The 56,746-nt window shown below is 38.3% G+C and carries 62 protein-coding genes (1 of these 62 only partly in view); 48 read left to right on the top strand and 14 right to left on the bottom strand.

The window, feature by feature from the left end:
• Positions 1–246 carry the beginning of a DctP family TRAP transporter solute-binding subunit gene (locus tag ACFS5O_RS18780; RefSeq protein ID WP_205725597.1) on the bottom strand. 816 nt of this gene lie to the left of the window's left edge, so only the first 246 of its 1,062 coding nucleotides appear in the window; its start codon is at positions 244–246; its stop codon lies off the left edge, out of view.
• A gap of 95 nt (positions 247–341) precedes the next feature.
• Here ACFS5O_RS18780 and ACFS5O_RS18775 point away from each other — a divergent pair, with 95 nt between their 5' ends.
• From ACFS5O_RS18775 to ACFS5O_RS18735, 9 genes are all read left to right on the top strand, one after another.
• Complete coding sequence (locus tag ACFS5O_RS18775; protein WP_205725598.1) at positions 342–1,940, top strand: ATP-binding protein; 1,599 nt, start codon at positions 342–344, stop codon at positions 1,938–1,940.
• Complete coding sequence (locus ACFS5O_RS18770) at positions 1,933–2,616, top strand: response regulator (RefSeq protein WP_205725599.1); 684 nt, start codon at positions 1,933–1,935, stop codon at positions 2,614–2,616. The genes ACFS5O_RS18775 and ACFS5O_RS18770 overlap by 8 nt, the downstream gene beginning before the upstream one ends.
• Before the next feature lie 207 nt (positions 2,617–2,823).
• Complete coding sequence (gene dctP, locus ACFS5O_RS18765) at positions 2,824–4,095, top strand: C4-dicarboxylate transporter DctP (RefSeq protein ID WP_205725600.1); 1,272 nt, start codon at positions 2,824–2,826, stop codon at positions 4,093–4,095.
• 87 nt (positions 4,096–4,182) lie between these two features.
• Positions 4,183–5,247: an NAD(P)H-dependent flavin oxidoreductase gene (locus ACFS5O_RS18760; RefSeq protein WP_205725601.1), complete on the top strand. Its 1,065-nt coding sequence runs from the start codon at positions 4,183–4,185 to the stop codon at positions 5,245–5,247.
• 85 nt (positions 5,248–5,332) lie between these two features.
• Positions 5,333–5,578 carry a hypothetical protein gene (locus ACFS5O_RS18755; RefSeq protein ID WP_205725602.1) on the top strand — a complete coding sequence of 82 codons (246 nt, stop codon included), beginning with the start codon at positions 5,333–5,335 and terminating at the stop codon, positions 5,576–5,578.
• A 151-nt stretch (positions 5,579–5,729) separates the two neighbouring features.
• Positions 5,730–6,068 carry a sigma factor gene (locus tag ACFS5O_RS18750; protein ID WP_205725603.1) on the top strand — a complete coding sequence of 113 codons (339 nt, stop codon included), beginning with the start codon at positions 5,730–5,732 and terminating at the stop codon, positions 6,066–6,068.
• A gap of 245 nt (positions 6,069–6,313) precedes the next feature.
• Positions 6,314–7,567 (top strand): L-lactate MFS transporter, encoded by a 1,254-nt coding sequence (locus tag ACFS5O_RS18745; RefSeq protein ID WP_205725604.1) that lies wholly within the window; start codon positions 6,314–6,316, stop codon positions 7,565–7,567.
• A 132-nt stretch (positions 7,568–7,699) separates the two neighbouring features.
• Positions 7,700–8,149, top strand: coding sequence for a GNAT family N-acetyltransferase (locus tag ACFS5O_RS18740; RefSeq protein ID WP_205725605.1), 450 nt, complete (start codon positions 7,700–7,702; stop codon positions 8,147–8,149).
• A gap of 190 nt (positions 8,150–8,339) precedes the next feature.
• Positions 8,340–8,978, top strand: coding sequence for a YrrS family protein (locus tag ACFS5O_RS18735; RefSeq protein ID WP_205725606.1), 639 nt, complete (start codon positions 8,340–8,342; stop codon positions 8,976–8,978).
• Between the two features lie 171 nt (positions 8,979–9,149).
• Here ACFS5O_RS18735 and ACFS5O_RS18730 read toward each other — a convergent pair whose 3' ends face one another.
• Positions 9,150–9,911, bottom strand: a complete 762-nt coding sequence (locus ACFS5O_RS18730; protein ID WP_205725607.1) for a methyltransferase domain-containing protein — start codon at positions 9,909–9,911, stop codon at positions 9,150–9,152.
• A 254-nt stretch (positions 9,912–10,165) separates the two neighbouring features.
• Between ACFS5O_RS18730 and ACFS5O_RS18725 the strand changes: the two genes are divergently transcribed.
• On the top strand, positions 10,166–10,330 hold the full coding sequence (locus tag ACFS5O_RS18725) for a hypothetical protein (protein ID WP_205725608.1): 165 nt from the start codon (positions 10,166–10,168) through the stop codon (positions 10,328–10,330).
• A gap of 34 nt (positions 10,331–10,364) precedes the next feature.
• Entirely contained in the window at positions 10,365–11,069 is a 705-nt protein-coding gene (locus ACFS5O_RS18720; protein WP_205725609.1) for a polysaccharide deacetylase family protein, read from the top strand.
• Positions 11,070–11,120: 51 nt separating this feature from the next.
• On the opposite strand, the gene ACFS5O_RS18715 is transcribed toward ACFS5O_RS18720, so the two are convergent.
• The gene (locus ACFS5O_RS18715; protein ID WP_205725610.1) at positions 11,121–11,573 is read right to left on the bottom strand and encodes a universal stress protein; all 453 of its coding nucleotides are present in this window, start codon (positions 11,571–11,573) and stop codon (positions 11,121–11,123) included.
• A 161-nt stretch (positions 11,574–11,734) separates the two neighbouring features.
• Here ACFS5O_RS18715 and ACFS5O_RS18710 point away from each other — a divergent pair, with 161 nt between their 5' ends.
• Genes ACFS5O_RS18710 through ACFS5O_RS18695 form a run of 4 tightly spaced genes read left to right on the top strand, consistent with a single transcriptional unit; the run spans position 11,735 to position 15,182 of the window.
• Positions 11,735–13,024 (top strand): phytoene desaturase family protein, encoded by a 1,290-nt coding sequence (locus ACFS5O_RS18710; RefSeq protein WP_205725611.1) that lies wholly within the window; start codon positions 11,735–11,737, stop codon positions 13,022–13,024.
• A gap of 3 nt (positions 13,025–13,027) precedes the next feature.
• The gene (locus tag ACFS5O_RS18705; RefSeq protein ID WP_205725612.1) at positions 13,028–13,894 is read left to right on the top strand and encodes an RNA polymerase sigma-70 factor; all 867 of its coding nucleotides are present in this window, start codon (positions 13,028–13,030) and stop codon (positions 13,892–13,894) included.
• Between the two features lie 20 nt (positions 13,895–13,914).
• Positions 13,915–14,478: a GNAT family N-acetyltransferase gene (locus ACFS5O_RS18700; protein WP_205725613.1), complete on the top strand. Its 564-nt coding sequence runs from the start codon at positions 13,915–13,917 to the stop codon at positions 14,476–14,478.
• A 14-nt stretch (positions 14,479–14,492) separates the two neighbouring features.
• Complete coding sequence (locus ACFS5O_RS18695; protein WP_205725614.1) at positions 14,493–15,182, top strand: HAD family hydrolase; 690 nt, start codon at positions 14,493–14,495, stop codon at positions 15,180–15,182.
• Positions 15,183–15,201: 19 nt separating this feature from the next.
• Here ACFS5O_RS18695 and ACFS5O_RS18690 read toward each other — a convergent pair whose 3' ends face one another.
• Entirely contained in the window at positions 15,202–16,449 is a 1,248-nt protein-coding gene (locus tag ACFS5O_RS18690; RefSeq protein ID WP_205725615.1) for an MFS transporter, read from the bottom strand.
• Positions 16,449–16,886: an ArsR/SmtB family transcription factor gene (locus ACFS5O_RS18685; protein WP_205725616.1), complete on the bottom strand. Its 438-nt coding sequence runs from the start codon at positions 16,884–16,886 to the stop codon at positions 16,449–16,451. The genes ACFS5O_RS18690 and ACFS5O_RS18685 overlap by 1 nt, the downstream gene beginning before the upstream one ends.
• A 248-nt stretch (positions 16,887–17,134) precedes the next feature.
• On the opposite strand from ACFS5O_RS18685, the gene ACFS5O_RS18680 reads away from it, so the two are divergent.
• The 11 genes from ACFS5O_RS18680 (at position 17,135) to ACFS5O_RS18630 (ending at position 25,687) form a co-directional block, all read left to right on the top strand.
• Positions 17,135–18,766 carry a M4 family metallopeptidase gene (locus tag ACFS5O_RS18680; protein ID WP_205725617.1) on the top strand — a complete coding sequence of 544 codons (1,632 nt, stop codon included), beginning with the start codon at positions 17,135–17,137 and terminating at the stop codon, positions 18,764–18,766.
• A gap of 399 nt (positions 18,767–19,165) precedes the next feature.
• Positions 19,166–20,062: an AraC family transcriptional regulator gene (locus tag ACFS5O_RS18675; RefSeq protein WP_379839574.1), complete on the top strand. Its 897-nt coding sequence runs from the start codon at positions 19,166–19,168 to the stop codon at positions 20,060–20,062.
• A gap of 132 nt (positions 20,063–20,194) precedes the next feature.
• Positions 20,195–21,322, top strand: a complete 1,128-nt coding sequence (gene dnaN / locus ACFS5O_RS18670) for a DNA polymerase III subunit beta (protein ID WP_205725619.1) — start codon at positions 20,195–20,197, stop codon at positions 21,320–21,322.
• A gap of 12 nt (positions 21,323–21,334) precedes the next feature.
• Positions 21,335–22,216: an alpha/beta fold hydrolase gene (locus ACFS5O_RS18665; protein ID WP_205725620.1), complete on the top strand. Its 882-nt coding sequence runs from the start codon at positions 21,335–21,337 to the stop codon at positions 22,214–22,216.
• 10 nt (positions 22,217–22,226) lie between these two features.
• Positions 22,227–22,718, top strand: coding sequence for a GNAT family N-acetyltransferase (locus tag ACFS5O_RS18660; protein ID WP_205725621.1), 492 nt, complete (start codon positions 22,227–22,229; stop codon positions 22,716–22,718).
• Positions 22,719–22,720: 2 nt separating this feature from the next.
• Positions 22,721–23,125 carry a GNAT family N-acetyltransferase gene (locus ACFS5O_RS18655; RefSeq protein ID WP_318300161.1) on the top strand — a complete coding sequence of 135 codons (405 nt, stop codon included), beginning with the start codon at positions 22,721–22,723 and terminating at the stop codon, positions 23,123–23,125.
• An 8-nt stretch (positions 23,126–23,133) separates the two neighbouring features.
• Positions 23,134–23,688: a GNAT family N-acetyltransferase gene (locus ACFS5O_RS18650; protein WP_205725622.1), complete on the top strand. Its 555-nt coding sequence runs from the start codon at positions 23,134–23,136 to the stop codon at positions 23,686–23,688.
• Between the two features lie 231 nt (positions 23,689–23,919).
• On the top strand, positions 23,920–24,102 hold the full coding sequence (locus ACFS5O_RS18645; protein ID WP_197222258.1) for an alpha/beta-type small acid-soluble spore protein: 183 nt from the start codon (positions 23,920–23,922) through the stop codon (positions 24,100–24,102).
• Positions 24,103–24,252: 150 nt separating this feature from the next.
• The gene (locus ACFS5O_RS18640) at positions 24,253–24,690 is read left to right on the top strand and encodes a MarR family winged helix-turn-helix transcriptional regulator (protein WP_379839570.1); all 438 of its coding nucleotides are present in this window, start codon (positions 24,253–24,255) and stop codon (positions 24,688–24,690) included.
• A gap of 45 nt (positions 24,691–24,735) precedes the next feature.
• A complete protein-coding gene (locus tag ACFS5O_RS18635; RefSeq protein WP_318300162.1) occupies positions 24,736–25,374 on the top strand; it encodes a nitroreductase family protein in 639 nt (212 codons plus the stop codon).
• Positions 25,375–25,393: 19 nt separating this feature from the next.
• On the top strand, positions 25,394–25,687 hold the full coding sequence (locus tag ACFS5O_RS18630) for a putative quinol monooxygenase (RefSeq protein ID WP_205725624.1): 294 nt from the start codon (positions 25,394–25,396) through the stop codon (positions 25,685–25,687).
• A 47-nt stretch (positions 25,688–25,734) separates the two neighbouring features.
• On the opposite strand, the gene ACFS5O_RS18625 is transcribed toward ACFS5O_RS18630, so the two are convergent.
• From ACFS5O_RS18625 to ACFS5O_RS18610, 4 genes are all read right to left on the bottom strand, one after another.
• Positions 25,735–25,989 carry a YiaA/YiaB family inner membrane protein gene (locus ACFS5O_RS18625; RefSeq protein WP_137790219.1) on the bottom strand — a complete coding sequence of 85 codons (255 nt, stop codon included), beginning with the start codon at positions 25,987–25,989 and terminating at the stop codon, positions 25,735–25,737.
• Positions 25,990–26,152: 163 nt separating this feature from the next.
• Positions 26,153–26,893, bottom strand: coding sequence for a hypothetical protein (locus ACFS5O_RS18620; protein ID WP_205725625.1), 741 nt, complete (start codon positions 26,891–26,893; stop codon positions 26,153–26,155).
• A gap of 20 nt (positions 26,894–26,913) precedes the next feature.
• Complete coding sequence (locus ACFS5O_RS18615) at positions 26,914–27,267, bottom strand: cupin (protein ID WP_205725626.1); 354 nt, start codon at positions 27,265–27,267, stop codon at positions 26,914–26,916.
• A gap of 16 nt (positions 27,268–27,283) precedes the next feature.
• The gene (locus ACFS5O_RS18610; RefSeq protein ID WP_379839566.1) at positions 27,284–28,846 is read right to left on the bottom strand and encodes a hypothetical protein; all 1,563 of its coding nucleotides are present in this window, start codon (positions 28,844–28,846) and stop codon (positions 27,284–27,286) included.
• Between the two features lie 335 nt (positions 28,847–29,181).
• Here ACFS5O_RS18610 and ACFS5O_RS18605 point away from each other — a divergent pair, with 335 nt between their 5' ends.
• The 7 genes from ACFS5O_RS18605 to ACFS5O_RS18575 all read left to right on the top strand — a co-directional run bounded on the left by ACFS5O_RS18605 (position 29,182) and on the right by ACFS5O_RS18575 (position 39,047).
• A complete protein-coding gene (locus ACFS5O_RS18605; RefSeq protein ID WP_205725628.1) occupies positions 29,182–31,575 on the top strand; it encodes a M14 family metallopeptidase in 2,394 nt (797 codons plus the stop codon).
• 381 nt (positions 31,576–31,956) lie between these two features.
• Positions 31,957–33,684: a ribosomal protection-like ABC-F family protein gene (gene abc-f / locus ACFS5O_RS18600; RefSeq protein ID WP_205725629.1), complete on the top strand. Its 1,728-nt coding sequence runs from the start codon at positions 31,957–31,959 to the stop codon at positions 33,682–33,684.
• A 152-nt stretch (positions 33,685–33,836) separates the two neighbouring features.
• Entirely contained in the window at positions 33,837–34,703 is an 867-nt protein-coding gene (locus ACFS5O_RS18595; protein ID WP_205725630.1) for a hypothetical protein, read from the top strand.
• A gap of 171 nt (positions 34,704–34,874) precedes the next feature.
• The gene (locus ACFS5O_RS18590; RefSeq protein ID WP_205725631.1) at positions 34,875–35,849 is read left to right on the top strand and encodes a bile acid:sodium symporter family protein; all 975 of its coding nucleotides are present in this window, start codon (positions 34,875–34,877) and stop codon (positions 35,847–35,849) included.
• Positions 35,850–36,009: 160 nt separating this feature from the next.
• Positions 36,010–37,284 carry an ammonium transporter gene (locus tag ACFS5O_RS18585; protein ID WP_205725632.1) on the top strand — a complete coding sequence of 425 codons (1,275 nt, stop codon included), beginning with the start codon at positions 36,010–36,012 and terminating at the stop codon, positions 37,282–37,284.
• A gap of 60 nt (positions 37,285–37,344) precedes the next feature.
• Positions 37,345–38,322: a DUF294 nucleotidyltransferase-like domain-containing protein gene (locus tag ACFS5O_RS18580; RefSeq protein ID WP_205725633.1), complete on the top strand. Its 978-nt coding sequence runs from the start codon at positions 37,345–37,347 to the stop codon at positions 38,320–38,322.
• Positions 38,319–39,047: an exonuclease domain-containing protein gene (locus tag ACFS5O_RS18575; protein ID WP_205725634.1), complete on the top strand. Its 729-nt coding sequence runs from the start codon at positions 38,319–38,321 to the stop codon at positions 39,045–39,047. Before ACFS5O_RS18580 ends, ACFS5O_RS18575 begins: the two co-directional genes overlap by 4 nt.
• 36 nt (positions 39,048–39,083) lie before the next feature.
• Here ACFS5O_RS18575 and ACFS5O_RS18570 read toward each other — a convergent pair whose 3' ends face one another.
• The gene (locus ACFS5O_RS18570; protein WP_205725635.1) at positions 39,084–39,398 is read right to left on the bottom strand and encodes a MerR family transcriptional regulator; all 315 of its coding nucleotides are present in this window, start codon (positions 39,396–39,398) and stop codon (positions 39,084–39,086) included.
• A gap of 266 nt (positions 39,399–39,664) precedes the next feature.
• Between ACFS5O_RS18570 and ACFS5O_RS18565 the strand changes: the two genes are divergently transcribed.
• From ACFS5O_RS18565 to ACFS5O_RS18540, 6 genes are all read left to right on the top strand, one after another.
• On the top strand, positions 39,665–40,969 hold the full coding sequence (locus tag ACFS5O_RS18565) for an Nramp family divalent metal transporter (RefSeq protein ID WP_318300163.1): 1,305 nt from the start codon (positions 39,665–39,667) through the stop codon (positions 40,967–40,969).
• 193 nt (positions 40,970–41,162) lie between these two features.
• Positions 41,163–41,585, top strand: a complete 423-nt coding sequence (locus ACFS5O_RS18560) for a DUF1801 domain-containing protein (RefSeq protein ID WP_205725636.1) — start codon at positions 41,163–41,165, stop codon at positions 41,583–41,585.
• Between the two features lie 491 nt (positions 41,586–42,076).
• Entirely contained in the window at positions 42,077–43,309 is a 1,233-nt protein-coding gene (gene pepT / locus ACFS5O_RS18555; protein WP_205725637.1) for a peptidase T, read from the top strand.
• A 59-nt stretch (positions 43,310–43,368) separates the two neighbouring features.
• Positions 43,369–43,731: an NUDIX hydrolase gene (locus tag ACFS5O_RS18550; protein ID WP_205725638.1), complete on the top strand. Its 363-nt coding sequence runs from the start codon at positions 43,369–43,371 to the stop codon at positions 43,729–43,731.
• Entirely contained in the window at positions 43,732–44,211 is a 480-nt protein-coding gene (locus ACFS5O_RS18545; protein ID WP_205725639.1) for an NUDIX domain-containing protein, read from the top strand.
• A 118-nt stretch (positions 44,212–44,329) separates the two neighbouring features.
• On the top strand, positions 44,330–45,598 hold the full coding sequence (locus ACFS5O_RS18540; RefSeq protein WP_205725640.1) for an aminopeptidase P family protein: 1,269 nt from the start codon (positions 44,330–44,332) through the stop codon (positions 45,596–45,598).
• A gap of 97 nt (positions 45,599–45,695) precedes the next feature.
• On the opposite strand, the gene ACFS5O_RS18535 is transcribed toward ACFS5O_RS18540, so the two are convergent.
• The gene (locus tag ACFS5O_RS18535) at positions 45,696–46,769 is read right to left on the bottom strand and encodes an NAD(P)/FAD-dependent oxidoreductase (RefSeq protein WP_205725641.1); all 1,074 of its coding nucleotides are present in this window, start codon (positions 46,767–46,769) and stop codon (positions 45,696–45,698) included.
• Positions 46,770–46,943: 174 nt separating this feature from the next.
• Between ACFS5O_RS18535 and ACFS5O_RS18530 the strand changes: the two genes are divergently transcribed.
• Complete coding sequence (locus tag ACFS5O_RS18530; RefSeq protein WP_318300164.1) at positions 46,944–48,032, top strand: GGDEF domain-containing protein; 1,089 nt, start codon at positions 46,944–46,946, stop codon at positions 48,030–48,032.
• 271 nt (positions 48,033–48,303) lie between these two features.
• On the opposite strand, the gene ACFS5O_RS18525 is transcribed toward ACFS5O_RS18530, so the two are convergent.
• Together ACFS5O_RS18525 and ACFS5O_RS18520 are read right to left on the bottom strand one after the other, a co-directional pair.
• Entirely contained in the window at positions 48,304–48,519 is a 216-nt protein-coding gene (locus ACFS5O_RS18525; RefSeq protein ID WP_205725642.1) for a hypothetical protein, read from the bottom strand.
• Positions 48,512–48,646, bottom strand: coding sequence for a hypothetical protein (locus ACFS5O_RS18520; RefSeq protein ID WP_318300165.1), 135 nt, complete (start codon positions 48,644–48,646; stop codon positions 48,512–48,514). The genes ACFS5O_RS18525 and ACFS5O_RS18520 overlap by 8 nt, the downstream gene beginning before the upstream one ends.
• Before the next feature lie 198 nt (positions 48,647–48,844).
• Here ACFS5O_RS18520 and ACFS5O_RS18515 point away from each other — a divergent pair, with 198 nt between their 5' ends.
• From ACFS5O_RS18515 to ACFS5O_RS18490, 6 genes are all read left to right on the top strand, one after another.
• Positions 48,845–50,116, top strand: coding sequence for a molybdopterin-dependent oxidoreductase (locus tag ACFS5O_RS18515; RefSeq protein ID WP_205725643.1), 1,272 nt, complete (start codon positions 48,845–48,847; stop codon positions 50,114–50,116).
• A gap of 273 nt (positions 50,117–50,389) precedes the next feature.
• On the top strand, positions 50,390–50,884 hold the full coding sequence (locus ACFS5O_RS18510; RefSeq protein WP_205725644.1) for a GNAT family N-acetyltransferase: 495 nt from the start codon (positions 50,390–50,392) through the stop codon (positions 50,882–50,884).
• 252 nt (positions 50,885–51,136) lie between these two features.
• On the top strand, positions 51,137–51,895 hold the full coding sequence (locus ACFS5O_RS18505; RefSeq protein ID WP_205725645.1) for a hypothetical protein: 759 nt from the start codon (positions 51,137–51,139) through the stop codon (positions 51,893–51,895).
• 133 nt (positions 51,896–52,028) lie between these two features.
• Positions 52,029–53,042, top strand: coding sequence for a Gfo/Idh/MocA family protein (locus ACFS5O_RS18500; protein ID WP_318300167.1), 1,014 nt, complete (start codon positions 52,029–52,031; stop codon positions 53,040–53,042).
• A gap of 75 nt (positions 53,043–53,117) precedes the next feature.
• The gene (locus tag ACFS5O_RS18495; protein WP_205725647.1) at positions 53,118–53,603 is read left to right on the top strand and encodes a DinB family protein; all 486 of its coding nucleotides are present in this window, start codon (positions 53,118–53,120) and stop codon (positions 53,601–53,603) included.
• A 284-nt stretch (positions 53,604–53,887) separates the two neighbouring features.
• A complete protein-coding gene (locus ACFS5O_RS18490) occupies positions 53,888–54,115 on the top strand; it encodes a hypothetical protein (protein ID WP_205725648.1) in 228 nt (75 codons plus the stop codon).
• Between the two features lie 40 nt (positions 54,116–54,155).
• Here the strand turns inward: ACFS5O_RS18490 and ACFS5O_RS18485 are convergent, their stop codons facing one another.
• Complete coding sequence (locus ACFS5O_RS18485; RefSeq protein WP_205725649.1) at positions 54,156–54,419, bottom strand: hypothetical protein; 264 nt, start codon at positions 54,417–54,419, stop codon at positions 54,156–54,158.
• 105 nt (positions 54,420–54,524) lie between these two features.
• Between ACFS5O_RS18485 and ACFS5O_RS18480 the strand changes: the two genes are divergently transcribed.
• The gene (locus ACFS5O_RS18480; protein WP_318300168.1) at positions 54,525–55,148 is read left to right on the top strand and encodes a LysE family translocator; all 624 of its coding nucleotides are present in this window, start codon (positions 54,525–54,527) and stop codon (positions 55,146–55,148) included.
• Positions 55,149–55,312: 164 nt separating this feature from the next.
• Positions 55,313–56,617: an amino acid permease gene (locus ACFS5O_RS18475; protein WP_205727223.1), complete on the top strand. Its 1,305-nt coding sequence runs from the start codon at positions 55,313–55,315 to the stop codon at positions 56,615–56,617.
• The last annotated feature ends 129 nt before the right edge of the window (positions 56,618–56,746 follow it).

Here is a 56,746-nt window from a genome sequence, read left to right as displayed (position 1 = left end):
CACTTCTATTTTAATCTGACCATTCGATTTCTCGTTTACTCGTTTTGCAAAACGCTGTGCAGCAAGTCCCTTAGGTGTATTCTCTGCCACTACGTGACTGAACTTGATGACGACTTGATCTTGTATGCCTTTTTGATCATCATCATAGGGAAGTGTTCCTTCTGCCATTTTTGTATGAAAACCAATCCAGATTGATACGGCTAAGCCTGCAATTAGGATCAGCGCGATCCCAATGAACGATTTCATATTGATTTACCCCAAATCCGTTACTTTTTTAAATAGTCTAACATATTGAATTGGAAATGATACAATAGGGTCATTGAAAAGGAGGATGCTAATAAATGACGATGAAACGATTACCCATTCGAACAAAAATCATGATCTTGACGTTTGGAATCGTGCTCTATGCCATCCTTATCGGTGGTGTCGTCATTATTGGTAAGATCCTTGATATCCAGGAAGAAGAGTTAGGTAAGCGGGCAATGATTACTTCACGCACCGTAGCACAGCTTCCAGAAGTGAAGAAATATATTCAGATAAATAAAGGCTGGAATGAGATAGAACCAGTCGTTGAAAAGATACGAGTCATTAATGAAGCAGATTACGTCGTGGTCATGGACATGGATCATATCCGATATTCTCATCCTGTTAAAGGTATGATTGGTACGGTGTCTAAAGGGAGTGATGAAGGTGCAGCCTTTGCTGACCATACGTTTATCTCGAAAGCAAAGGGAGAGATGGGTACAGCTGTAAGGGCATTTGTTCCCATCAAAAATGATGAGTTGGAGCAGATCGGGGTTGTTGTGGTCGGTCATGTGATTCCAGGCTACTATGAAGTGTTTCACGATCTGACAGATGAGATGACTCTTATTCTAGTATTGGTTCTCTCCTTCGGTGTGATTGGTTCCTATCTGCTAGCTCGTCATCTGAAACAGCAGATGTTTTATTTAGAACCACACGAGATCGTCCGAATGCTTGAAGAGAGAACAGCTACGTTCCACTCTATGCATGAAGGTGTAATCGCTATTGATAAAGAGGAACTCATCACGATCTTTAATGAAAAAGCAAAAAGTATATTCTCAGTGAGTGGAGACGTTGTTGGAAAGCAGATACGTGAAGTCATACCAGATACGCGTCTTCCAGAAATCATAGAACTGAGCCGTCCTGTTTATAATCAAGAGATTCGTGTAAGTGGAAAAGTGATCATGAGTAACCGAGTGCCGATACAAGTAAATAACAAGATCGTTGGAGCTGTAGCTATTTTCCAGGATAGAACAGAAGTTGCAAAGATGGCGGAAGAACTGACAGGTGTTAAGGCATTTGTAGAGGCACTACGCGTTCAGAACCACGAGCACATGAACAAGCTACATACGATTGCAGGGCTTCTTCAGTTAGGCAATTTGAAAAAAGCGATGCAGTATGTATTTCAAATATCAGAAGAAAAGGGTTCACTCACGCGATTTTTAAATCAAAGGATTAAGAACGAGAGTCTTGCAGGTCTATTGTTAAGCAAAGTCGGACGCGGAAAAGAACTCGGAATAAAAGTGGTCATCGATAATGAGAGCTCACTTAAAACGTTTCCCGATCAACTCGATCAGCATGATTTTGTAACGATCATCGGTAATCTAATAGAGAACGCGTATGACGCTCTAAAAGGAGTTCGGGATGCTAGAATTGATGTTTCCATCGCTCAGGATTCCGAGACTTGTGCGATTTTGGTCGAGGACAACGGATGCGGAATGAGTCAGGAAGTTCAGAACCACATGTTTGAAAGAGGATATACGACAAAAGGAAATAGTGGGTCTGGAATCGGATTGTATTTAATTCGTCAGATTGTACAAAAAGGTAACGGAGACATAGAAGTAATATCAGAGGAAAACCAAGGAACTAGCATTGTAATTGTATTTCCGATGAATGATAGAGGTGAAGACGATGAGTGAGATAAAGGTTCTGTTGATAGAAGATGATCCGATGGTCTTAGAAATAAACAAAGCGTTTATAGAAAAAGTAAAGAGATTTAAGGTGATTGAGACGGCATCGAATGGAACAGTAGGACTAGAAATGATAAGAAAATATAAGCCAGATCTCGTCGTACTCGATATCTACATGCCAGAGCAGGATGGGATGGAAACACTTCGGCAGATTAGAGCGGAAAGAATTCAAGTAGACGTAATCGTTATTACTGCTGCAAACGACTTAGAGACCGTCCGTTCTATGATGCAGAACGGTGCGTTTGATTATATTATTAAACCGTTTACTTTCGAGCGGATTGAAAAAGCATTAAAAAAGTATAGAACCTATAACGCTACTATGTCACCATCTGGAACAGCTACACAAAAAGATTTGGATAACCTTTTCTTCTCTGAAATACGAGATGTTCCTGTTACGTTGGAGCTTCCTAAAGGGTTAAACGAGTTGACGCTTAAACAGATCACAAGCTTCATAGAAGCGCAGACAGAAGCAAAGTCAGCAGAAGAGGTAGCTGAAGGAATAGGCATCGCGAGAGTGACAGCTCGAAGGTATCTCGATTATTTAGTAAAGAGTGGGACAATTCAAATGGACATCCAATATGGTACGGTCGGACGACCTGTTAATCGATATGTTCTAAAAAAATAGTTCAAGACCAAAAAGACCAAAACGTCCAATAAGTTCTTAATATTCTAATAAAAGAATGGAAGCGCTATCATTGTTTTTACAAATGGTAGTGTTTTTTTATTGTCTTATGGAAATTGTGTGGAAATTGTCTGGGGTCTGACCCCGGGTCAGACCCCAGACAATTTACCCATTTAAAAGTTCATTTTCAAACTCGAAAGGAGAAGAACAATGAAAAGATTATTTAAGAACTTAACGTTTCAGGTTTTAACGGCTATCGCAGTAGGTGTACTTGTCGGACTCTTCTGGCCAGACTTCGGGAAACAGATGAAACCTGTAGGAGATACATTTATTAATGCGGTTAAGATGGTGATCGCACCGATTATCTTCTTAACGATCGTACTTGGCATCGCGAAAATGGGTGACATGAAAAAGGTAGGTAAAGTTGGAGGGAAAGCTTTCATCTACTTTGAAATCGTAACGACCCTCGCACTCGTTATTGGATTGATCGTTGTGAACGTGTTAAAACCAGGTGCAGGATTAGACTTTGATAAGCTTGAAAAAGGTGATGTTTCACAATACACATCTGAAGAAGGCGGTAAGATCGATTGGATCGAGTTCGTTACACATATCGTTCCAAGTAACATGGTCGATGCCTTTGCAAAAGGTGATATCCTTCAAGTACTTTTCTTTTCTATTCTTTTTGGTGTTGGACTTACGGCACTTGGAAACAGCGGAAAGATCATTATCGAATTCTTTGAAAAGTTGCTGAACGTCTTTTTCAAGATCGTCGGTTATATCATGAAAGCAGCACCACTTGGAGCGTTTGGTGCGATGGCGTTTACCATTGGTAACTATGGACTAGAGTCACTCGTACCGCTTGGAAAGCTAATGATTTCGGTCTACACGACGATGTTCTTCTTCGTTTTTATCGTGTTGAATGTGATCTGCAAGATGTACGGATTCAGTTTGTGGAAGTATTTGAAATTTATAAAAGAAGAGATCTTAATCGTACTCGGAACAAGTTCTTCAGAATCTGTTCTGCCACGAATGATGAACAAGATGGAGAAGTTCGGATGCTCAAAATCTGTCGTTGGTCTTGTTATACCAACTGGTTATTCTTTCAACTTAGACGGAACAAGCATCTACCTCTCGATGGCAGTGGTCTTTTTAGCTCAAGTATTTGGCATCGATCTTACTCTAACTCAGCAGCTAACCATCATCGCTGTATTGATGCTCACGTCTAAAGGTGCAGCCGCCGTTACAGGTGGTGGGTTCATCGTTCTTGCATCTACGCTAACGGCTATGCAAGTCATACCTGTTGAAGGATTGGCACTTTTATTAGGAGTTGACCGTTTCATGAGTGAAGCGCGTGCGATCGTAAACTTAATCGGAAACGGAATTGCAACGATCGTTGTTTCTAAAAGTGAGAATGAATTTGACGAAGGTAAAAGTGAAGAAGCGATTCAAGCGATGTACGAAAACAGAAAGATTGCAGTCTAACGAAGGGAAGAGCTTTAGTCGATACAGACTAGAGCTCTATCTTTTTGTTATGCTATTTAAAAAGCTAGGAAATGGAGGTAAATACATATGATCCACAGCATGCTTAATATTAAATATCCGATTATACAAGCGGGTATGGCGGGTGGCCCTACAACACCTGAATTAGTAGCAGAAGTAAGTGAAGCAGGAGCACTAGGAACACTTGGTGCGGGATATATGGCTCCTCAAGAAATTAAAATGACTTTAGGAAATATTCGTCAACTCACACAATCACCTATTGCTGTGAACCTATTTCTTCCCGAGACACCTGACATGGACAAAGATGCAACTCTAGCGATACAGCAACTCTTGAATACTTATCGTAAAAAACTTGGAATTCCTGAGGTTCATAACATTCCAGATACAGAGAATTTATTTGAGAAACAGCTCGCCACTGTGATAGAAGCAGGCGTGAAAATAGTAAGTTTTACATTTGATGCACCCTCTAAAAGATTAGTAGAGAAATTACATGCTTCAGAAATAATTGTAATCGCAACAGCAACTTCTGTTGAAGAAGCAATTCATCTTGAAAACATTGGCGTAGATCTTATCGTTGCACAGGGGGCTGAGGCAGGAGGCCATAGAGGCTCGTTTCTGTGTGGTGAAAGTGAATCTATGATCGGCACGATGGCTCTTGTTCCGCAAGTGGTAGATGCGGTTTCTTGTCCAGTTGTGGCAGCGGGGGGCATCATGGACGGCAGAGGAATGGCAGCAGCACTTACTTTAGGCGCTTCAGCTGTACAGCTGGGTACAGCATTCTTGACGGTAAAAGAGAGCGGAGCAAATAGCATTCATAAAGAAAGCATCCTAACTAGTCGTGATACGGACACGAAAATCACAAAAGTCTTCTCTGGAAAAAGTGCAAGAGGTTTTAAGAATAAGATGATGATAGATTTGGAGAGTACTTTACGTGATGATGTACCTCCGTATCCATTGCAGCACATCTTAACGTCTGATATTAGAAAAGAAGCGGCTAAACAAAAAAATAAAGAAATGATGTCGATGTGGGGCGGTCAAGCATCAAGTCTAGCGAGAGAGAGTTCAGCTGGCGAATTAGTAAGGAGTTTAGTTAATCAATGTGACGCTGCATTTCAAAAAGCTCCTTGGAGATAAAGTTATTCTGTAACGGTCTATTTTCATACAAGTACTAATAAAATTTGTATAAGCTATACAAATCTTATCGATCGGGGTGAAAATCATGGATTTTATGACCGATTTTGCACCATACGTTGGTTTAGCTGTGGTTTTATATGCCATTCGTCATACAGATCGTTTTTCGAATAAGTATATCCCCATTGTTGCAGTTGTCTTAGGTGTTCTTTATGCCTTTTGGGAAGCGGGAGCTGCTACACCAGAAACTACATTAATCGGTTTAAAATATGCACTTCTTGGAATAGGAACAGTTGCAGGTATTAAATATTCAGTAGAGAAAAACTTAAAATAAGTGCTAACGAAAACAGCGCTGAAATTACGGCGTTTTTTTGTTGTACAAAATTTATATAAACATTAAACAAACGTTATGTTTAATGTTTAACTGCATGAATTTATGGGAAAGGAAAAGTAGTACAGAAAGTAAACAGGAGGGTGTTGCTATTATGAACATAAGACAGGAGCTTGAGAGTAAGGTTTTAAGTCGATTGCGACAAAAAGATTCCCAAGCCTTAAAACTAATGGTCGATTCATATAGCACACTATTATATCAAGTTGCCCTCCGAATTACAGGTGATAAGCGCGTGGCTGAACAAGTCTTGTGTGAAGTATTTCGAGACCTTTGGGAAAATCCTAGTCATTATACAAAAGTGAAAGACAAATTTCTTTCCAGTTATTTGATAAAGCTTTGTAAATTAAAATGTGTCGATCGTGAAGAGATTCACATCACTCGATTGTTATCTAAAAAGTCGAAAAATTATGTTGCGAACAACGTAACGGTTTGATATTATAAATACGCTTACATCTAATGTGTAAGGTAATGGAGAAAATACATGATCTGTACTTTTTCTATTTTACTTATAATGATGAATGAACGCTCTGCACGAGTATGTAGAGTTTTTAGACAACATTCTACAATGGACTTATTTGAAAAAATAAGTACTTTTGAATGTTGTCTTTTTTTGTGTCTTACATTAGGGTAAGTTTCATGAATGTTTAACTTTATTAACTTTATAGGGGGGAATTAAAAATGAAAAAGTCTAAAAATCGATGGCTCATTGCGCTATCAGCAGTAGGGATACATATCTCTATCGGATCCGTGTATGCATGGAGTAACTTTACGAATCCACTGATCGAAAAATTCGGGTGGACGGCATCACAAGTACAGATGACATTTAGTATTGCGATCTTATTCTTAGGTTTGTCGGCTGCTTTCCTAGGACATTTTGTTGAAAGACATGGACCGAGGAAAGCTGGATTACTTGCAGCTATTTTCTTTGGAATAGGAATTGCTGGCTCAGGTCTTGCAGTCAATATTGGCTCGTTAACCATGCTTTACATTTTTTACGGAGTCCTTGGTGGAATTGGACTTGGGGTAGGTTATATTGCACCTGTTTCTACATTGATCAAATGGTTTCCCGATCGTCGCGGTTTAGCAACTGGTCTTGCTATCATGGGATTTGGTTTTGCAGCAGCGATCAGTTCACCGATTATGGACGCACTTATTAAATCTGTTGGTATTGCAAACACATTTTTCATTTTGGGGATTGCTTATTTTGCTGTAATGACCTTGTCTTCTCTTTATTTGGAAAAACCAGAAGAAGGATGGCTTCCTGCTGGGTTTAAAGAAAATGTAGAGAGCGGAAAAGTGAAAATTAAAAAAGACCTTTCACAACTAACAGCAAACGAAGCGATAAAAACACGCCGTTTTTATTATTTGTGGATCATGCTATTCATCAATGTTACATGTGGCATTGCGATTCTTTCTGCCGCAAAACCTCTTGCTGAAGAAAGTATTGGATTAACAACTGCTGAAGCTGCAGCGCTTGTAGGTGTTTTAGGATTGTTCAACGGTTTTGGCCGAATTGGATGGGCATCCATTTCGGACTACATCGGACGTCCTAATACATACACAACATTTTTTGTTTTGCAGATCGCTCTCTTTTTTATGTTGCCACAAACGTCATCATCCATTCTTTTCCAAATTATGCTCGCCGTAATCTATACATGTTACGGAGGAGGATTCGCATCGATACCAGCCTACATCGGTGACCTATTTGGAACGAAGCAGGTTGGTGCGATACATGGTTATATTCTAACAGCATGGGCAGCAGCAGGTCTTGCAGGTCCATTATTTGCCGCTTGGATTAAGGATACAACGGGTTCTTACGCCAACAGTTTAACATTCTTTTCTGGATTGTTTATCATTGCGCTCATCGTATCGATACTAGTTCGTTTTGATATAAAAAAACTCGCGGCTAAACAAGAAAAGTCCGTAGCCTAATTAAAAATGCAGTGTCTTCATTAATGAAGACACTGTTTTTTTACATGTTAAACCATCATGAAATTCTTTATCTTTATAAAATGAGAGATTATGGTAAAATTGAGGAAGTGACTTACACCCAAAGGAGAACTTATGACTCAAAAACAAGTGACGATCGCAGAACTAAACGCAGAAAACTGGTACGAATGCTGTTTTTTAGAAGTGGCAGATGATCAAGTGAGCCATATTGAACCGAACGCAGTGTCTATCGCTCAATCAAAATTTGAACCAAGCTTAAAGCCTTACGCTATTCTTTTGGAGGATCAGACAGTTGGCTTTCTTATGTTCAACTCCATGAAAGAAGAATTAGATGGGTATTGGATCTACCGAATTATGATCGATAAAAATTATCAGCAAAAAGGAATTGGCAAAATCGCCACCCAATTAATGATTGAAGAAATGAAAACATTATTAGATGCTAAAGTTATTGTAGTAGGTTATCATCCTGAAAATAAAGGAGCTCATCAGCTGTATGAAAGCTTAGGCTTTATTGATAAGGGCGATAGATTTGGCAAGGAGATGGCAGTTGTATTAGAGGTATAATACATAGTTTGTGTTGGCAAAAACTTCTGAAATCTTAAGTTACCCTCAAATTTTTAGTGATTTCCTTCGAATAATTAATGTTGAATATATAAAAGTTTTAAAATGGTTGAACTCTAATCTTCGTTAGAGTTCTTTTTGTTTTGTTTCATCACGAGAGGGAACGTTTGATATGAAGGAGTGAATGATATAGATGAGAAGATCAGAACGCAAGAAGTCAAAAAAGAGAAATGTCGTTTTATTCAGTGCGTTAGGAGCGATTCTTTTAGCATTGTTATTTTTGCCAAAAGATGCGCTATTAATGGGCAGTGAAGAGGAGCCAACGAAAGAAGAAACAAATAAAGAACCAAAACATAAAGTGGTAAAACTTCAGCCTGATAACGAAAGTGCTTATGAAGATGAGGAACGTGAAGAGAAAGAAGCAAACAATCAGGATAAATCTAAGCCACAAGAACCTTCTGAAGAGATTGGTATAGATCCTGAAAAAGAAGCGGACAAAAAGAAAAAAGCAGAAAAAGCTGAAGCGGAAAAGAAAAAACAACAAGCTTCAGGTGACAAACCAGTTTTAAACGAACCAATTGGTACTTCTCAAACAGGACCTCATACGTCAAGTTATGAAGAAGGCAGCGTGGATTGGAATGAGAAACTGAAAGCGATTCGTCTTGCTACAGGTCTTGATGAAAACATGACGGTGTGGAAGATCGCAAATGGTGGTGGTCCACAGAAATCAATTGCAGAAGTAAGTCCGAACAAAAAGCCTAATGAAAAATATACGGTTAACCTTGAATGGGTGGATGAAAAAGGCTGGATGGTAACGAGTGTTCAGAAGTAGTTTCCGAAGAAGTGGACAGTAAAATGTTGAAAGTGGACAGTAAATCTAGAAAACTGGACAGTATTTTGTATGAACTGGACAGTAAATCTCTATCTTCCAGGAAAATTCTCAAGAAAAGCTGGCACAGAGCGTTCAATTCGAACGATTGCTGTGCCAGCTTTTTATTTTTCCTTACTTTTTCATCGCTTTTATTAGAAAACGGTGCTGTTTCACTTCAAAGTATCCATTTAATTGAATGTGTTCATGAATGTTATGGAGTTCATCAATAGAATCATTTAGTTTAAAATCTGGCACCTGCCAAGGTATGGCATCTAAATAATACAGCAGGGCACCCATATCATAAAAACGCTGAACAGGAAAATCTTCTTTTGCTTCCAAAATTTCAAATCCATTTTCTCGCAGTTCATTTTCAGCAAAACGCAAATTCCAATGTGAAAATTCCTCATTAATAGGATAGCCAAGACATGTATTAATTTCAGCACAATCTGAACCACCAACCTGTTGTGTAAGAAAAATCCCGCCATCTGTTAATGTACGTTTTACTTCATGTGGAGAGTAAGATTCGTGTTTATTAATGATAAGGTCAAACGTATGATCTTCAAAAGGAAGAAGATCGTCCTCGTCGATTTTAAACACTTTCACACCAAGAGGTTCAAGACGTTCTTTTGCGATTGGAACGTTTGGAAGATATCCTTCTGTTGCACAAACTACTGCTGGAAATGGTTGAAGCTTGGACAAAAGTTCTCCACCTCCAGTGCCCATGTCAAGCATCGATGACACTTTTCCGATGAGCGGGGTCACCATACTACCATAAGACCAAGAAAGCATTCCACTAGCCATTCGACCAGATTCAGTTATATATGAAAAATCCCACCCTGAGAATGGTTTCTCAACTTCTTTAATATACATATCAAAATCTTCATCATGTTTCATACGTGCACCTCCAAAATTTTTATCTTTAAATAATGAACTTACCTATTTTGTTGGAGGTCCTCTAGGGTAATAGCCGTTTTATATCTCGTGCTCATAATGATTCATTATGTGTTCTCCTCATACCAGCATTAATGTCTTTTAAAAAAATTCTTCAAATCAATCCCATTTCCTTCCTAATCATAAAAAATAGAGGGAATTTGTCGTGTTGTCAAAAATAGGCAAAGAAGTAAGAATGAGAATATGGGGAGGGTATTATGACACATCACGCTATGAAAATGTACTTCATCACGTATAGACAAACGACGAGCTATTCAGCAATTAGAAATGAAGTGTATCACCACACAGTGCAGAGTGTTACCCCAACCATCTCGAAATTAGTTTCATATATGTACATCGTTTCAAGAATAATTGCATCTTAAAGCTCTACACATACCATTCAACAAGGAGAGATAAATGAAGAAAGTAGTAATATACACGAGTTTTGCAATCATCCTATTGATAGGATTGGCATACAGCGGTTTAAAGGTAAGCAGTTCGAGAGACTTTCAATTTTTCGGAGGTTTAGTAACAAGGGCAGATACTTCTGAAAAAGTAGTTGCCTTAACGTTTGATGATGGACCTACAGATCAAACAGATGAAATCTTAACGATATTAAAAGAAGAGGAAGTTAAAGCCACATTTTTTGTAACGGGGAGAGAGGTTGAAGAGAACCTGAAAGAAGCAAAAGAAATAGTGGCAGAAGGACATGAGCTCGGAAACCATTCTTATTCTCATGAGCGAATGGTTTTGAAAACACCGTCTTATATTCGAAATGAGATTGAGACAACAGATAAGCTGATCCGCAAAGCAGGATACAAGGAGAAAATTCACTTTCGCCCACCATATGGGAAAAAGTTGATCGGGTTGCCGTACTACTTGAATAAACACGATCGAAAAACAATTCTTTGGAACATAGAGCCGGAAACCTATCCAGAAGTAGCATCTGATTCTAGGAAAATAGTGAAGCATGTGAGTCGAAATATTCAGCCCGGTTCGATCATCTTGCTGCACGTGATGTATGAAAGCCGTAATGAATCGATGAAAGCTGTAAAAGGACTCATTAAGGAGTTGAAGGAAAAGGGATATACCTTTAAAACCGTGTCTGAACTGATTGAATAAAAAAACAGAGGAGCTTACCTCTTTCAGTGGGTCCCCTAACTAAAACCAATGTTATTTGGAAACAAGTACAGGTTGATGTGCGTTAGAAATTACTTTTTGACTAACGCTTCCTAAGAAAAACTTTTTAAATCCGCTATGGCCACGATTACCGATGACGATGAGATCGATGTTATGACTTTCCGCATATCCACAAATCGTGGTAGTCGGATCGCCGTGCAAGATGGCTGATGTTGTCTTTATATCAGGATCAACACGTCCTAACGCTCTGTTTAGAATTTCTTCACCATGACTTTGCTCCAAAATTTCCGCTTCTTGTACTTCTACAGTCGAACTCGCAACACCGCCTGGGTGAACACCACCGCATAACGGCAGAACCATTTCGTTTGTCACATAAAGCAACGTTAAATCAGCACCCGTGTGCCGTGCAATCTCATTACCATTATGAAGAGCGGTAAAACTTCCTTCAGAGCCGTCAAAAGCAACTAAAATTTTGGTATATAACATCACGTTGATCTCCTTTCTTGCAGATTTGGCAATTTGTATAATCCTGTCACCTTATAAAACCTTAACCCCTTGATAATTTACGTAAACAAATTCAAGGTTTTCTGTCACAAAGTAAAAGCCAGTATCGTCATGTTTGTAAAATCAGAAAGTGGTGATGATACATGCATACATTTGATGTGGCGATTGTTGGTGGCGGTGTAGCCGGTTTGACTTCTGCCGTATATTTAGCACAAGCAGGAAAGTCTGTCTTAGTACTAGAGAAAGCTAGCCAATTAGGAGGTCGTGCACAAACCATCTTAAAAAACGGAGCACTATTTAACTTAGGTGGGCATGCATTATATAGAGGAGGAGCAGCTGAAGAGATTTTAAATGAGTTAGAAGTAAATGTATCTGGGGCAGTTCCTGATACCAATGGATACGCAGTCTGGAATGATAAACTTTTTGAACTGCCCGGATCATTAGGTGCAATGGTCAAAACAAAACTTTTAACATGGTCTAACAAGACGGAATTGGTAAGAGTGATGTTAAAGCTTAAAACGATTGACGCTGCGTCAATCCCTCATATGAGTTTACGAGAATGGGCTGAGAAAGAAATTAAAAATCCCATGGTTCGTAACATCTTTTACGCATTGACCAGAACATCAACATATTGCATAGATTACGATCAACTATTAGCGAATGCAGCTATCCAACAAGTTCAACAAGGTCTGAAAGGAGTTCTTTATATAAACAATGGTTGGCAATCCATCGTAGAAAGTCTTCGCAATAAGGCTTTGACTGCAGGAGTAACCATTTATACAAACAAGAAGATTTCTTCTATTGATTTTGGAATTAAACATCAACTTTTCTGTTCAGATGGAGATACCTTCGAAGTTTCAAATGTATTACTAACAACAGGACCTGAGCAATCAATGAAACTGGTGAAGAATGCAGAAGGGACATTGCTTGAAAAGTGGAGTCAGCAAGCTTCTCCCGTATATGCTGCATGCCTAGACGTAGCTTTGAAAAAACTCCCTAAATCAAATCATCATTTTGCAATAGGAATTGATCAGCATATTCTGTTCTCTAATCACTCTCGAGCGTGCTCGTTAAGCGAGGATGGGAAGATTGTTATTCAATTAATAAAATATTTAGGAACGAATAAAGAGGGCAGTGCAGATTGTCATAGAAAAGAGCTTGAAAGTATTCTTGATCTCATGCAGCCGGAATGGAGAAAAGAAATTGTAGCTCAACAGTTTTTACCAAGAATGATAGTGGTGCAAGATATGATCAGCATCAAAGACACTCACTATTTTGGTCCGAGTATACCCGAAATACCAGGACTCTACATTGCAGGAGACGGGGCAGGACATGGAGAAATGTTGGTGGACGCAGCATTTGCTAGTGCTAAAAGAGCAGCAAAAGCTATTGAACAGGATACAAGATTAAATCATTTGCGAAAGGAGGCTTAATGGATGAACGATGTTCAAACTGAGCTTCTATTTACAACGTATAAACCCCTCTTGTTTTCATTAGCATATCGAATGCTAGGAAGTGTGCAAGATGCGGAAGATATCGTGCAAGATGCGTATATTACTTGGAGTGAACAAGAAATGGATCTTGTTCAGAACCCAAAAGCTTATCTTTGTAAAATCGTCACGAATCGCTGTTTGGATCTGCTTAGGTCTGCTCGTAAACAACGAGAAACATATGTAGGACCCTGGCTTCCAGAGCCGTTATTAGCAGATAATAAAGAAGACCCAGCGTTACATTATGTAATGAAAGAATCTCTTTCTACCGCATATTTACTTTTATTAGAGCAGCTATCAGAAACGGAACGTGCTGTATTTTTACTTCGTGAAGTTCTAGAGTATGATTATCGTTTTATCTCAGAAATGGTAGGAAAAAGTAGTTCAAACTGCAGACAAATTTTTCACCGTGCGAAAAAGGCGATAGGTAATTATACTACTTCTACGTTGTCACCTCCAAAAGCTTCCGCACTAACTGAACAGTTTGTAGCAGCAGTAGTTTCAGGAAATGTAAGTAATCTATTAAATCTGCTTGCCGTAGATGCAAAGCTCATTTCAGATGGTGGAGGGAAAATAAAAGCTGCTCTCGTTCCAATCCTTGGAGCAGAGCGGATCTCGCGCTTCTATATGGGAATCATGGCAAAAACATCGGAAGAACTTTCATTCAAATATACGAATGTTAACGGCGAACCAGGCATTGTACTGTATGTGGAACAGCAAGTATTTGGTGTTCTGTCCTTACAGATTAAGAATGACTTAATACAAACGATATATTGGGTAGTAAACCCTGACAAACTTACTCACATTACCTAACAGATACTCGGAGGTACACTTTGAAACCAATTTTAATAAATTTCCCAACTGAATTTACAACAGATCGACTGCTAATTCGTATGCCAAAGCCTGGTGATGGCAAAGCGATGTTTGAAGCTATTCATGCTTCACTAGACGAATTAAAGCCTTGGCTACCTTTTGCCCATTTTAATCAAACAGAGGAAGATGTAGAAGTTAATATTCGGGAAGCGCATCTAAAGTTTTTAAGCAGGGAAGATTTACGATTGCTCGTATTTTTAAAGGACAGCGGGAACTTGATTGCTTCATCAGGATTACACCGTATAAATTGGGAAATTCCAAAGTTCGAGATTGGTTATTGGCTTGATACTCGCTATGCAGGAAAAGGATATATGACAGAAGCCGTTAATGGAATTACTGATTTTGCTGTTAAGGAGCTTAAAGCACGAAGGGTTGAGATCCGTTGTGACACACGTAATACGAAAAGTGCAGCCATCCCTGAACGGTTAGGATTTACATTGGAAGGTATTCTACGCAATGATTCATTGGAGATTGGTTCAACAACAAATCTTCGAGATACTAGTGTCTATGCAAAGATTTTTTAATAGGGGGAGAAACTTTGGTTACAGCAGTTTTCTTTGATCTGTATGAAACGTTGATTACGGAATGGGAAAATGGACAAAAGAAAGCCAAGTATTCTATCGAACCTTTAGGATTAGATAAAGATATTTTTAAAGCACAGTGGGACCTAAGAAGAGAGCTTAGAATGAATGGAACGTTTCCAGATCACCAGAGCGTGTTAAGAGATATTTTAGATTCACAGGGGATTACACCAAACGTAGAAACTATTGAGTATGTTCACCTAAAAAGATTGTCAGCTAAGAGCATTCCTTTTCAAGAGATCGATCCTCAAGTGATAGAACTGCTTCAAACTTTAAAATCTAATGGGTTGAAGCTCGGTTTGATCTCAAATGCTGCTCCAGAAGAAGTGGTTGCTTGGGAAACAACTGAACTGTCAGACTACTTTGATGAAGTGATTTTCTCCTATGAGGTACGAGTAGCGAAACCGCAAAAAGAAATCTATCAACTGGCTTGTGAAAAGCTTGGTGTAATACCGCAAGAATCTGTATTTATTGGTGATGGAGGATCTGACGAATTAAGAGGTGCAACAGAAGCAGGAATGACAGCACTTCAAGCGACTTGGTTCTTGCCAACAGTGATCAGTGAGAGAACGACAGGTTATCCAAAACTCAAAAAACCACAAGACTTACTGCTTCATGAGAGCATGAAATTTATTAAGGTCTATTAATCTAGAGCTAGCACTAAGTTTATCGTGCTAGCTCTCTTTGTTTTGCATTTTTATAATAGATTTCTTTTTTATTATGATAATTATACATTAACACATTAAGTGTTATGGCAAACAACATGATTAATATAGATATTCCGATGACAACTTCTTTAACATTTAACCACTCACTTAAGAAACTAGCAAATAGGATGATAACAATAAGACTTATACTTTGAAAAAACCCTAACGTTGCTCCAACTCTTCCCATTTTGTTAGACGGAATACTTTGTTGGAAAAAAGTTTGGAATCCTGTGTTAGCAAATGATGAAAAGAAACCTAGAATAATGAAACCTATACATGTGGAAAAGAATGAATGAGAGAAGGCATAAATTCCATACCCTAAACTAAAAAGCGTGGAAGCAAAGCCAATAAGGTAGGGAACAGGAAATTTATTAGCCATTACAGCGAGAAGTAAAGATCCGGTTAAATAGCCAATTCCGGTTATACTCACAAGCAAACTATATTGACTTTCTGAAAGACCAATAATAGTTTGTGTAAAAACCACTTCTTGAGAATCAAGTGCAATGGCTAAAGTCATGATCATTTGAAAAAGGATGTATGTAGTTAAAAATAATCGTTGTTTCTTTAAAAAATCACCTACTATCCTCCAGTCATTTATCATTAATCTTATTTTGCTAGAATAGGAAGAAGAAACCCCTTGTTTATCATATAAACTTGGTAGAAAAGAAAGCATGCATGCTGAAAAAAGGAAGGAAACGGCATTACACCAGATTGCAAAGTTATACGAACCAAAGTGGACGAGTGCCCCAGCGATAGCTGGTCCGATAACAAGCGCACCAGTCGTTAGAACAGAAGCTATTGAATTATAGCGTAGCCATTTTTCTTTTGGGACGAGTTGAACAGTGTAAGCTGATGATGCCGGATTGAAGAATGAACTGCAGAGACTAACGGCAAAAAGAACACTATAAATCATCCATAACTCTGATAAGAAGGGGATTAATGCAACAAGTAGCGCACGCATAATATCAGTAATCATCATGATTGTTTTTTTATTTAAACGGTCGATCAAACTCCCTGACCATAAGCTTGTCACAACTCCAGCCAGAGGACCGACCAACCATAAACCAGCAACTGCTGCAACAGATCCCGTTTTTGCAAAGATAAATAAATTTAAAGAAACTAAGTAGATAAAGTCACCAATATATGAAATACCCACCGCAGATAACAATAGGGCGGGAAATTTCCACGCGCTGTTTAGTTTCCTCATTACGCATTCTCCTGAAACGTGCAATAGACCTTATATTCTTTTTTAGTGCTATCATTTGTGACTTGGCTCTCCCATCGAACGAAAAGCTGTTCTAACTCTAGCAGGAACTGCTTCTTCTCTTCATCATCAAGTAAAAGGTTGGTTGAAATAGACGAGGGTTTAGTGTTATCTTCGTCAATTAATTCAAAACGAGTGGATTTAGAGCGATAGTATTTTTCTATGATTCCACCTTTCCTTTGTTCTTTTACAAGTTCTAAAATGCCTCCGTTAAAAAGAAGTTGGATGTGGTAATGAACGGTTCCAGCCGTTTTTCCCAGTTTATCAGCAACTTCTTTTGCCGTTAATTCCTCATCCTTCAATAAGTGGATAATTTGAATACGTGTCGCATTCGCAATTAACTTTTGTTGATCTGCTGATATGGAAAGCGAATTAGTCATTTGTTATGCCCCCTTAATCTAATTATATAAATCATTCTATTTTTTTAGAACAGCTCCTTCTTTTTATTTAACAAAATTTAAGTAAAAAAGAACTACAAAGAAAATATGCCATCGGACACTATGATTTCACTTCCTGTTTTTTACGCTAGTAACAACTAATTAACTTTCTGAAAATTCATATAAATAGAGTTTGAGAGGTGATATGATGTTGCATACAAAGTAAATAAAAGGAAATTGGAGGCGTAACTATGACAAAGAAGAAGTGGGTTGCAATGGGGATTGCGGCAACATTAATCACAGGTGCGTTCGGACCATCAGCAATGGCTGCCACAGAGCAAGTAAAGGTGAAAGTAAGCAGTGATTCAGGAACTCCAGCTTTTCTTGCAGGTAAGTTATCTTCTAAATCAAATGCTTCAGCACAAAATGTACTGTTTGATTATGTAAACAGTCATAAATCGATCTTTAAATTAGGAAATGCACAAGCAGAAGAGTCCTTTTCTATTTTAGAGAGTACAAAAGAAGCGAACGGAAATACGGTATTAAGGCTTCAGCAAGAATACAAAGGTGTTCCAATTTGGGGTTATACGCAAGTGGCACACATTAATAAAAACGGTGAACTTACTGTGATCTCGGGTGAAGTTGCACCAGAAATGGACAAGCAATCAAAGTTAAATAACGCAAAGCAGATCAGTGGTAAAAAAGCGGTGGGAATTGCTACTGCAGCACTTGGTTTAAAACCGGAGTATGAGAAGAAGCCAAAAGCGGAAAAAATCGTACTGATGAAAGACGGCAAAGCGCATTTTGTTTATCTTGTGAACTTAAATTACTTAACACCTGAGCCGGGGAACTGGAACTATTTTATTGATGCACAGTCAGGTGAAATCCTCAATCGGTATAATGACATGCACGAAGTAACAGGAACGAACACGACTGGAACTGGAAAAGGTGTACTAGGTGATTCAAAAACACTGAACCTCACATTATCCAGCGGAAAGTATTATATGCAAGATAATACACGTGGAAACGGAATCTTCACGTATGATATGAAGAACCGTACGTTCCTTCCTGAATTTTTCTTGCCTGGAACATTGTACAGTGGAACGGACAACCTGTTCGACAGCTCATACGATCAAGCAGTCGTTGATGCTCATTACTTTGCTGGTTTAACCTATGATTATTATAAAAATACACACGGACGTAACTCGTATGATAATAAAGGAGCGCAGATTAAATCGTCTGTTCACTTTAATAAAAATTACAATAATGCATTCTGGAACGGTTCGCAAATGGTATACGGGGACGGTGACGGCACGAACTTTATCGCCTTCTCTGGCGGAATTGATGTAGTCGCTCATGAATTAACGCATGCCGTAACTGATACGAGTTCAGATCTTGTCTACCAAAATGAGTCAGGTGCTTTAAATGAAGCGATGTCTGATGTTTTTGGCACATTAGTAGAGTACTATAACGGTAAAAATCCTGATTTTGAAATCGGTGAAGATGTATACACACCTGCAGTAGCAGGAGACGCTCTTCGTTCCATGTCAGATCCGGCTAAGTACCAAGATCCTGATCACTATTCTGTTCGCTATACTGGCACTGGTGACAACGGAGGGGTTCATATCAACAGTGGAATCATTAATAAAGCAGCATACCTTCTTAGTGAGGGCGGCAGTCATTATGGCGTTTCTGTTACCGGAATCGGAAGGGACAAGCTAGGCGCAATCTTCTATCGTATGAACACGGTATACTTAACGTCATCTTCGAACTTCAGTCAGGCGAGAGCAGCGGCAGTCCAGTCTGCAACAGACCTATATGGAGCCTCCTCACAAGCTGTAACGTCAGTAAACCAGGCATTTAACGCAGTAGGCATTCAATAAATGTTGATGTAGCTAGAACCATGTTCGGTGGTTCTAGCTTTTTCTATGAGGAAATATCGAATATCGACGATTACAGAGGCGTGGCATGGTGGTTGAGAGATTCGTGGATTGAGGCTGAAACTCGTGGAATGGGGAGCGAAACTCGTGGATTGAGAGCCAAAACTTGTGGATTGAGGGCCGAAACTCGTGGATTGAGAGCGAAGAAAACTCGTGGATTGAGAGCGAAAACTCGTGGATTGAGAGCGAAACCCAGGAATTGAAAGCTCGATCTCATGAAATTAACCCTCATTAGCAGGGCTGCTTCTGTCGATATAGAATAAATAAAACGGTAACTTAGCAAAAAAGGTTAAGAACGAATGGATGTTCGTGTATATGATGGAAGTAGGGTAGGTGATGGAGATGGATTATGAAGTGTGCATTCAACGGACACTCGATTATATTGAAGAGAATTTACAGAATCGTATTACATTAGAGGAGCTTGCAGAGCTCGCTTGCTTCTCACCTTTTCATTATCATAGGGTGTTTCAATTTTTAGTCGGTGAATCTGTTATGGATTATGTGCGGAAAAGAAGACTCTCACACGCGGCAAAGCGATTGTTGCAATCTGACGATAAAGTGATCGATATCGCTTTCGATCTAGGGTTTCACTATCATGAATCGTTTAACCGAGCTTTTAAAAAACAGTATGGCCGTTCGCCGCGAGAGTACCGTCATGCATCTGTTCATCCCGTCTCACTTCATCAAAGGACTTACCTGAATATGAATCGTTATACAGGAGGAATGAACATGGAAATGAAAATCATTAAAAAACCAGCTTTCCACATCATCGGGTATGACTTAAACACACGAAATACAGATGGTCAAAATAATTTAGACATTCCAAAGTTTTGGCAGAATTATATTCAAAATAAATTAGGAGAAAAGATTCCAAATCCTTTAAACAGAAACCAGGAACTTGGATTGTGTACAGAATACAATACAACAACAGGTGAGTTTGTTTATATGATTGGAATGGAAGTGGAGAAGGGAACACCGGCTCCAGAGGGAATGTCCTATAGAAGTTTTCAAGAAATGGAGTACGCCGTTTTTACAACGCCAAAAGCCTCAGAAGAAAATTTCGTACAATCGATCCAGCAAACATGGGTTGAAATCTTCTCCAATTGGTTTCCGGATTCAGGATATGAGCATAATGGAAAATTAGAGTTTGAGCTCTATGATGAACGATGTTATGGAGATGAAAACAAACAGATTGACATCTATATTCCACTCGTGAAAAAAGCAGAAAAAGTGAAATAAGATGTATGATAGCCCTTTTTGCTCCATGAGCAGAAAGGGTTTTTGAATCTTAAAAAATGGGATTTTGTGTTAAAATTATATTCTGAATATTAATGAAAATCCAAGCGATAAACGAGGAAGGATACATCGAATATGAAGTTTACGATTGACCAAAAATTATTCAGTAAAGCTCTTTCTGATGTTGGAAGCGCTGTTTCTCAAAAATCCCTCGTTCCCATTCTTTCAGGCATAAAGGTTATAGCAGAGGATGAGGGGATAACACTCATAGGAACAAACTCAGATATTATCATCAAACGGTTTATTCCTAGAGACGAAACGTCCCGAAATATCAGAATTGATCAAACAGGGAGTGCTGTAGTTTCAGAGCGTTATTTTACAGAACTCATTCGCAAGCTACCTGAAGACGTTAATATTGAAGTAGATGATAAGCAAGTGGTAAAGGTTAGATCGGGTAACATTTTTACTCAACTGAATGGGTTTAGAGCGGACGAATATCCACAGTTACCTGAGATCAATGGAACAAACTCAATCAGTATGGACGCAAAAGAATTAAAAGAGGTCATTAAACAAACCGTTTTTGCTACAGCTAAGAATGAAACGAGGCCAGTCCTTACGGGTGTTCATTTTAGGTTTTCAAACAACCAGCTTACGGCCGTTGCGACTAATTCACAAAGGTTAGCATCTAGAATAAATGATGTATACGTAAAGCAAGAGACGTCATTCATTGTTCCAAGCTCCAGTTTGAATGAACTTGTAAAACAAACCAGTGATTATTCAGGTATCGTAAAAATCAACTCTTCAGACGGATATATCCTTTTTGAAACAGATCAGGTTTCTTTGTATTCTAGATTGATTTCGGGTCAGTATCCGAATACGTCCAAACTCATTCCGAATGAACAAAAAACAATGTTGAGTTTAAATAAAGAACGTCTCGAAAAAGGAATTGAACGGGCCTGCTTATTTGCTGGTGAATGGAAAAACAACAATATTACGTTAAGTATTAGGAATCATAAACTTTGCATCTCATCAGGCTCTTCTGAAATGGGGCAAATTCAGGAATTACAAGAAATTATGGACTTAACAGGCGACGCCGATCTTAAGATTTCGATTGATGGTCACTTTTTAAAGGAAGCTTTACATACGATTAAGGACGAAGAGATCAACATAAAATTCAACGGCGCAATGAGACCAATCGTGATTGAATCTACACATGAAGTATCAACATATCTTCATCTGATCTCGCCAGTTAGATCCTATTAGGGAGTGTGGTACATGATACAAAAAGATGGAGAATATCAGCTACTCATTAATGAGGTAGGTCATTGGATAAAAATTGAGGGGAGCTTAAATAAAACGATACCCTTAGTAATTATCCATGGAGGTCCTGGAGGCAATCATTATGTTTTTGAGCGAACTGCAGGGCCAAAGCTGGCGGAGGAACGAACGGTTATTTATTACGAACAAAGAGGTTGCGGTAGAAGCGAAATACCATACTCTGAGGATGCATATTCAATAAAGTTATTAATAAAAGATTTCTATTGCCTACTAGAGCAGCTCGGCATCAAGAAAGTAGATATATTAGGTTATTCTTTCGGAGGTGAGTTAGCGTTAGAAATTGCTCTTTCTTATCCAGAAATAATCAATAAAATCGTTCTTTCAGCTCCAAGTTTAATGTTTTCGGATACCGTTTTTCAAATTCAGATACAAGGTTTTAAAACGATAGGTGATGAAAGATTCTTAGAAAGAATGGAGAAAATACTATCTCAAAATCTATCCATAAAAGAAAAATGGGAAAATGTTTGGTCACTCGCTGATTCGGAAGTAGTTGATCGTTTTTTATTTGAAGACCAAAAGGTAGCTAAGTGTAACAGACGGTTATGGGAAAACAGCGGCTTGAGTAACACAGGGAAAATGATGAAGGCACTTCAAATGAACCCTCCGTGTCCCCCTCTTGAAAAACGATTAAACCAAATTAAGCATCATACGCTTATCTTAACGGGTATCCACGATCGAAATACGGGTTTGAAGATATCAAATATTATTGAACAGAAACTATCGAACAGTAAGTTAGAGAAATTTAAAAACAGTGCGCACTTTCCAGATTTAGAAGAAGAGAAAAAATTTGTAACAACGACATTAGAATTTTTAAGATAGGGGTCCCAGGATGCTAGATATATTGGATACGTCGAAAGTTAATAAAAAATTGATTAATGAATTCTTCCAAAAGCACTGGGGAAGTCCGGAGATGGTGATTTCTAGTGGCACATTTAAATGCAATGAACTTGATGGTTTCGTTGCTATTAATGAGATGGGTGAAATAGTAGGTCTCCTTACATATATCATAAATAAAAATGTCTGTGAAATTATTTCTTTAGACAGTATTTTAGAAAACAAAGGAATTGGTACAGAACTATTAAAAAAAGTTGAAATACAAGCTATTAATCAAGAAGTTCTACAAGTGAAAGTAACGACTACGAACGATAACATAAAGGCATTGAGCTTTTATCAAAAAAGAGGTTATTGTTTAACTAACCTTCTTCCAAATGAAGTAGAAAAGGCTAGGAGAGTAAAACCCGAAATTCCTCGAATCGCAGACAATGGCATCCCTATTCGAGATGAAATCGTGTTGAGTAAATTCCTTCCAAGGAGTATTTAAGGATGGTCGACAAAGAAGAGAAGATCACTTATGTTACAGATGATCAGGATGTGTCTGTTTCAAAATTTCTATCTTTAGTGAATGCTATATGGCCAGGTGATTACCATGAACAGTCTACTGTAGAAGCATTAAATAGAACATTAAACATTACAGCATGGGATCATGAGAAACTCGTTGGCTGTGTTCGTATTCTTACTGATGGCTATTTCTTTGGAACCATCACTGAGATTCTTGTTAGGCCAGACTATCAAGGAAGGAAGATAGGAAAACATCTAATGGAATTGGCTTGGGAACAAAGTCCAACATCCCTCTTTATAGGTGCTCAGCCAGGAAAAGAATATTTCTTTGAAAAGTTAGGTTATACAAAGTCCATTCAATCTTTTCAAAAGAAAAAACAAAGAAAATAGGTGAAAACATGCAAAAAGCACTTCCGAAAGTTAAACTTAGAGACCTCGTGATCGAAGATGCTGAAGATCGTTATGCGTGGTGTTTGGACGTAGAAGTGACAAAGTACCTTAACATGCCTGACAAATATACGCCGTTCAGTATAGAAGAAACAAGAAACTGGATCATTCAGTGTATTGAAAAGAAAAATGGATATGATCAAAAAGCGATAATCAGTGAGCACGGTAAACATATTGGATGGGTAGATTTAAAAAATATAGATCGTTTAAATCAACATGCAGAATTGGGCATAGCCATTGGAGATAAGAGTTATTGGGGCAAAGGCTATGGAATTGCAGCTATGCATGAGATGTTAAAGTACGGTTTTCGTGAACTTTCTCTAAATAAGATCTGGCTGAGAGTAGAGGTCGATAATGAAAGAGCCATTACATCCTATAAAAAAGCAGGTTATGTAGAAGAAGGGATTCTAAGACAAGACCGTCTACGCAACTGGATGTTTGTTGATCGATTAAGAATGAGTATGTTAAAAGAAGAATATTTTGCAAATAGTTTATCGCAAAGTTAAGGAATGTATACAAAATTATTACCTGTAAAATTTTATAAGTTAATTGGAATAATTACTCATTTCAAGGTAAACCTAATCACATACAACGAACAGGTTTGCCACTTGTTTCACAGAGGACGATGCGCCAAGGGTCGTCCTTTTTTGTATTAGCAAATACTACCTTTTCTGTGGCGCATAAGAACGATTCATTGTGGAATTATAATCTTAATTCAACTAGGAGGTGAAAATAACATGGCTAACTCAAACCAATTAGTAGTACCTGGTGCACAACAAGCTATCGACCAAATGAAGTATGAAATCGCTTCTGAGTTCGGTGTAAACCTTGGACCAGACAGCACTTCTCGTGCTAACGGATCTGTAGGTGGTGAAATCACAAAACGTCTAGTAGCTCAAGCTCTTGGCGGAAAGCGCTAATTAATTAAATATCATGGCTTGGCTATCTGTTCATCGCAGATAGCCTTTTTGTTTTTTACATACTAAACTTTCCTGTTTGACATTTTTGTTGAAGTATTTTATATTAGTTGACGTATCAATTATTGAGCTATCAATTACTTGAGGAGGGGGATGCTGTTGTCCAACTCATATATAGATGATGAGAAGATTATTAACCGTTTGTATGAGATACATCGTAGAACGGTTCCTAAGTTTGAGAGCTGTACAGGCATTAGTCAAACACGTTTAGAGCTTTTGCATGAGTTATATGAAGTTGAAGAGATCAGTCAGAGAGCTCTTCAAAAGAAAGTTAATATTGATCATGCAGCTGTAACAAGGCATCTTAAGCAGCTTGAAGATAAGGGAATGGTTATTAGAAGAAAAGACCCTAAAGATCAACGATTTACGTATGTTTCTCTATCAGAGGAAGGTCGTTTAAAAATCATTCATTACCGGGAAGAGAAAGAACGTTTTATTTCTGGTGTATTGCATGATTTTTCTGAGGAAGAAAGAAAAACGTTGCTGGGGATGTTAACTCGTATTCAGCGCAACATTGAAATTTTTGAGTAGTCATCAACTTAAACAACTAAGACATTTAAACACAAAGGAGAATGCATGATGCAACAAACTAAAATTAACGACTTTAACGAAATTATCACTGGACGCCGTTCCATCCGTAACTACGATCCATCAGTAAAAATCTCTAGAGAAGAGATGAAAGAAATCTTAACAGAGGCTTCTCTTGCTCCATCATCTGTTAACTTACAGCCTTGGCGTTTTGTCGTGATTGATACTCCAGAAGGAAAAGAAACGCTAGCGCCACTTGCCAAGTTCAACCAACGACAAGTAGAAACTTCATCCGCAGTCATTGCTGTATTCGCAGATAACAACAGCTTGGATTACCTTGAAAAGATCTACGACAAAGCTGTAGACGAAGGGCATATGCCTCAAGAAGTTAGAGATCAACAAGTGCCAGCCATCCGTGGACTTTTAGAACAAATGACTCCTGAGCAATTCAAAGATATGAACTTGATCGATGCAGGTCTTGTTTCCATGCAACTGATGCTTGTTGCTCGTGCACACGGATATGACACGAACCCGATTGGTGGTTACGAAAAAGCTGAAATTGCTGAAGCTTTTGGTCTAGATAAAGAGCGTTATTTCCCAGTTATGTTGCTTTCTATCGGTAAAGCGGCTGATGCAGGATATCAATCTGTTCGTCTATCAGTAGAAGAAACAACAGAGTGGAGATAAGAAAGGGGAATAGATAAAGATGATTATTATTCACGCAGGTTTAACGGTACAAAAAGATAAAGAAGAAGCATTTTTAGCAGAGGTAAAAACATTAGTAGAAGCTTCACGTGCTGAAAGTGGTAACATTCAATACGATCTAAAGAAAGATACAGAAAAAGAAGGAACGTATATGATGGTCGAAGTTTGGGAGAACCAAGAAGCGGTTCAAAACCATAACAAAAGTGAGCACTTTGTGGCGTTCGGTCAAAAGGCAGCAAGCTTTATGGCTGCTCCAACGGATGTAAAAGTGTACGCTGGCGAACAAGTAAAATAATGATGAAAGGAAGGCGCATAACATGTGCCTTCCTTTTTTATTAAATATTATTCAGCTTTCGTGTACTTGCGCTCTTGTTCAGCGATGAGTTCATCATCCTCCGCATTATCGCGAGTAACCTTTTGGGTAAGAATCGCACCAACGGCTACCAAAATCATGACAGCAATGTAATAACCTTTTTCGTTCAGTTGCAGATTGTCTGCATTGTAAAGTCCGATACAAAACATGGTTACTCCCGCGATGAACGTAAAATAAGCTAAAACGGTAAATGCTGGGGTGTTTCTTCTTCTATGACGTTGCATATGTAAACCTCCTTCATTCTCTTTTAAATAGATAAACAAATCTCTTTTAAATAGATAAACAAATATATGCCAAAAGCTATCTTCATTATAATAAATAATTGGATTTATTTCCTTATTTTTCTTATTCGTTAATACTGTTTCTGCTTTATAGCCCATAAGAGAATTATTTCATTCTATTAAGAAGTGGAATTAAATAATCAACCGTATCGCGATGATTGTTGTCTATAAAATCGTTTATTGAACTTGGTTCATTCTTAATTGAAACCAAACGAACAAACTCTGATTTTTCGCCGATTGCTAAAAATACTTCACTCAATTTGTTATATTCATCTTCTAACTGGCTATTCGTTAAATTCAATTGGACATGAAACAGTACGGCTAGAAAGTCATAATCTCCACCCGTTTTTAAAAAACGAACAGAACAACTACTCACGCAATCGAGATGAATACCAAGCTCTTCTGTCATTTCTCGCAAGACACTATCCTGTAGTTGAAACTGATTACCGTGTAGATCGGTTCTGCTTAAGCCGCCGCCTACACACTGTAATCGACCAGGATAAGCGGTTTGATCATTCATCTCACCAAAAACAAAGTAAGAATCTGAGGTTTCTACTAATCCAGCTCCATAAATAACTCTACAGGCATGGTCGCCCATATTCTTCGTTTTGACTGAATAAAGATAATGAGCGTAATTACTCGATTTTAAATCAAAAACGAATTCTTGGTCTGTTTCTTTCATTTCATCTATATGAAAAACTTCACCGTTCGTAAAACGATTCTCATAATTAAAACGACTCCAAAAAGTTTCTACTTCAGATTGAAAGGATTTAGGTAATTGTAAAGGATGATTGTCTAAAATAAGCTTTAATGATTTCGAAACAACTTGAAGCAAAACGGGTTTCATTGGGAATCTCCTCGTATGTTCTATTTTAGTGTCATAAAAAAAGCAGGTTCAAGCATCTCGGATTCAATAATGATTGCAGTAAGACCACCATTTGTAGATGTTTCATGATATTCTCCCTTAATCCAAAAAACAGCTTCCCCCGTTTTGACTTTTTGAATTACTTTATCCTCACCACAAACCTCAGCTTCTCCACTCACCACAAGAAGGATCTGAGGAACTACAGCTTGATGATAGCCAATGACTCCTCCAGCTTCTAGATGAACGCATCCAATATGTGCCGGCATCTCCGTTTTTACAATCCTAGACATTACAAAATCAGAGTTGAATTTAGAAATGTGTTTTCCTGATCCTTTAGTAAATTGAAAAATTTCCATGTGTTTTCTCCATTCTCTAAAACATATAAGGCCCTACAACAAGCGATAAAAAGAAAGTGTTTAAAACAGCGAAATAACAAATGGCCGTGAGTTTACTCCAGTCTTGCTTTCTTCCATACCACACTGCGGCACCACTTAATAGAGCGAGCACCACAGGAATAACAAAGGAGCTACCTGTAAACGCCAAGAAATCAGGAGCAAACATGTAATAATGGGTGTTAAAGAATTTCTGAATAAAGATGAATTGAACACCGAGAAACAGAGCTAAGATGGTGTACAAAATGCGCTTATCTTCATCTTCCATCAGTTTAATCTTCACTATGTAGATGACTAATGCAAAAAGTACGGCAGGAGCGATCCAATATACTGAACTCATCGCAAAGATTAATCCTTGAAAAAGAGACAAAACCGTTGCAGAAACGGCTTCCTTAAGATCTACTTTTGTTATTTTTAAACTCTTTTCAATAATTTCAGGATTCTTTGATGCTCCGCTAAATGTGTACTCTTTGTATCCCACTAAATTTACCCAGATCACTGAATCTTCACCAACCCAGTATGGGTGAAGAGACTGATCGTTTGTTGTACTGCGGAGCTCAGTTTTCCATACAACACCATCAGCACGCGCTTCATACACATTAACAGCTTCCTTATCGTTAGACTTTAATGCACGAGTGGTAAACAATACTTTTGCTTGACCATTGTTATCAATACCATATTGAATAAACTTAGGGTTTTCTAGCTTTATTCCATGATTATCTATGAATGTCATGATAGAAAAATTCCATTCCCTACCTGCATTCAATTGGTTAGTTCCTTGAAAAATCTTATAAGACTTACCACCAGAACTATTGGAAAACAGAGTATAATAAACGGTCAGATCGTTTCCGTTCTCAATAAAGTAAAAACCAAAATGATTTTCATTAATCTGTTCCTCTTTATCTAGAATAATGTGTTCTCTTAAAACACTCTGACTTTCAGTTTGGTGATAAGTTACTTTCAATTGTTTGCTTGTTTGATTTGCAGATTTAACAACACTGAGGAAGGAATCTGATGTGTCATTTAGAACGATCGAATAAATTTGCTCGGTCACTTTCTTTATAGATCGAACACTCCAAGAACTTTTATCTACGGATAAAATTTCTTTTTCTTTAAAATAAATGATGTTGTTTGGATTAGAATCCATACCTCTCACATCTTCATCGAGTACCTTTTCTTTCTTGCCATCATAGTGAATCAGCTGTTGATCTCTTACGAAAACATACTGATCCCCTTGTACCCAGAAGTCTTGTGGACTTGGGATAGAGAGAGGAGTGGTTTGTTTATCTTTCACCTCTAATTGATCAGTAACATGAAAACTCAACACTTCATTTTCTTTCGGTACATAAACCCGTTTCATTCCGTTCTGTTCTTGAAAAACCGGCTTAACTTCACCAATTTTTTCAGTTTGTAATGGCAGTGACCGGCTCCAACCTTCAATGGGTAGTTTCAGTTCAGTCTTTAAATTTTCAAAAGTTAACGCTATAAAAACAACCAAGAAGAATAGAAGTGGAATAACAAAAGGCTTTATTTTTTTCATCATATTTCCCCCTTATTCCAAAATTCGACGAAAGTCCATATTTTTCCTTTTTTAAATTAAGTATACAAAAGTGTAAAATCCAAAGGTGTAAGCTGTTTTTAAAAAATAATTTGAAATCAAGCATAACCTATAAAATGATCAGCACTACACGATAGGTTAACTAGTAAGATCTTCTACCCACTCCTAAATTACTATATTTACCTTTTATTAATTATTTTTATAATTATTCTAGTTATAATGATGGGCTTTCTTATGCTCTATGTCCGTCCTTAAGTATGATTGAATTTTCTGACAATAAAGATACACTTACCTTATATATACATAGGAGGTGTAGTGTTATGAAAAGAAGTAAGAAATGGCTATCTTCTGCACTCGTACTATCTACAGTGGCAGGGATAGCCTTTTCGACAATGGAATTTGGTGCAACGCCCCAAATCGCTGAAGCTTCATCTCTCAAGATTCAGCCAGCAGAGTCCGTATCTCTCGTTCAGTTGGCTGTTCCAAACACGAAAGAAGCGATGAAGAAAATCGAAGAACTTGGTATCGATCTAACACACAGAATACATGTTCATAATGGACAAATTGAAGTAGACGCAGTCGTAACACCATCTGAAGTTGCGATGCTGAAGCTCTATGGAATTACCGTAAAAGAAACGCTCATTACTGAAAACCAACTCAACCAACGTGCCGCAGAAAGAAGAACGGCAGTTAAGCAAGAACAAAAGCTAGCAGCCGCTGAAGAAACAGTAAAGATCCTCAGAGCAAACCACTTCACGAATCAATCAGACACTTTCCTTTACGTTGAAGCCAAATCCTCATCTGGTGCTGTATCGAGCACGATTCTTACCGCTAAATGGACAGAGAATGGAGAAGAAAAAACGGCAACATTACAACAGATTCAAGATGCTGGAGAGTACCTTTATCATTCCTTCATGTTACCTGTTTCGGCGATACCAACCGATATCACAATTGAAAGCTCACTCGGAGGTTCAGCTACATCAAAAGTAACCGAGTGGCTTGGTGAAGAAAAGCCGGACAAGCCGGGCGAACATTATGTAAAGAATTTTGTTGACCATTATATGGATCCCACAGAAATTGATGCGAGAATCGAGAACTTAGTCAAAGAATATCCTGAGCTCGCTGAAATCGTTGAAATGCCAAACAAGACGAACGGGTATCGCAGACAAGCTCAAGCGACGATGGGAACCTTGCAAAATACAGCAGTTGTCGTGACTTCTCGAGACTGGGGACATGAGGGCGGAAATGCGATCAGCATAGAATTGAAAAAGGCATCAGCTGCAGGTGCTCCTCTTTCTGTTGGTACGAGCGGAAGCAAAATCATCGTTACACTCGCAACAGATGCTGCAGGTAACGCAAAAAGTACAGCAAAAGAGGTCGTAGATCTTTTGAATGCAGAAGTCAGTGACCTTGTCTCTGCTACGACCTATCGTGGCAATGCAGGGAATGGAATTGTAGAGCCTGCGGTTTCCAGCTTATCAGATAACTTAAAAGCGCCTGCTTCTGTATCGCGTGATCCTTTTACGGTTAAAGCCATTCGAATCGGTAAGCACCGAGATGGTTCAAAACCTGGAGTGCTTGGTTATTCACAAGAGCATGCACGTGAATGGGTCACACCACTGGTTTCCGTTGAGACTGCTGAACGATTGTTACGAAATTATTCGCATGATAAAGAGACTAAGAAACTGGTTGATAATCTTGATATCTTTATTGTTCCGTCCATGAATCCAGATGGAGGACACTATAGTTTTTATGACTTTAATTCACAGCGTAAAAACATGACAAATCACTGCTCACCCACTCAATCTGATAATGGATACCGCAATTCTTGGGGTGTTGATTTGAATCGAAACCATGATGTGGGGTCAGCTTTTGATGGGTATGTTGGAGCATCAACAACGAATTGTCTGAGTGGCTCCTATGCGGGACCAAGCGAGCATTCTGAACCAGAGAGCCGTAATCTAGTGTGGTTGACAGATGAGAATCCTAACATCAAATTTGCCATGAACATCCACAGCTATGGTGGTTATTTCATGTGGTCACCAGGTGCTTATACGCCAGAGCGTGAAACATTGCCTCGCCCATCTGCTGGAGAAGAAGCTTATTATTGGCAAGCATCCGATCATATTTTAAAAGAAATCAAAAAGCATCGTGGTACGGTTATTCTACCAAGCCGAACAGGACCGATTCCAGATGTACTTTATTCAGCAGCAGGAAACTCAGCAGATCACCTTTGGTATAAAAAAGGGATCTACACTTGGAACTTTGAAGTAGGTGCTGATCTTTGGAACAAAGAAACAAAAAGATGGGAACTGGTTGGTTTTCAGCCACCGTTTGAAGAAGGACATGAAGAAGCCATGGAATTTTCAAACGGATTATTAGGAATGATTGATGTGGCGTATCAATATTCTAAAGATAAAAAAGCGCCAAAATCAAGTGTTACACCAAATGGTGGACGACACGATGAGAAAGTGGAAATCAGCTTCAAAACGAGTGAGCCAGCTACGATCTACTTCACGTTAGATGGCAGCCGTCCAACGTTTGATTCTCAAAAATTAGCTTTGAACGGTACACGTGAAGGACCAGAAACGTTAACGTTTGAAAAGACGACAACGGTAAACTGGTTTTCGGTTGATGCGAGCAAAAACGTTGAAAATCGATACGAACCAGGAAAGAACAAGAAGTACAACACGAAAACATTCTTTATTAAATAATTTAAACAAGGAAGGGGCAGTCGGCTTCTTCCTTTTGTTTTTATTCAACGATTGATGCAAGCGTTGACATTTATGGTTTGCGAACATATACTAACAATTGTAAGTAGAAGTCATTTTGGAAAGGAACGGTACTACGCTGATGTGGAAAACTCTTATTTTCTTAGGCTAACTCAAATAATGAGACCTGGAGAATAGGATAAGTCTGCCCATTTTGCGTATACACGTACATATACCCTTATGATTTCACACAAAGAACATCATGTTCTTGTGTTTCTTTGGATACGTGTTATTACCATATTTGTGCGAACTCACCAACCTCTCTGGGCCTCCAGGGAGGTTTTTTTGCGAGCCTCCCCAACGAATAGGAAAGAGGTGAGCTGCATGACGACTGTATTACAAGTTAAACGATTGCAGAAAAAATTTGGTGATAAAGAAGTTTTAAAAGACATTTCATTTGATATTAGGCAAGGTGAAAAAATCGGCTTAGTAGGATGGAATGGTAGTGGGAAAACAACGCTCGTTAACATTCTTATGAAATGCATCAACCACGATCACGGATCGATTACGACATGGCCGGCAAATATGAACATGGGATATTTGCCACAATCAACAGATTATGTGTTAGATGTTGAACGGGAGTTGGTGGAAGCCGGTGATGAATTGTTGCGAACGAGTAAAAAGTTAGGACTTCAAAAACATTTGCTCCAAAAGAATGAATTACAACATTTAAGTGGTGGAGAACGACTAAAGGTATCCATCGCCAAAATTTGGGCAAATCATCCGGAGTTCTTAATTTTAGATGAACCGACAAATCATCTAGATCTTCAAGGGATAAACTGGCTTACAGAAGAGGTTCAGAACTATAGAGGTGCAGCCATTATCATCTCCCATGATCGCTATTTTCTTGATCAATCGGTAGAGAAGATTTTTGAGCTGGAAGAAGGGATTCTCACCATTTACGAAGGAAACTACTCAGCGTATAGAAAAGAGAAACAACGCCGATATGAACAACAACAAAGAGATTATGAGAAGCAACAAAGAAAAATACACATGATTGAGCAGCAAGTGAACACGTTAAAAACATGGTCTGATAAAGCTCACCGGGAAGCAGGCAAGGGAGGAACAGCAGCTGAGAACAGACAGATGGGGCTCAAAGAATATGAAAGGATGAAAGCGAAGAAAAAAGATAACCAAATTAAATCAAAATTAAAGCGATTAAATCTAGAACTCTCGAAAACAGGAATCGATAAGCCAAAAGAAGAAAGTGACGTTTTCTTTCAATTTGGTTCCCCTGGAAAGAGAGGGAAACGACTCATCGAAGCACGTGATTTAATGAAACAATTCGGAGATCGTATCCTCTTTCAAGATAGTCACTTTTACATCAAACACGGAGAAAGAATAGCATTACAAGGGCCAAACGGTTCGGGGAAGACAACATTTATTAAGATGTTACTTGGTGAGGAGTCTGTAACGAAGGGGGCAATCTGGAAGAGTGAATCGATGAAAGTTGCTTATCTTTCTCAAGATGTGAGTGATTTACCAGAAGAAAAAACGGTGTATGAATACTTTAATTTAGAAGAAAAGCATCAAGTTACACAGGCAAGAACAATCTTTGCTAACATGGGTATCGAGGACCGCAAACTCTCACAGCCAATTCGTCATTTAAGTTTAGGAGAGCGGACACGCGTTAAACTGGTTCTGATGATATTGCAGGAATACGATGTGCTTATTTTGGATGAACCGACAAACCACTTGGATCTGCCGAGCCGGGAGCAATTGGAGGAAACATTGTCACAGTTTTCAGGTACGCTTATCATTGTCTCACACGACCGCTTTTTCGTTGAAAAGCTGTGTGATAAACTGCTAGTTATCGAAAATCAGAAGCTCAAGAGGATGGAAGTGGGACTTAGTGAACACGAAGAACAGAGGAAACAAAATACAAACGAGGGTGTTCAGCAGCTAGCAGAAGAACTAGCTTTAGTAGAAAATAGGATTACGGAAATGCTCGGGAAAATTAGTTTTTGTAAAACCGGTACGGATGAATACAGTGCGGTTGATGAAGAGTTACAACGATTAATGGAGAGAAAGAGGCAGCTCATGCAAAAGTAGCTCTGAAAAGAAAGTCAGGTGGACGCATCCGCCTGGCTTTGTTTTATGATTGTTTATCATCTTTTATAAAAAAATTATTACTTTTCATGGCTCTTTTAAAATTTTTATAAACACTTATAGGATGTATCAATCTTATAAGGGGGAAGAGAAAGTTGAGAGCAGGGAACATTCGTCAATTTGCTTCATTTAGCCAGTTTGTGAATGTAAAAGAGTTTAATGAACATAAACGTTATTTTTTGGAACGTCATGCAGGTTTGTTTACGAAGTCAGAGTTCCTGGCATTTGAGTTGCTTAGCCAATATAGTGTGGTCATTCCAGGAGTAGCAAACGCAAAGATTGATACGCTTGTTGATCGCGGTGCAGAAAAGGGTGGGAGTATTTCGCGTGCTTCTTTTTTACGAATGCTTAGAAAAGCGAAGTATACAGGATGTTTAGTCGTACATAAGACATATCGTGCAAGCGGAGGATTTGCTCATAATGTTTTTGTCTTTCAGCGGTTTGACCCAGCGAGTGGAACGAAAGTGACCCAGCGTGCGGCAAGTGAAAACCTTTGCGAGAGTAAGGACAAGCATTCAGAATTTGGGGAGGAAACTATAAATCTCTATAAAAATCTAAAAGATAAAGATCTAAAGATACGTAAGGAGAACGTCATGACGAACAACTTATCTTTTCTTTCTTTAGATGACCTAGACGAATCCTTCACACCAAATTCTGTTCCGAAAGACTTCATACATATTGTAAAACCATTTTATAATACGGCTATTGAGATCTATACTTTTTGGGAGAAAGCGAAACTGGCATATAACAAGTTCACCTTCGACCGTCCGCTCGAATTTATGGTTTCAGTTGTAATCGACGCATTTAAATCAACCGTCTTTCACTACAAAAACAGAAAAATTAAAGCGACATTCATGCAGTATTTTTATGGAACGCTTAAGGGTATGTTCATGGTCGAGAAGAGACGTGAACACATGGCGAAAGTGACACGATACAATTGGATAGATGAGCCTGAAAATTGATAACCTCATAAATTTTTGAAGTAATCACATAAAAAATTGAGTCGATCACATAAAAATATGACCCCATCACATAAAAACGTATATTATCACATAATTCTAAATTTTTTTATAAATAACCATTGAAATTTCAGATAACTCGTTTATACTCTCTTAAAAAGGAGAGTGACAACCATGAGATTTCTAGAGAAAGTAAGTAAGACAGCAGGTAACACCTTTGCGATCTGGGTGATACTTTTTGCTGTACTCGCATTTTTTAACCCAGGAGGCTTCACATGGATCGCTCCCTATATTCCTGTTTTATTAGGAATCATCATGTTCGGGATGGGGCTCACCTTGTCTTTAAATGATTTTAAGGCAGTGTTTCAAGCTCCAAAAAGTGTTCTACTTGGCGTCGCTGCTCAGTATACAATCATGCCCCTGCTCGCGTTTGGTTTGGCGACGACTTTTAAATTAGAGCCAGAAGTAGCAGTAGGCGTGATTTTAGTCGGATGCTGTCCCGGTGGTACGGCATCGAACGTTATGACTTTTCTAGCAAAAGGTAACACAGCCTTATCCGTTGCAGTTACATCCGTAGCAACACTACTTGCACCAATCTTGACACCAGCACTTACGCTTCTTTTTGCTAGCAAGTGGCTTCCTGTTTCAGCTGGTAGTTTGCTAATGTCAATTGTACAAATTGTTCTCGTTCCAATTCTTTTAGGTCTTGTCGTAAAATTATTATTTCGTAAACACGTTGAAAAAAGTGTGGCTGCACTCCCGTTAATATCAGTAGTTGGAATCGTAGCTGTTGCTTCAGCAGTTGTAGCTGCTAATGCACAGCAGATAGCTGAAACCGGTATGCTCATATTCTCTATCGTCATTCTTCACAATGTACTGGGATTATTACTAGGTTTCCTAATTGCAAAAGTGCTAAAACTGAACTTTGCTGATCAAAAAGCAATATCGATTGAGGTTGGTATGCAAAACTCTGGGTTAGGTGCAGCACTTGCTATTGCGCATTTTTCTCCACTATCTGCAGTTCCTAGCGCCATCTTTAGTGTGTGGCATAATATTTCAGGACCACTTCTTGCTACTTGGTGGGGAAAAAGAGCGGATAAGCAAGCTGCAAACACGGTTAATAACACTAACTATTCTAAAGTTGTTTGATATCGAAATGAAGAATCCTCTGCTCGAGACAAATGAGCCGAGGATTCTTTTTAAGTATATAAGACAATTTTAAAAACCATGTCAGAAAATCTTACATGGGTGTAGAATCTGCACCAGAACTGTATAGAATGAAAGAAACAGTTCAGTAGGGGGCGTTCGGATGGAAGATATCATGTTTTCATTAAACAGTGTTTGGTTAGTACTAGGTGCACTTCTTGTCATTTTAATGCAAGGTGGGTTCATCTTACTTGAAGCAGGATCGACTCGAATGAAAAATGCAGGGCATATTGCTGGGAAGACAGTCTTTACGTTTGGTTTAGCTTCCATTGTATTCTGGGCAGTAGGCTATGGGTTCATTTTCGGTGGTAACTCTAACTTTTTTATTGGGTTGTCTGATTTTTTCTATTCAGGTGAACAAGCGGAAGGGATGGCTTATTCAACAGCGGCATTCTTCATGTTTCAGCTTGCGTTTGCAGGTATCTCATTAACGATTGCTTTCGGAGGATTTGCTGAACGTGCGAAATTATCTGCCTACCTCGTTTTCGCTATCCTTTTCTCAGTTGTTGTCTATCCAGTTGTTGCTCATTGGATCTGGGGCGGAGGATGGTTAGCGGAACATGGTAAGCAGGATTTTGCTGGATCAACAGTGGTTCATTTAACTGGTGCGATGGCAGCTTTTGCAGCAACAATACTCTTGAAGCCGCGTATTGGAAAGTTCAATAAGAATGGTACATCTAACAACATCTTCGGTCATAACCAAGTTTACACAGCGCTAGGAGTTATCATCCTATGGGTAGGGTGGTTTGGATTTAATGGTGGTAGTACGTTTGTTGTAGATGATGGATTTTTTGGATTTGTTGCACTAAACACAAATCTTGCGGCTGGAGCAGGTGCGGTTGCTGCACTTATTATTTCTTGGATGGTTTTGGGTAAATCTGATATTCCGACGATTTTAAATGGTGCGTTAGCAGGGCTTGTTGCGATCACAGCTTCTTGTGCATTTGTTGAAACGTGGGCAGCCGTTCTGATCGGTTTTGTTGCAGGAATTTTAGTATTCTATTCTGTTAAATTTTTCGATAGATTAAAAGTGGATGATCCAATCTATGCGTTAAGTGTTCACGGAGCTGCAGGAGTTTGGGGAACGTTATCTACGGGGTTATTCGCGACACCAGAACTTGCGACCGTAGGAAAGCCTGGTTTGTTCTATGGCGGTGGGTTTTCTCAGCTTGGCGTTCAAGCGATGGGTGTATCTGTTTCAGCGTTATACGCGTTTGTAGTTTCCTTCGCTCTTTTATACGCAATGAAAAAAGTAATGAAAGGCCTTCGAGTATCTGAAGAAGAAGAAATTATCGGCTTGGACGTGAGTGAACACGGAAACTATGGTTATCCAGAGGCGTTCATCGCAAACGAAGAAAAAAATAGAATCGCAAATTAATAGTGGTTACAAGCATTGGGGTCTATTCCTCAATGCTTTTATCACATAGGATGTGTTAGTATGCCTTATTCACAGATAAAAAAATGGCGTGAAGATAAGTGGGAAGAACACCAATATTCATCACATGATTTAAATGTTTTTCATGATGAAGTGATGAAGTATGTCTTTGATGCTTCTCTACAAAAACATATTGCAGAATTTGGTCCTGTTCCTTGCCGATACGCATGGTTTGTGATGGGAAGTGCAGGTAGATTTGAACAAGCGATCATCTCAGATCAAGATCATGGACTGATCTATGAGGAAAAAAGTGATGAAACGAAACGATATTTTCTTTCATTAGGAAAAGAGTTATCGGATGGTTTGAATGAAGTAGGTTATCCGTATTGCGATGGAAATGTGATGAGTTCTAATCCTGTATGGAGTAGATCTTTAATAGAGTGGGAAGAACAACTCTTAAAGTGGCTTACGGAAGAAAGCTTTGAGAGCATACGTTTTCTATTAATTTTTTATGATGCACGAGTGCTGATGGGTGAAGAAACTTATGGTAAAAACCTAAAAAAACTCATTCATGATTACGTGCAGAGGAATCCTCACCTTTTAGATCGGCTGTTAGAAAATACACAGCATTTTAAAAAAGCGGTAGGAATCTTCCATCAATTTTTAACAGAATCGCATGGCTCGCATGCAGGAAGTATTGATCTGAAGCAATCGGGTTTCTTTCCTTATGTGAATAATGTCCGCTTGCTGGCTATGAAGGAGAGTCTTGAAGCTACATCCACCCTTACAAGACTGAATGAACTATCGAGCATGTCGAACTATAAAGAAAATCTTAGTTGGTGTGCGGATGAATTTGAGAAGCTACTTCAATACAGGTTGCAATATCATAAAAAAACTACAGAAAACTATGACGACATCCACTACTTAAATATTAAAGAACTTAACAAAAACGAAAGAAAAGATATGAAGCATATCCTGCTGAACGGACAAAAGTTACAAAATTACACACAGTCGGTCATTAAGGGAACGATTGAAACATGAGAGTGAATCCGCTTATTCAATTTATGAAGCAAGTCCAGGGGAAGATAAATTCAAGTGTTTATGCGTCATTACAAGGACAATCAAGTCCTCAGCATGTTGCGTTTTTAAGGCAGCTTCAAAAGGAAATGAAAGTGGAGGAGAGTTTAACGATTCCTTTTGATGATTTGAATGTAGTCGTTTTCGATCTTGAAACTACTGGTTTTTTTCCTGAACAAGGTAATCAGATTCTATCGATCGGTGCAGTGAAAGTAAAGGGTGGAGAGGTACAGTGTGAAGACACCTTTTATTCTCTTGCGCAATGCACAGGTGAACTTTCTCCTGAGATTAAAGAACTTACAGGAATAGACGATAGTGATCTTCAGCATGCACCTCCATTATCAAAAGTGCTAGTGGATTTTTATGAGTTTGCAAGAGGTCATGTTCTCGTGGCTCACCATGCGAGTCATGAGAAGAAGTTTCTTCAACACTATAATTGGAAACTATTTCGAAGTCAGTTCAAGCACCGTATAGTCGATACTTCATTTTTACTAAAAATTGTTGAACCAGAATCTAATCTTGTTCGGTTAGAGGATTGTTGTGAACATTGCGATATACCAGTAACAGACCGCCATCATGCATTAGGAGATGCTAAGATGACGGCAGAGCTTTGGAGTGTTTATGTAGCTCGTGTTCAGGAATTAGGATTGAAAAATTTACGAGAGCTCTATGAGCGACTCTCTAGATAAACAGCTGGCACCATGTAGTGGAGAGCCAGCTGTTTTTTAATTTCTCATATTAAATTGGGCGTTTATCTGTCCGCGTATCATTTTATTACGTTCGTCGCGCTTCTGATTTTTCGTAAGTTCCTTTTTGATCTCGTATGTTTGGACACCATCTTCAATTTGATCAGCGATTTCCATAAGACGTTCTACATCTGAAAAAGAGTACTTGCGTGTTCCTTTGCCTGTTCGTTCAGGGAAGATAAGTTTCCTCTCTTCATAGTAGCGAATCTTACGTTCGGAAAGTCCTGTGAGCTCACTGATAATACCGATGGACATGACTTTCTTATCTTTATAAGACAATTTATCAACAGACATGACGATCCTCCTAGTTTAAGAAGTTTGAACCGAACAATTCTAAATATTGTTATTTATTATATCACAATGATGTAAGGTTTTCTTACATATATTTATTCCACTGCCATTTTGTTTGTGAAAACAATTTTTGTTAGATCGTTTTTAGTAGAATGGTATCGGTAAATAGATAGGTATAAATGAAGTTGAAAAAATATTCAGACATATGACATAATAAGCAGATGTTCTATTGAAAGCGTTTTACTTTTTGGAGAAGGAGGAGCTGAATATTGAACAATGAATTGAATTTAAATAATGAACGTACAACTGCTGCTGAAGTGGGTAACAATCCTATACCGCCTCAAACAATGGGTCAAAAATTAAAAATGATCGGTCCAGGTTTTGTAGTAGCGGCAACTGGTGTAGGTACAGCAGATCTAGTAACTGCCATTGTAATCGGTACCTCATTCGGAATGACTTTTGTATGGGCGATCGTGATTGGTTCAATTTTAAAGTATTTCCTGAACGAGGGAGTGGGCCGCTGGTACCTCGCGACAGGGCAAACGATTCTACAAGGTTGGCATTCACTCGGAAAATGGGCGACTGGGTATTTTGGTGTCTATTCGGTCATCTGGGGTTACATTTACGGTGCTACTGCAGCTATGACGTGTGGATTAGGGATGCATGCGATGCTTCCTATCATGCCGATATGGGCTTGGGCAATCATTCATTCTTTATTAGGTTTTGCACTTGTTTGGACGGGGCGTTATTTGCTCTTTGAAAGAATAATGACAGTATTGATCGGTGTTATGTTTATTACGATTATTGGTACATCATTGCTCTTTTTACCTACGATCGGAGAATTTGCAGGTGGATTCATACCCAAAATGCCAGACGGGTCACTCATGTTAGCACTCGGATTAATAGGAGGTGTCGGTGGCACGATTACTATGGCATCTTATGGCTACTGGCTGCGAGAAAAGAATTGGAAAGGAAAAGAATTTGTACCCATTATGAGACTTGATACGAAAGCAGCGTATGTCATAACAGGTCTATTCACGATGGCTGCACTCGTAATCGGAGCAAAGTTCTTATTTGGAACAGATGTAAAGTTAGAAGGAGACCAAGGTCTTCTAAATCTTGCTGAACTTTTAGGCGAAGAATTCGGAACACCGTTACGTTGGTTATTCTTAATCGCGTTCTGGTCGGCTGCTTTCACTTCACTTCTTGGCGTTTGGAACGGAGTGCCGTATCTATTTGCGGATTTTTTAAGAACCATCAAGACAAAGAAAGAGGACTTACATTCAGTTAAGCCAGTTACAGAAAAAGATAAGTCGTATCGTGCTTATTTAGCATGGCTGACATTCCCGCCGATGCTGATCTTCTTTTTTGGAAAGCCGGTTCAGCTGATCATTATATATGGTGTGTTAGGTGCATTGTTCATGCCATTTCTTGCAATCTCACTCATTATCTTATTGAATTCTAAAAAAGTGGATGCGGAATATCGCAACAAATGGTTAACCAACGCCGTTTTGATCGGGTGTCTCCTTATGTTTGCCTTTTTAGGGATCAACGAGTTGCAAAAACTTTTTTAATGAATATGTGTTTAAGTACCAAAGCCCATTATAATAGTGGGCTTTTTACTATTTTATTCACACTATTCATTTGGTAGTGTGATAAATCATTCAAAGGGTTTGAAAAAACGAAAAAGTGAAGGGAATCTGGTTTAGTTATAGAAGATTTAATACAAAGAAGCTTAATATATAAAAGACAAAAAAGGAGCTAATTATGTACGAGCAAAAGACAAAAGAAACCGATCAGAGTGTTGTAGAGTTTATTGAGAATGTTGAAAGTCCAAAAAAGAGAGATGATGCTTATAAGCTGCTGGATATCTTTTCAGAAACGACTGGATTTGAAGCGAAGATGTGGGGACCAAGTATTATTGGATTCGGCTCGTATCATTACAAATACAAGACAGGACATGAAGGGGATGCACCACTTGTTGGCTTCTCGCCAAGAAAATCGAAGATCAGTCTGTATTTTGCACCAGGGGATCCCACTCGTGATGATTTGCTTCAGAACTTCGGTAAACATACAACAGGTGCTGCTTGTGTATATATAAATAAATTAGCTGATATAGATGAAGATGTTTTAAAAAAATTGATCATTAATTCGGTTGCATTCTTGTTAAAAACGTATCCTCAAGAGTAGTTATCTTTACAGAGGAATAATTGTGTGAGTGCTCTCGTAGCCGATTATGAAAAAAGGCAGAGGACCAAATAAAAGTGGAATGGCGATTGGAATTGCCATCGGTGTAGCAATCGGCATGGCACTGCATTAGGAATTGCTTTTGGATCAAAATAGGATAGTTGAAAAAGGAGCCCAACATTGGACTCCTTCTTTTAATTAATGTTTTTTATGACAGCCGCAGCTTCTCTTCTTCTTTTTCTTACAACGCTTACATTTTAGATAGATATAGCTTGAAGAAGACTCACATTTATCTTTTTTCCAAGAACCCATTTAAATCACCCCATTATTTTCACAACACCTTTGTTTGGTGCTGGTAATACAATATATGCAAGATGAGGACAAGTTGATTAGACATCATGACAAGTGAAAACGCACATTTTTTAAAGATTTAACAATATAATGTTTTGTAAAACATGCTATCATAAAGCAAAACACTAGGAGTTGATTGAAAATTGAAACAGGAAATTATGAATCGGTTTATTACATACGTAAAAGTAGATACACAATCTGATGGTAGCAGTGACACGACTCCATCAACAGAGGGTCAGTGGACGCTGGCAAACATGCTAGTTGAAGAATTGAAAGGAATTGGTATGCAAGAAGTAACTGTAGACGAAAACGGATATGTCATGGCGACTTTACTATCCAATTCGGATAAAGAAATTCCGGTCATTGGTTTTCTTGCACATGTGGATACAGCTACTGATTTTACAGGAACGAACGTTAAACCGCAGATCGTTGAAAACTATGACGGAGAAACGATTATCTTAAACAAAGACTTACATATCGAATTGTCTCCAAGGGACTTTCCTAGTTTACAAGATTATAAGGGACATACTTTGATTACAACGGACGGAACAACATTACTTGGTGCCGATAATAAGGCAGGTATCGCTGAGATCATGACGGCGATGAAGTATTTGATTGATCATCCTGAGATTAAGCATGGAAAGATCAGAGTGGCTTTCACTCCCGATGAAGAGATCGGACGCGGACCTCATAAGTTTGATGTGGCAGCGTTTGGAGCAAAGTATGCTTATACCATGGATGGCGGTCCTTTAGGTGAATTAGAGTATGAGAGCTTTAACGCTGCCAGTGCTCGAATTCGTATTTTAGGAAAGAACATCCATCCTGGATCTGCAAAGAATAAGATGGTTAACGCTGCGAAAATTGCGATGGAATTGAACGGAAAGCTACCTGTTGAAGAATCACCTGAGCATACAGTAGGCTATGAAGGTTTCTATCATTTAACGGGTCTAAGGGGTGACGTAGAACAAACGGATATGTCATATATCATTCGCGACCATGACAAAGAACTTTTCCAAAGAAGGAAAGATAGAATACAAGAGATTGTGGATGAACTGCGTGAAAAGTATGGACAAGACAAGATTCAATTACAGATGAACGATACGTACTACAATATGAAAGAAAAGATCGAACCCGTAAGAGAGATTGTTGATCTTGCTTCTCAAGCGATGAAAAAACTAAATATCGAACCGAACATCAAACCAATCCGCGGGGGGACAGACGGATCTCAACTATCATTTATGGGCCTTCCGACTCCAAATATCTTTACGGGTGGAGAAAACTACCATGGTCGTCACGAATATATATCGGTTGATAATATGGTCAAAGCGACTCACGTCATCATTGAACTCGTGCAGTTGTTTGAACAGAAAGCATAACCTATAAGCTAACCAATCGTGTTTGGTTAGCTTTTATCTTTCACAAGGGGGGGATAAAGATGTTAGCGCAAGGTGTTGTCATTCATGAAGGCCAGATACTATTAGTACAGCAAAAAGTGAAACGTGGAGACATCGTATGGAATTTTCCAGGTGGCGGAGTAGAGGAAGGGGAAAACTTTGAACAAGCATGTATACGAGAAGTGTTGGAAGAAACAGGCTATACCGTAAAAATAATAAAACCTGTGACAAAGAGTAAAGAAAAACAAACATTTCTTTGTGAGCTCATTTCAGGAACACTTACCATCGAGGACGATGAAGATATTCTTGATGTACGCTGGATTGATTTGAATGATGAAAGATATTTCGATGATGTATCAAAACCTGTAGTTGAAATGGTGTTAAAGATGATGGAGGTTGTGTAAATGAGCTATCCCATTCGTGTTAGGGCAGGTGCTTTGATCATTGAGAACGATGCTATTCTGTTAATTGAGTTTCATGATGAGAACGGTCTTCATTACAACTTACCATCAGGTGGTGTTGAACCAAATGAATCTGTTAAAGAAGCTGCAAAACGTGAAGCAAGAGAAGAGGCATCAATCGAAGTAAATGTCGGTGCACTCGCATTCACCTATGAGTATGCCCCACATCTGACGGAAAATAGATACGGAACAACACCTTCATTAGGACTCATGTTTGAATGCTCACGTATAGAAGACTCCCAACCTAAATTGCCGGATAATCCAGATCCTAACCAAACTGGTGTAAAATGGATTTCCCTTAAGGATTTAGAACAAATCACGTTGTACCCCAAAATACAAAGACATATAAAAGCGTATATAGATCAGAAACAGTACAATGCTTTTATTGAAGAACATACTCTGGAGAAATACGAAAAGGTATGATAAACACATTTATAAAATTCTGAAAAAAGCTGTCATTGTAATCAAAAAATCTTTATACTAATACATATATAAATAAACTAATCAGTCGTTTTTATTAATTAATTTTAGGAGGATTCACATGGAGTCTTATTTTTTTGAACGTAATCGTAGCCGCTTAAAAGAATTGGTGCCCGATGAATCATTAACGATTCTTTTTGCAGGAAAAGCTCCGCAAAAATCAGCAGATGAACAATACCCATTCACGCCTAACCGTAATTTTTATTATCTATCAGGGATTTCGGAACAGAACGTGATCCTCGTGCTAAAAAAGAGCGGTGATAAATTTGAAGAAACACTTTTTATCGAAAAAGCTGATCCAGTCATGGAAAAGTGGGTCGGGAAAACCGTGTCTAAAGAGGAAGCAGAACATCAATCTGGGATAAAAGATATCAAATATGTGGATAGCTTTGAGTCGTTTGTTGCTAGTCAATTCTTTACAAATCAAGCTCAACATGTATGTTTAGATCTAGAACGCCGTGGGTGGACAGGTGCCCCATCTGAAACATCACAATTCGCAAAGCATATTCGAGAACATTATCCGCATGTGACGATCCATAACGTATATCATCAGATCACTGAACTACGTGTATTTAAAACGACAGAAGAGATTCAAAAGATTAAAGAAGCGATCTCTATTACGAAAGAAGGAATCTATAATGTGCTGAAACACGCGAAAGCTGGAATGAAAGAAAATCAGCTCGAAGCACATTTTGACTTTACTTTAAAATCAAACGGTGTGCGTGATTTCGCGTTCAAGACGATAACGGCTAGTGGAAAAAATGCTACGATTCTTCATTATGAGCATAATAGCGCACAAACGAATCCCGGTGAACTCGTTCTTCTCGATCTAGGAGCACAAAAGGATTATTACAACGCCGATATCAGCTACACGTTTCCAGTAGATGGGAAGTTCACAGAGCGTCAGAAAGTTCTCTATAACATCGTTCTTAAAGCGCTAAAAGAAACGACGGCTATTATTAAACCAGGTCTTGCATTTGCAGAGCTCAATATTCATACGAAAAAAGTGTTAGCAGAAGAATGCAGACGTATTGGTTTGATTCAAAATGATGATGAGATCTCTAACTATTATTATCATGGTGTGAGCCATTTCCTTGGACTTGATACACATGATGTTGGTTCGTACAAAGATCGCATCTTAGAGCCTGGAATGGTCATAACGATAGAGCCTGGACTTTATATCGAGGAAGAAGCAATCGGCATTCGAATTGAAGATGACATCTTAGTAACAGAAGATGGATTCGAGAACTTATCTAAAGATATTTTCCGTGAGGTAGAAGAGATTGAGGCATTTATGGCTACTCAAGGTGCTCATGCTTTAAAAGCTTGATCATTAATCGTTTAATTAGAAATAAGAGGTCCCATATTAAAGGGCCTCTTTTTTGTCGTTTTAGAGAGCGTAGTGTGATTTGCATAGATTAACTCTTTTATCGGATATGCTTTTTCACGTACTTTAGATCAATATAGTGCTTCAAGTTCCATACCCATTTTCCATGAAAAGTCCTATTTTTATAAATAATAAGCCCCTGTTGCTCACCAGTTGAAAGTATGGAGAAAAAATTACTTCGTGGTGTATAACGTTCTAAAGGCCGCCCGGAAATGAAACGCTTAATATTTCTCCATAGAATAGTTCCTTGTTTTGTTGCATGAAAATCGCTCTTCTCTAAATCCATATATTCTGAAATTGTTACGCAGTTACCTGCACCAAAGACATAAGGGTACTCATCGTTTTGCAGCGTGTCATCAACAAGGAGAAACCCCTTAGAATCAACGGGTAATAATGCTTGTTTAAAAAGAGAACTAGCTTTAGCTCCTGTTATCGGTAAGAGGATAGAATATTGTATTTTCGTGCCTTTATCAGTCAAAACATAGATATCGTTTACTTCTTTCACACGTTCATTTTCATAGAATACAAGATTATGATCATGAGCGATCTTTCTAATCTTGTTTGTAGCGTTTACCCCATAGGAGTGAAGAAGTGAAGTTGAACTTATGTATGTTACAGGCTTGCTCATATTGTGTTTCTTTCGCCAAGTTGATATAGAAAGTGCGAGCTCAATCGCTGCGAGGTGATCCCCTATGATTACAGGTGCATTACTAGTGCGTACTTTCTTTATCTCTTCTATTACATGATGTTTTGGGATTAATTCTGATGTGGAAATGAGTTCTGAAGTGGTCCAAGGTTCCATATCAAAAGAAATTACATCAAAGGAATAGATTCCGCCAGAAAACCCTAACAACACTTTCTGCAAAGGATCAAACGAGATGATGGTATCTTCTATCAAAGTGACAGAAGCGCAATCGCATAATGACTCTAGATCAATACGAATTTCCTCTTCCTTATAAAGACCCTCTGTAAATCCTGAAAACATGCCTGAATAATATTGGAATTTTGACGATGTAATAAGTGTTACTTCTAGATCGCTAATTTTTTCATGTGAAAGACTGCGGAGGATAGAAAGGTGAGCATGTCCTCCACCAATTAATAAAAGCTTTGTCAAAATGAACACTCCAGTTAGATTGTTGAGTATTTTTCCTTAATCATATAAGTACGATGTGGATAGTGCGAATGATTTGATTGTTTAAATGTAAAAAATAATAAATGTAACAAATAAGTTGGAATTTATGTTAGTTTTTGGATTTTATTTATGGTATTTTACTAGATGGTGATAAAAATGATAATTATTAAACAGCTTTTTGCTAATCTTGCAATTTTAGTCGCACTATTGTTTCTGTATACACAAATTAAGAAAGATCCACCACTCCGAATGAATTCTTCCATTAAGAAAAAGATTACTACAGGAGTGGCAGGAGGTTTGTTCAGCAATATCCTCATGCAATACAGCATTCCGGTCGGAACGACAATTATTGATATGAGACATATTCCAATCATATTACTTGCCTATTTTGGGGGAGCAGTCCCTGCAATAATTGGAATGGTACTTGCCATTGCAGGTCGTTTTTTAATCGGTATTAACATTTCTTCTTATATGTCTAGTCTGATCATGTTGGCTGTTACACTATTTTCCATCATTATTGCAGGAACGAGTTTGAGAGATCAAGCAAAAAAATGGGGTATGCTTACCTTTGCGAACTTACTAACAACCATCTTGTTCTTTTATTTGATAGAGGATCAACAATTATTGTTCTACTTGATTCCATGTTATTGGCTCGTGTCCTTTCTTTCAGGTTATGTGGCATTCCAAGTATTACATATCTTATTTAAGAGTCAGATGATGTTTGATAAGTATAAGGCTGAGTCAACGATTGATCCATTGACAGGGTTGAATAACGTTAGGAAATTTGATGAAGTATTTAATAGTTGTATGGCAGATCTTGAAAAGAAGAAAGAGCTCTCCCTACTTTATATTGATATCGATTTCTTTAAGAAAATTAATGATACATATGGGCACTCTGAAGGTGATGTGGTTTTAAAAGATCTTGGGCTGATCCTAAGGTCATGCGCAAGGCCTACAGATATCGTGAGTAGAAACGGCGGAGAAGAATTTACAGTATTGCTCGTTGATTGTTCACTCGATCAAGCTAAGAAAATTGCGGAAAGAATCAGGTCAACGGTGGAAGAGCATGCCTTCCTCTTAAACAGTGGAACAGAAGTGAACATCACGGTTTCAGTTGGATTATCTAACTTTCCTGAAACAACAAGGAATGGAAGTATGATAATTAAAGACGCAGACAAAGCATTATATGAAGCGAAGAGAACAGGCAGGAATAAAGTATGTACAGCGAATCAGCAGTTGTTATAACAAAAGGAACGAAGATGTCGTTCCTTTTTTTGCTAGAAAGAAACAGAATTATTATTGCTTCCAGGTGGTCCCATGGCGACAAAGTCTGCAATCAATGATAAAAGTGCGTGTAACTCCTAAATTGTCTATATAGGAAAAGTAGGCGGAGCAGGAATTATTATCGAATTTAAGTAATTGAAAAACGGTTCCATTATTTTGTAAACCACCTGTAAGACTAATAGGCTCTCTTGTTCCCTTGTTCAAAAGAAAAAGAGAAGGATATGTACTGCTGTCACAATGAACAGCTAGCTGTTCTGACAAACTTTTCATGACAGTCTACGGCTACTTGCAGAGTTACGGTATTTTGCTCAATGGTAGTTTCAAAAAAAGTACAGCAGCTTACGGGATCAAATCTAAGAAAACGAAAAGCGATCGGAGTGGTGTCACCGACTGGTCGATTTGTACCTTTAGGTAGAATATAGAAACTGGTTATTTGCCGTTCATCCATCTGTACACTCTTCGTTTAATCTTCGGAAGATTTCACATATACAACCTTCACAGTTGCTTGAATCATTCTTCTTTTCACTATGAGACGGATGATGCTTTAAAAATAAACTGTTTTTTGAATGCTTCATCTTCAGATCCTCCCCCAAGATAATCTAGAGAATAGTGCATGCGTAGGCAACAGCGGAGTGACAAAGATAATTGAATATTAAGTATTGAAGAAGAGGGAAAATGCTTTGAAATAGTGAATTTATATTTTTATTGATCGATTTATTCGTTTTTTGCGTATTCTTTCTATAGATGATTTTACAGTGTATGGTTTTTAACTAATGATTCTTACTAAAGAAGGAGAGAGAAGTAGAATGAACATTAAGCTCTTATTCCAGCAAAACATGAATTTTGGTAAGAAGTTAATCCGCCTACACCATGTTAACGCTCTCCTTTTTCTCGTTTTGAGTGTAACGGGCTTTGTTTTATTTTCATCTTCATTCCGATCAACACTTCCAACATTTAGAGTATGGATAAAAGATAGCCATATTTGGATCGGCTTCCTTTTTTGTCTTCCACTCCTTTTTTATATACCTAAAATGCAAAAACACCTTAATACTTTAAGGAAAAAGAAAGAACACCGTGTGAACCTGTATGTTGTCCTTAGTATTGTAACTGTACTAATCATTACCGGAATACAGCTCACGTTTCATCGCCAATTTCCACCAATCGTGAGTTCTGTATCTTTATTCTTTCATGATGCTGCAACATGGTTCGGGGTTCCTTACGCCATCTATCACAGCACAACGCGAAGCAAGTGGTTTAAACGATTGACTTCAAGAAAGACTGTCGCGCATCCTCAGGAAGAACCGATGATGATTAATGAAGAGAACCCAATCTATAGGAGACGGACATTTTTAAAACTTCTAAGTGGAAGTATTATTGCAGTAGCATTTTTGCCTTCATTCTTAAAATGGATTAAACCATTTTTGCCAGAGGATACAGGAAGCAGTGAACAAGTTTTACCGGATGGAAACAACTTAAATCCATTGCCAAATCCAAGTACAAAGTCTGCCCCTCCTGTTGGTGGAGGGCGAAGAGGTGAGTTCCGCTATTACACCGTGACGGAGATTCCTGAGATCAATAATGACAATTTTAGCTTTGCAATTGATGGTCTTGTAGACAGAAAACAAAAGTGGAATTGGAATCAGTTTGTGAATGTACACCGTGACGTGCAAGTCAGCGATTTTCATTGTGTGACAGGGTGGAGTGTGTATGACGTTACATGGGAAGGGATTCCGCTCAAGAAATTGTTACAAGAAGCAGGCGTGAAGGATAAAGCAAAATATGTGAAGTTTTATTCGGCTGATGGCGTTTACACAGACACGCTTACGATTGAGCAGGCGATGATGGATGACATTATGGTGGCTGTATTAATAGATGGTAAACTGATTTCGCAAAATAACGGAGGCCCAGTTCGCTTGATCGTACCTAAAATGTATGCCTACAAATCTGTGAAATGGCTGAATCGAATCGAGCTAATTGAAAAGGAACATGTGGGGTATTGGGAAAAAAGAGGATATGACAAGAATGCATGGGTAAAATCAATCTAAAATGCTGGCTGCTAGCAAGATTTAGCCACTTTTTAATAGGTGTATTATAAATGTGGACAAATACGTTTACATTGTACTTATGGCGCGAACTTCCTGGCTCTGAAATTTTAATTCCTTGATTAATTTAACGGTAACTTCTCATAGATTCACGGATAACTTTCATATTCTCACGTATAAAATATTTATCTGATTTTCGACAAATCCCTCTTCTTTTCAATGAAAAGGAGTATTAAAATGAATGATAAATAAATAGTGATGAAGGGGCTAATGGGAATGGAGATTGTTGAAATAAGGAATGTTGACGAATGTACAGATGAACTGTCTGATCTATTAATAAAAGTAGTAGATGAAGGAGCTTCCATCGGATTTTTGCCTCCGCTAAAAAAACAAGTAGCTGATGATTTTTGGAAAAGCTGTGTGAGCCCTGATATCATGTTTTGGGTGGCAAAAATAGATGGTGCGATCGCAGCGACCATTCAGCTTCACTTGTGTAAAAAAACAAACGGCACTCATCGAGCTGAGGTAGCTAAGCTGATGACACACCCAGCGTTCAGACAAAAAGGAATCGGGCGAAAACTGCTGCTTCACGCAGAACAAAGAGCAAAAGATATTGGGCTGTCATTGCTTGTCTTAGATACAAGAGAAGGGGATCCGTCAAATCTACTTTATCAATCATGTGGTTTTCAAGTGGCGGGGAGAATACCCTTTTTTGCTAAGAATGATAAAGGTGGATTAGATACGACCGTATTGTACTATAAAACGATTTGACTCATAACTTTTAGCCGTCACTTGAGAAGATATTACTTTTCGAGTACGGCTTTTTTTGTTCTTAATGTTGCATAATGTGTGTTGATAAATAGCAAGTTTAATCTTGATTCCTTCCTTCTAAATAAGGGGTAAGTTAACGAATTTGCCATAAAATTGTTACGAAAGTATGAAAACCCTTATTTTCCCTATTAATTAATTCCCATTCCTTTACAATTAAATTGAAGAATATGGTGAAGGAAGGGAGAGGTATTTATGGATCGCCAACTATTAATCTCAATTGTCATAATCATCATTTTATTTGAGAGTATGATTATTTACTTATTTCTTATGTATAAGAAAGGAAACATAGATCAGAACCCTCTATTATTGCTCATTAAAAAGGAGTGGAACATCTTATACCATGCTTTCTTTAAATGGAGTACAAAAAACCGTATGATGATTCAGAATGATAGTTACCTCTTTCATAAAAACTCCAGCTATTTTTATCTATTTCTAGCATTAATCCACGAACAGATCATTGAGATGATTGTGTTTCATATTTACCTTAAAAAAGAAGAACCTAACATAGCTCTTATTATGCTAGTTTTACATATTTACAGTGTTATCTACATGCTAGGTGACTATAACTTAATGAGAAATACCCCTTTTCGTATTACCAAAGATAAAGTAAGGATGAAAATTGGTGCTAGACGATCTCTATATTTTAATTTAAGCGATATTGACTATATGCAGCCTGCCTCAATCAAATACAACAAAAGTGGAAGTATCATAAAAGAAAAGAAAGTATTCCATGCTACGGCTTTCCCAAGAATACTTACGATGATTTTTGGGATTAGCGATGAGCTGAAATATGAGATCGTTTTTAAGAATCCACTACATGCAAGAGGTTACTTTGGACAAAAACAAGAGATTAATAAAGTGCATCTTTATTTTGACCATGCGGGAGATTTTGTAGAGTCACTTCAAAATAGAATGGTGAAAATAGAAGGAGCAGTTAAGAATAGTATCTAGAATAAAGAAGCACATTTTTGTTACGCTATTAACTTTTGGTAACCCTCTATAAAACGAAGTATTGCCTGTTGTGTACAGCAAGCCTCTCTTATGTATAATGGTAATAATTCTAGCTTGAGGAGTGATGAAGGTAATGAACGTAGCTCTACTCAGTAAATGGCATGTGCATGCTGTTGACTATGCACGTGAGGCAATGGAGAATGAAGCGATCACGATAAAAACCGTTTGGGATGAAAACGAAGAGCGTGGTACCCAGTGGGCGGAAGAATTAGGGGTATCGTATGAAGCGGATCTACAGAACGTCCTAGATGATTCAAACATCGACGGAGTCATTGTGACAACAGCAACCAACCGTCATAAAGAGGTCATTATAGCCGCTGCGAACCATGGGAAACACATTTTCACTGAAAAAGTTCTCGCTTTTACTGTAAAAGAATGCGAAGAAATTTTAGAGGCCGTAGATAGAAATAACGTACAATTAATGGTCAATCTACCAAGACTGACAGAAAGCTTTTATCTCTACGCCCAACAAGCTTTGGACAAAGGACTCCTTGGAGATCTTACATACATCAGATGTCGTGTTGCACATAACGGATCTGTACCTTCAGAAGAAAATCCAAAAGGATGGCTTCCACCGCACTTCTATAATAAAGAAGAGTGTGGGGGAGGTGCGCTAATCGACCTTGGGGCACACCCGATCTATTTAACAAACCGTTTAGGTGGGAAAGTAAAAGCAGTAAGCGGTAAACTAAATGAATTTTACAACTTAGGTGTAGATGATAACGCTGTCGTTATGGTGGAGTATGATTCAGGTGCTATGGGTATGATTGAAACGGGGTTCTTGTCTTATGGAAGTCCCCAGCAACTCGAACTTTACGGCACTGAAGGTACACTTATGGTTGAAGGGCAAGATGTAAGAATTAAAAGTAAGCATCTTGGCAGAGAGGATTGGGTAAAACCTGAACTTCCGAATCCACTCTCTTCTAATATGGGGCAATGGGTTGAGGCGATTGAAAAAGGTTTAGGACCGGTTGTAACAAGAGATGATATTTTGAACTTAACTGCCATTAATGAAGCGGCAGCTATTTCAAGTCAAGAAGGTCGTCGTGTGGCGTTATCAGAATTAACATTTGAGCAGAAAATTTAAATCGTATAAAAAGGAATCAAACCTCCTTGTGCAGAATGTATGTTCGTAAACAGTTCTGTGTGAGGAGGTTTTTGAATGTATCAAAAAACAATTCTATTGAATCAGATGGCAGCAAACTATAATGAGCCTAACTGGTTTGTACCCATTGATCGAGCTCTTGAAGGACTAACAGCTGAACAAGCGAGTGAAAAATCTGGAGACAGCAACTCCATATGGGAAATCGTCAACCATTTAAGCTTTTGGAACGAACGCTATTTAGAGCGGTTTAAAGGAAATTCACCCGTTCAAAATATCGAGAGCAACGATGAGACGTTTGAAAATGAAAACAAGCAAGATTGGGAGACTGCTAAAAATCTGTTGTTTTCTATCCTAAATGATTGGACTGTCGCACTTAAAGAAGCAGATGATAGCATTTTTGAGATTTCTGCTCATGAAGATCGCCACGATCCTTGGTATTCAGTTCTTGCTAACATTAATATTCATAATGCTTATCATATCGGCCAAATCGTTGAGATTAGAAAATTAAAAGGAAACTGGGATTCTAATAAAGGTGTTCACTAAAAGGAGAGAGAGGAGAATCTAAGTTTGTATATGTTACATACATCGAGACCTCTTCAGAAATAAAAAGGGAGAAATAAATCTCCCTTTTTTACCTGAAAAATTGAAAACGTTATATTACTCTTTAAAATTTTTACACTTAGTTTGGCCCGCATTTAATATGTTAAATGCTAAGTCAGTAAAGTGTTTAGGGAAAATATTGTTAAACGACTTAACGCTTCAGAGGTTTCCGTTTTAAAATTAAGGAGAAGGGAATTAGTAAACAAAACATAAAGGAGGTGGCTAGCATGTCTGTTTATGACCAGATCAGCTCGTGCTGCAGCAGGATCGAGCAAGCAGACACAAAGGAAGACGTATTACGCGAAGTAGATAAGCTGGACAACTACGCCTCTTATCTAAACGCAGATAAAGCAAAAAGACTTCACATTTATTGTGACAACATTCGTAAACTCAATGTTGATGTGAAAACTGAAACGGTTAATCAAGCAGGATTTATCCGAAATTTATTTGCCTAACATAAAGATCCTCATGATGCTTTCATGAGGGATTTATACGTTACTCGTATCTAGTTTCTTGAAGAGCAGCTTGTGTTTCATGTAAGTGTCTTAAATATTCTTTAGCGTGGTGAAGCTGTTTTTTTTCATCTTCTGTTAATCCTACACCTACGTTATGTACCGATTGTTGAGCCGTTTCGAGCCATAACTTTGCTGTTTGAAAACAGGATGGTGTTTGATTTGCTTGTGCTTCAATCATGGCCTCATCGGCACGTTTTACATGGTGGAGTGCCTCTTGAACCTTAGGGCTTAACTGATGATCCATCTATATATTCTCCTATTCACATTATGATTTTTGGTCTTATAAGGATTTTTTACGAATAAGATGAAGACAGGCATGAGTTGTCCATCTTATACGTGGAGGTCTTCAATGTTTTTAAAATACGTACTGCTAGGTTTATCTCTTGCTGCTCCGATCGGACCGGTTAATGCTGCTCAGATGGACCGCGGAATCAAATATGGTTTTTGGCAAGCTTGGATGGTCGGATTAGGTGCCACTGTTGCAGACGCACTGTATATGTTTATGGTTTACATGGGGCTTGTTAGCTACATTAATACACCTTTTATCAAAACATTTCTTTGGCTTTTTGGCAGTTTTGTTCTTCTTTATACGGGAATTGAGACGTTTAAAAGAGCCACACCGGAAAAAAAGAGCAGTCAACACGATTACACCGTACATAACAGCAGAAGTTTTATGGCGGGTTTTCTTATGTCACTTACCAATCCTCTTACTATCTTATTTTGGTTAGGAATATACGGTTCTATACTCGCAGAAACAGCAACGAAATATACGTTAGAAAATCTACTTCTCTATAGTGCTGCCATATTTTCAGGCATTCTCTTATGGGATTTCACAATGGCCATCGTATCAAGCAGCTTTCGTAAGATGCTGGCAGACCGCATTTTAGAATGGATCTCGAAGTTATCAGGATTATCATTGATGGGATTCGGTTTTTATTTTGGTTATAGGGGTATCTCGTTTCTTTTATCATAAAAACAGCTTTTAGCATTTTAAAAGCTGTTTTTTTCATTAGTTAATGAATATTCAACCGCTTAAGATAAACAATAATACCTGTAAAGCAGGAGGGTATTATTGTGAAGAAAACCAATTGTAGTGCACCGGTTCAACCTAAACTAGATCAATCAGAAGCAAAAAACATGGCTTGGTGGCAGCTTTCTCTTGTTGGAGTAGGATGTACAATTGGAACAGGCTATTTTTTAGGGTCCACAATCGGAATTCAGCTGACCGGTCCTTCAATCGTCTTTTCCTTTTTATTGGCTGCTATGGGAACATACATCGTGTTTCACTTATTAGCCAAGATGACAGCATCAGATCCCCAGAAAGGATCTTTTTGCTATTATGCCAGTCATGCCTATGGAAGATGGGCGGGTTTTAGTTGTGGCTGGAACTATTGGGTTTCAAGTATTTTAATCATGGGCAGCCAGCTTACTGCGCTCTCCATTCTCTCTCAATTTTGGTTGCCGCATGTTCCACTTTGGATCTTTGCAGCTTTTTATGCCGTATTAGCTATTATTGTGGTATTAGCGGGAACAAAGAAATTTGATCAAGTTGAAAATTTATTGGCTGTCATAAAAGTAGCAGCTATTGTGATGTTCATTATTTTAGCGATAGCAGGACTTACCGGTTTTGTTGATGGAAAGAACTATGATCTTGATATACCGAATTCGTTCAACGGTTTTTTTACAGGAGGGCTCAAAGGTTTTTGGTCGTCCCTCATTTATGCGTTTTATGCATTTGGCGGAATAGAAGTGATCGGTATGATGGCAATGCAACTGAAAAAGACAGAAGATGCTTCAAAAGCAGGTACGATCATGCTTTTTATCCTTACCATTATCTACGTCCTATCAATGGGACTTGCCGTGACTACCGTAGCTTTAGAAACTTTTGATCACAAAGAAAGTCCGTTTGTTACGGCCATGGAAAGGTATCATTTAGGTTTCTTTCCACATGTATTTAATGGAGCGATCATTATAGCTGGATTCTCAGCGATGGCAGCAGCACTCTTTGGAGTTACGAACCTGTTAAGGACGCTTGCAGAAGATGGAGATGCTCCGAAAATCTTTGCGAAAACAGTGAAATTTAAAAAACTGCCGCTTCCCGCTATGGGTTTAGGAGCAGGGGGACTTTTAGCGAGTATCATCACAGCTCTTCTTCTCCCAGGTCGGATCTATGAGTACATTACAACAGCAGCAGGAATATTACTTTTATTCAACTGGTTATTTATCATACTGTCTTCACTGAAAATCTTAAAACAATCTATGTGGGTGAAGCTGATGTCAATCGTAGCAATCTTGTTAATAACTTTAGCCGTAACAGGTACCTGGTTTGAAGAAACCATCCGTCCAGGTCTATATGTTAGTCTCGGCATTTCTGTGCTCATAGGTATTGTTGCATTTATTATTCAAAGTAAGCGTAATTCTCAACAAAAAAATTTGGTTTAATTCTTTTACTGCTAAAACATAACTCTTGGGGAACACCTAAATACTCGAAGGATTATAAGTCTTTCTGCTCAAATTCAAAAAAATTGATCTGATTCGACATTCTCTTCGTTAGCTTAGTGCAAGACAAAA

Origin of the sequence: Fictibacillus nanhaiensis, assembly GCF_042686385.1 — a bacterium.
Classification (GTDB): Bacteria; Bacillota; Bacilli; order Bacillales; family Fictibacillaceae; genus Fictibacillus; species Fictibacillus nanhaiensis.
This window is presented reverse-complemented; position numbering and strand designations above follow the sequence as displayed.

Excerpts from the sequence above, each read along its gene's own strand:
- ACFS5O_RS18475 (WP_205727223.1), top strand. The coding sequence starts at position 55,313 with ATGGCTTGGTGGCAGCTTTCTCTTGTTGGAGTAGGATGTACAATTGGA.
- ACFS5O_RS18505 (WP_205725645.1), top strand. The coding sequence starts at position 51,137 with ATGGATCGCCAACTATTAATCTCAATTGTCATAATCATCATTTTATTT.
- ACFS5O_RS18570 (WP_205725635.1), bottom strand. The coding sequence starts at position 39,398 with ATGTCTGTTGATAAATTGTCTTATAAAGATAAGAAAGTCATGTCCATC.
- ACFS5O_RS18540 (WP_205725640.1), top strand. The coding sequence starts at position 44,330 with ATGGAGTCTTATTTTTTTGAACGTAATCGTAGCCGCTTAAAAGAATTG.
- ACFS5O_RS18675 (WP_379839574.1), top strand. The coding sequence starts at position 19,166 with ATGGATTATGAAGTGTGCATTCAACGGACACTCGATTATATTGAAGAG.
- ACFS5O_RS18755 (WP_205725602.1), top strand. The coding sequence starts at position 5,333 with ATGGATTTTATGACCGATTTTGCACCATACGTTGGTTTAGCTGTGGTT.
- ACFS5O_RS18740 (WP_205725605.1), top strand. The coding sequence starts at position 7,700 with ATGACTCAAAAACAAGTGACGATCGCAGAACTAAACGCAGAAAACTGG.
- ACFS5O_RS18635 (WP_318300162.1), top strand. The coding sequence starts at position 24,736 with ATGATGCAACAAACTAAAATTAACGACTTTAACGAAATTATCACTGGA.
- ACFS5O_RS18510 (WP_205725644.1), top strand. The coding sequence starts at position 50,390 with ATGGAGATTGTTGAAATAAGGAATGTTGACGAATGTACAGATGAACTG.
- ACFS5O_RS18615 (WP_205725626.1), bottom strand. The coding sequence starts at position 27,267 with ATGGAAATTTTTCAATTTACTAAAGGATCAGGAAAACACATTTCTAAA.
- ACFS5O_RS18575 (WP_205725634.1), top strand. The coding sequence starts at position 38,319 with ATGAGAGTGAATCCGCTTATTCAATTTATGAAGCAAGTCCAGGGGAAG.
- ACFS5O_RS18640 (WP_379839570.1), top strand. The coding sequence starts at position 24,253 with ATGCTGTTGTCCAACTCATATATAGATGATGAGAAGATTATTAACCGT.
- ACFS5O_RS18730 (WP_205725607.1), bottom strand. The coding sequence starts at position 9,911 with ATGAAACATGATGAAGATTTTGATATGTATATTAAAGAAGTTGAGAAA.
- ACFS5O_RS18620 (WP_205725625.1), bottom strand. The coding sequence starts at position 26,893 with ATGAAACCCGTTTTGCTTCAAGTTGTTTCGAAATCATTAAAGCTTATT.
- ACFS5O_RS18665 (WP_205725620.1), top strand. The coding sequence starts at position 21,335 with ATGATACAAAAAGATGGAGAATATCAGCTACTCATTAATGAGGTAGGT.
- ACFS5O_RS18485 (WP_205725649.1), bottom strand. The coding sequence starts at position 54,419 with ATGGATCATCAGTTAAGCCCTAAGGTTCAAGAGGCACTCCACCATGTA.
- ACFS5O_RS18630 (WP_205725624.1), top strand. The coding sequence starts at position 25,394 with ATGATTATTATTCACGCAGGTTTAACGGTACAAAAAGATAAAGAAGAA.
- ACFS5O_RS18775 (WP_205725598.1), top strand. The coding sequence starts at position 342 with ATGACGATGAAACGATTACCCATTCGAACAAAAATCATGATCTTGACG.
- ACFS5O_RS18770 (WP_205725599.1), top strand. The coding sequence starts at position 1,933 with ATGAGTGAGATAAAGGTTCTGTTGATAGAAGATGATCCGATGGTCTTA.
- ACFS5O_RS18705 (WP_205725612.1), top strand. The coding sequence starts at position 13,028 with ATGAACGATGTTCAAACTGAGCTTCTATTTACAACGTATAAACCCCTC.
- ACFS5O_RS18745 (WP_205725604.1), top strand. The coding sequence starts at position 6,314 with ATGAAAAAGTCTAAAAATCGATGGCTCATTGCGCTATCAGCAGTAGGG.
- ACFS5O_RS18545 (WP_205725639.1), top strand. The coding sequence starts at position 43,732 with ATGAGCTATCCCATTCGTGTTAGGGCAGGTGCTTTGATCATTGAGAAC.
- dnaN (WP_205725619.1), top strand. The coding sequence starts at position 20,195 with ATGAAGTTTACGATTGACCAAAAATTATTCAGTAAAGCTCTTTCTGAT.
- ACFS5O_RS18480 (WP_318300168.1), top strand. The coding sequence starts at position 54,525 with ATGTTTTTAAAATACGTACTGCTAGGTTTATCTCTTGCTGCTCCGATC.
- ACFS5O_RS18650 (WP_205725622.1), top strand. The coding sequence starts at position 23,134 with ATGCAAAAAGCACTTCCGAAAGTTAAACTTAGAGACCTCGTGATCGAA.
- ACFS5O_RS18720 (WP_205725609.1), top strand. The coding sequence starts at position 10,365 with ATGAAGAAAGTAGTAATATACACGAGTTTTGCAATCATCCTATTGATA.
- ACFS5O_RS18550 (WP_205725638.1), top strand. The coding sequence starts at position 43,369 with ATGTTAGCGCAAGGTGTTGTCATTCATGAAGGCCAGATACTATTAGTA.
- ACFS5O_RS18690 (WP_205725615.1), bottom strand. The coding sequence starts at position 16,449 with ATGAGGAAACTAAACAGCGCGTGGAAATTTCCCGCCCTATTGTTATCT.
- ACFS5O_RS18580 (WP_205725633.1), top strand. The coding sequence starts at position 37,345 with ATGCCTTATTCACAGATAAAAAAATGGCGTGAAGATAAGTGGGAAGAA.
- ACFS5O_RS18610 (WP_379839566.1), bottom strand. The coding sequence starts at position 28,846 with ATGATGAAAAAAATAAAGCCTTTTGTTATTCCACTTCTATTCTTCTTG.
- ACFS5O_RS18725 (WP_205725608.1), top strand. The coding sequence starts at position 10,166 with ATGACACATCACGCTATGAAAATGTACTTCATCACGTATAGACAAACG.
- ACFS5O_RS18530 (WP_318300164.1), top strand. The coding sequence starts at position 46,944 with ATGATAATTATTAAACAGCTTTTTGCTAATCTTGCAATTTTAGTCGCA.
- ACFS5O_RS18760 (WP_205725601.1), top strand. The coding sequence starts at position 4,183 with ATGATCCACAGCATGCTTAATATTAAATATCCGATTATACAAGCGGGT.
- dctP (WP_205725600.1), top strand. The coding sequence starts at position 2,824 with ATGAAAAGATTATTTAAGAACTTAACGTTTCAGGTTTTAACGGCTATC.
- ACFS5O_RS18500 (WP_318300167.1), top strand. The coding sequence starts at position 52,029 with ATGAACGTAGCTCTACTCAGTAAATGGCATGTGCATGCTGTTGACTAT.
- ACFS5O_RS18515 (WP_205725643.1), top strand. The coding sequence starts at position 48,845 with ATGATTCTTACTAAAGAAGGAGAGAGAAGTAGAATGAACATTAAGCTC.
- ACFS5O_RS18525 (WP_205725642.1), bottom strand. The coding sequence starts at position 48,519 with ATGGATGAACGGCAAATAACCAGTTTCTATATTCTACCTAAAGGTACA.
- ACFS5O_RS18520 (WP_318300165.1), bottom strand. The coding sequence starts at position 48,646 with ATGAAGCATTCAAAAAACAGTTTATTTTTAAAGCATCATCCGTCTCAT.
- ACFS5O_RS18645 (WP_197222258.1), top strand. The coding sequence starts at position 23,920 with ATGGCTAACTCAAACCAATTAGTAGTACCTGGTGCACAACAAGCTATC.
- ACFS5O_RS18685 (WP_205725616.1), bottom strand. The coding sequence starts at position 16,886 with ATGACTAATTCGCTTTCCATATCAGCAGATCAACAAAAGTTAATTGCG.
- ACFS5O_RS18585 (WP_205725632.1), top strand. The coding sequence starts at position 36,010 with ATGGAAGATATCATGTTTTCATTAAACAGTGTTTGGTTAGTACTAGGT.
- ACFS5O_RS18625 (WP_137790219.1), bottom strand. The coding sequence starts at position 25,989 with ATGCAACGTCATAGAAGAAGAAACACCCCAGCATTTACCGTTTTAGCT.
- ACFS5O_RS18495 (WP_205725647.1), top strand. The coding sequence starts at position 53,118 with ATGTATCAAAAAACAATTCTATTGAATCAGATGGCAGCAAACTATAAT.
- ACFS5O_RS18710 (WP_205725611.1), top strand. The coding sequence starts at position 11,735 with ATGCATACATTTGATGTGGCGATTGTTGGTGGCGGTGTAGCCGGTTTG.
- ACFS5O_RS18735 (WP_205725606.1), top strand. The coding sequence starts at position 8,340 with ATGAGAAGATCAGAACGCAAGAAGTCAAAAAAGAGAAATGTCGTTTTA.
- ACFS5O_RS18715 (WP_205725610.1), bottom strand. The coding sequence starts at position 11,573 with ATGTTATATACCAAAATTTTAGTTGCTTTTGACGGCTCTGAAGGAAGT.
- ACFS5O_RS18560 (WP_205725636.1), top strand. The coding sequence starts at position 41,163 with ATGTACGAGCAAAAGACAAAAGAAACCGATCAGAGTGTTGTAGAGTTT.
- ACFS5O_RS18490 (WP_205725648.1), top strand. The coding sequence starts at position 53,888 with ATGTCTGTTTATGACCAGATCAGCTCGTGCTGCAGCAGGATCGAGCAA.
- ACFS5O_RS18605 (WP_205725628.1), top strand. The coding sequence starts at position 29,182 with ATGAAAAGAAGTAAGAAATGGCTATCTTCTGCACTCGTACTATCTACA.
- abc-f (WP_205725629.1), top strand. The coding sequence starts at position 31,957 with ATGACGACTGTATTACAAGTTAAACGATTGCAGAAAAAATTTGGTGAT.
- ACFS5O_RS18750 (WP_205725603.1), top strand. The coding sequence starts at position 5,730 with ATGAACATAAGACAGGAGCTTGAGAGTAAGGTTTTAAGTCGATTGCGA.
- ACFS5O_RS18680 (WP_205725617.1), top strand. The coding sequence starts at position 17,135 with ATGACAAAGAAGAAGTGGGTTGCAATGGGGATTGCGGCAACATTAATC.
- ACFS5O_RS18655 (WP_318300161.1), top strand. The coding sequence starts at position 22,721 with ATGGTCGACAAAGAAGAGAAGATCACTTATGTTACAGATGATCAGGAT.
- ACFS5O_RS18660 (WP_205725621.1), top strand. The coding sequence starts at position 22,227 with ATGCTAGATATATTGGATACGTCGAAAGTTAATAAAAAATTGATTAAT.
- ACFS5O_RS18590 (WP_205725631.1), top strand. The coding sequence starts at position 34,875 with ATGAGATTTCTAGAGAAAGTAAGTAAGACAGCAGGTAACACCTTTGCG.